General features: G+C 42.1%; 52 protein-coding genes. 49 read left to right on the plus strand and 3 right to left on the minus strand.

Annotation, left to right across the window (positions count from 1 at the left end; all coding sequences use genetic code 11):
- Positions 1–198: 198 nt before the first annotated feature.
- From BM398_RS15540 to BM398_RS15755, 45 genes are all read left to right on the plus strand, one after another.
- Complete coding sequence (locus tag BM398_RS15540; protein WP_092339021.1) at positions 199–744, plus strand: NUDIX hydrolase; 546 nt, start codon at positions 199–201, stop codon at positions 742–744.
- Positions 745–819: 75 nt separating this feature from the next.
- Positions 820–1284, plus strand: a complete 465-nt coding sequence (locus BM398_RS15545) for a GNAT family N-acetyltransferase (RefSeq protein ID WP_242949832.1) — start codon at positions 820–822, stop codon at positions 1282–1284.
- A 148-nt stretch (positions 1285–1432) separates the two neighbouring features.
- Positions 1433–2188, plus strand: coding sequence for a CatA-like O-acetyltransferase, family 3 (locus BM398_RS15550; protein WP_330390600.1), 756 nt, complete (start codon positions 1433–1435; stop codon positions 2186–2188).
- Positions 2189–2217: 29 nt separating this feature from the next.
- A complete protein-coding gene (locus tag BM398_RS15555) occupies positions 2218–2712 on the plus strand; it encodes a hypothetical protein (RefSeq protein ID WP_092339025.1) in 495 nt (164 codons plus the stop codon).
- 23 nt (positions 2713–2735) lie between these two features.
- A complete protein-coding gene (locus BM398_RS15560; protein ID WP_175531985.1) occupies positions 2736–3362 on the plus strand; it encodes a nucleotidyltransferase domain-containing protein in 627 nt (208 codons plus the stop codon).
- Positions 3363–3459: 97 nt separating this feature from the next.
- A complete protein-coding gene (locus BM398_RS15565) occupies positions 3460–4350 on the plus strand; it encodes an AraC family transcriptional regulator (RefSeq protein ID WP_092339029.1) in 891 nt (296 codons plus the stop codon).
- 112 nt (positions 4351–4462) lie between these two features.
- Positions 4463–4798 (plus strand): metal-sensing transcriptional repressor, encoded by a 336-nt coding sequence (locus tag BM398_RS15570; protein WP_092339031.1) that lies wholly within the window; start codon positions 4463–4465, stop codon positions 4796–4798.
- A 16-nt stretch (positions 4799–4814) separates the two neighbouring features.
- A complete protein-coding gene (locus BM398_RS15575) occupies positions 4815–7139 on the plus strand; it encodes a heavy metal translocating P-type ATPase (RefSeq protein ID WP_092339033.1) in 2325 nt (774 codons plus the stop codon).
- A 21-nt stretch (positions 7140–7160) separates the two neighbouring features.
- Positions 7161–8522, plus strand: coding sequence for an urease accessory protein UreH domain-containing protein (locus tag BM398_RS15580; RefSeq protein ID WP_092339035.1), 1362 nt, complete (start codon positions 7161–7163; stop codon positions 8520–8522).
- Positions 8523–8613: 91 nt separating this feature from the next.
- Entirely contained in the window at positions 8614–9369 is a 756-nt protein-coding gene (locus BM398_RS15585) for a tRNA threonylcarbamoyladenosine dehydratase (protein WP_092339037.1), read from the plus strand.
- 134 nt (positions 9370–9503) lie between these two features.
- Entirely contained in the window at positions 9504–10421 is a 918-nt protein-coding gene (locus BM398_RS15590) for a hypothetical protein (protein ID WP_092339039.1), read from the plus strand.
- Positions 10422–10470: 49 nt separating this feature from the next.
- Positions 10471–11850: a radical SAM protein gene (locus BM398_RS15595; protein WP_092339041.1), complete on the plus strand. Its 1380-nt coding sequence runs from the start codon at positions 10471–10473 to the stop codon at positions 11848–11850.
- Positions 11843–12844 (plus strand): hypothetical protein, encoded by a 1002-nt coding sequence (locus BM398_RS15600; RefSeq protein ID WP_092339043.1) that lies wholly within the window; start codon positions 11843–11845, stop codon positions 12842–12844. Before BM398_RS15595 ends, BM398_RS15600 begins: the two co-directional genes overlap by 8 nt.
- A gap of 45 nt (positions 12845–12889) precedes the next feature.
- Positions 12890–13594, plus strand: coding sequence for a YczE/YyaS/YitT family protein (locus BM398_RS15605; protein WP_242949833.1), 705 nt, complete (start codon positions 12890–12892; stop codon positions 13592–13594).
- The gene (locus BM398_RS15610) at positions 13594–14151 is read left to right on the plus strand and encodes a hypothetical protein (RefSeq protein WP_092339045.1); all 558 of its coding nucleotides are present in this window, start codon (positions 13594–13596) and stop codon (positions 14149–14151) included. The genes BM398_RS15605 and BM398_RS15610 overlap by 1 nt, the downstream gene beginning before the upstream one ends.
- A gap of 53 nt (positions 14152–14204) precedes the next feature.
- Entirely contained in the window at positions 14205–14639 is a 435-nt protein-coding gene (locus tag BM398_RS15615; protein ID WP_092339047.1) for a GNAT family N-acetyltransferase, read from the plus strand.
- Between the two features lie 24 nt (positions 14640–14663).
- The gene (locus BM398_RS15620) at positions 14664–15437 is read left to right on the plus strand and encodes an MBL fold metallo-hydrolase (RefSeq protein ID WP_092339049.1); all 774 of its coding nucleotides are present in this window, start codon (positions 14664–14666) and stop codon (positions 15435–15437) included.
- Between the two features lie 10 nt (positions 15438–15447).
- On the plus strand, positions 15448–15660 hold the full coding sequence (locus BM398_RS15625; protein ID WP_175531986.1) for a hypothetical protein: 213 nt from the start codon (positions 15448–15450) through the stop codon (positions 15658–15660).
- Positions 15661–15724: 64 nt separating this feature from the next.
- Positions 15725–16222, plus strand: coding sequence for a hypothetical protein (locus tag BM398_RS15630; protein WP_092339052.1), 498 nt, complete (start codon positions 15725–15727; stop codon positions 16220–16222).
- Between the two features lie 43 nt (positions 16223–16265).
- Positions 16266–16763, plus strand: coding sequence for a YbaK/EbsC family protein (locus tag BM398_RS15635; protein ID WP_092339054.1), 498 nt, complete (start codon positions 16266–16268; stop codon positions 16761–16763).
- Entirely contained in the window at positions 16744–17703 is a 960-nt protein-coding gene (locus tag BM398_RS15640) for a D-2-hydroxyacid dehydrogenase (RefSeq protein WP_092339056.1), read from the plus strand. The genes BM398_RS15635 and BM398_RS15640 overlap by 20 nt, the downstream gene beginning before the upstream one ends.
- 295 nt (positions 17704–17998) lie before the next feature.
- Positions 17999–18262 (plus strand): hypothetical protein, encoded by a 264-nt coding sequence (locus tag BM398_RS15645; RefSeq protein ID WP_092339058.1) that lies wholly within the window; start codon positions 17999–18001, stop codon positions 18260–18262.
- Between the two features lie 195 nt (positions 18263–18457).
- Positions 18458–18886, plus strand: a complete 429-nt coding sequence (locus BM398_RS15650; RefSeq protein WP_092339060.1) for an NUDIX hydrolase — start codon at positions 18458–18460, stop codon at positions 18884–18886.
- Between the two features lie 203 nt (positions 18887–19089).
- On the plus strand, positions 19090–19836 hold the full coding sequence (locus BM398_RS15655; protein WP_092339062.1) for an alpha/beta hydrolase: 747 nt from the start codon (positions 19090–19092) through the stop codon (positions 19834–19836).
- Between the two features lie 83 nt (positions 19837–19919).
- Positions 19920–20717: an alpha/beta fold hydrolase gene (locus tag BM398_RS15660; RefSeq protein WP_092339064.1), complete on the plus strand. Its 798-nt coding sequence runs from the start codon at positions 19920–19922 to the stop codon at positions 20715–20717.
- Positions 20718–20804: 87 nt separating this feature from the next.
- Positions 20805–21284, plus strand: a complete 480-nt coding sequence (locus BM398_RS15665) for a DUF3990 domain-containing protein (RefSeq protein WP_092339066.1) — start codon at positions 20805–20807, stop codon at positions 21282–21284.
- Positions 21281–21526: a hypothetical protein gene (locus tag BM398_RS15670; protein WP_092339068.1), complete on the plus strand. Its 246-nt coding sequence runs from the start codon at positions 21281–21283 to the stop codon at positions 21524–21526. Before BM398_RS15665 ends, BM398_RS15670 begins: the two co-directional genes overlap by 4 nt.
- A gap of 2 nt (positions 21527–21528) precedes the next feature.
- On the plus strand, positions 21529–21738 hold the full coding sequence (locus BM398_RS15675) for a DUF3791 domain-containing protein (protein WP_092339070.1): 210 nt from the start codon (positions 21529–21531) through the stop codon (positions 21736–21738).
- A gap of 318 nt (positions 21739–22056) precedes the next feature.
- Positions 22057–24096: a HelD family protein gene (locus tag BM398_RS15680; protein ID WP_175531987.1), complete on the plus strand. Its 2040-nt coding sequence runs from the start codon at positions 22057–22059 to the stop codon at positions 24094–24096.
- A 458-nt stretch (positions 24097–24554) separates the two neighbouring features.
- Positions 24555–26108: an ATP-binding cassette domain-containing protein gene (locus BM398_RS15685; protein WP_092339074.1), complete on the plus strand. Its 1554-nt coding sequence runs from the start codon at positions 24555–24557 to the stop codon at positions 26106–26108.
- 2 nt (positions 26109–26110) lie between these two features.
- Positions 26111–26656: a GNAT family N-acetyltransferase gene (locus BM398_RS15690; protein WP_092339076.1), complete on the plus strand. Its 546-nt coding sequence runs from the start codon at positions 26111–26113 to the stop codon at positions 26654–26656.
- Between the two features lie 200 nt (positions 26657–26856).
- On the plus strand, positions 26857–27066 hold the full coding sequence (locus tag BM398_RS15695) for a hypothetical protein (protein ID WP_092339078.1): 210 nt from the start codon (positions 26857–26859) through the stop codon (positions 27064–27066).
- 15 nt (positions 27067–27081) lie between these two features.
- A complete protein-coding gene (locus BM398_RS15700; RefSeq protein WP_092339080.1) occupies positions 27082–27966 on the plus strand; it encodes a GNAT family N-acetyltransferase in 885 nt (294 codons plus the stop codon).
- A 32-nt stretch (positions 27967–27998) separates the two neighbouring features.
- Positions 27999–28463, plus strand: a complete 465-nt coding sequence (locus tag BM398_RS15705; protein WP_092339082.1) for a GNAT family N-acetyltransferase — start codon at positions 27999–28001, stop codon at positions 28461–28463.
- A gap of 87 nt (positions 28464–28550) precedes the next feature.
- A complete protein-coding gene (locus BM398_RS15710; protein WP_175531988.1) occupies positions 28551–29915 on the plus strand; it encodes an MATE family efflux transporter in 1365 nt (454 codons plus the stop codon).
- 6 nt (positions 29916–29921) lie between these two features.
- Positions 29922–30797: an NAD-dependent epimerase/dehydratase family protein gene (locus tag BM398_RS15715; protein WP_092339086.1), complete on the plus strand. Its 876-nt coding sequence runs from the start codon at positions 29922–29924 to the stop codon at positions 30795–30797.
- Entirely contained in the window at positions 30794–31162 is a 369-nt protein-coding gene (crcB, locus tag BM398_RS15720) for a fluoride efflux transporter CrcB (RefSeq protein WP_026654285.1), read from the plus strand. Before BM398_RS15715 ends, crcB begins: the two co-directional genes overlap by 4 nt.
- Positions 31163–31167: 5 nt before the next feature.
- Complete coding sequence (locus tag BM398_RS17285; RefSeq protein ID WP_155833779.1) at positions 31168–31323, plus strand: hypothetical protein; 156 nt, start codon at positions 31168–31170, stop codon at positions 31321–31323.
- Positions 31320–32093, plus strand: a complete 774-nt coding sequence (locus tag BM398_RS15725; RefSeq protein WP_092339088.1) for a PhzF family phenazine biosynthesis protein — start codon at positions 31320–31322, stop codon at positions 32091–32093. The genes BM398_RS17285 and BM398_RS15725 overlap by 4 nt, the downstream gene beginning before the upstream one ends.
- 13 nt (positions 32094–32106) lie before the next feature.
- The gene (locus tag BM398_RS15730) at positions 32107–32481 is read left to right on the plus strand and encodes a hypothetical protein (RefSeq protein WP_092339090.1); all 375 of its coding nucleotides are present in this window, start codon (positions 32107–32109) and stop codon (positions 32479–32481) included.
- Between the two features lie 40 nt (positions 32482–32521).
- Entirely contained in the window at positions 32522–33289 is a 768-nt protein-coding gene (locus tag BM398_RS15735; protein ID WP_092339092.1) for a GNAT family N-acetyltransferase, read from the plus strand.
- Positions 33286–33804, plus strand: a complete 519-nt coding sequence (locus tag BM398_RS15740) for a GNAT family N-acetyltransferase (protein WP_242949834.1) — start codon at positions 33286–33288, stop codon at positions 33802–33804. Before BM398_RS15735 ends, BM398_RS15740 begins: the two co-directional genes overlap by 4 nt.
- A gap of 53 nt (positions 33805–33857) precedes the next feature.
- Positions 33858–34808: a DMT family transporter gene (locus tag BM398_RS15745; RefSeq protein WP_092339094.1), complete on the plus strand. Its 951-nt coding sequence runs from the start codon at positions 33858–33860 to the stop codon at positions 34806–34808.
- A 185-nt stretch (positions 34809–34993) separates the two neighbouring features.
- A complete protein-coding gene (locus BM398_RS15750; protein WP_092339096.1) occupies positions 34994–36985 on the plus strand; it encodes a methyl-accepting chemotaxis protein in 1992 nt (663 codons plus the stop codon).
- A 204-nt stretch (positions 36986–37189) separates the two neighbouring features.
- Positions 37190–38665: a methyl-accepting chemotaxis protein gene (locus tag BM398_RS15755; protein ID WP_092339098.1), complete on the plus strand. Its 1476-nt coding sequence runs from the start codon at positions 37190–37192 to the stop codon at positions 38663–38665.
- A 105-nt stretch (positions 38666–38770) separates the two neighbouring features.
- On the opposite strand, the gene BM398_RS15760 is transcribed toward BM398_RS15755, so the two are convergent.
- On the minus strand, positions 38771–39739 hold the full coding sequence (locus tag BM398_RS15760; protein ID WP_175531989.1) for an AraC family transcriptional regulator: 969 nt from the start codon (positions 39737–39739) through the stop codon (positions 38771–38773).
- Between the two features lie 353 nt (positions 39740–40092).
- Between BM398_RS15760 and BM398_RS15765 the strand changes: the two genes are divergently transcribed.
- The 4 genes from BM398_RS15765 to BM398_RS15780 all read left to right on the plus strand — a co-directional run bounded on the left by BM398_RS15765 (position 40093) and on the right by BM398_RS15780 (position 45406).
- Positions 40093–41523, plus strand: a complete 1431-nt coding sequence (locus tag BM398_RS15765; protein ID WP_092339102.1) for an extracellular solute-binding protein — start codon at positions 40093–40095, stop codon at positions 41521–41523.
- A 131-nt stretch (positions 41524–41654) separates the two neighbouring features.
- A complete protein-coding gene (locus BM398_RS15770) occupies positions 41655–42566 on the plus strand; it encodes a carbohydrate ABC transporter permease (RefSeq protein ID WP_092339104.1) in 912 nt (303 codons plus the stop codon).
- A 2-nt stretch (positions 42567–42568) separates the two neighbouring features.
- Positions 42569–43438: a carbohydrate ABC transporter permease gene (locus tag BM398_RS15775; RefSeq protein WP_242949835.1), complete on the plus strand. Its 870-nt coding sequence runs from the start codon at positions 42569–42571 to the stop codon at positions 43436–43438.
- Positions 43439–43477: 39 nt separating this feature from the next.
- Positions 43478–45406: a right-handed parallel beta-helix repeat-containing protein gene (locus BM398_RS15780; protein ID WP_092339106.1), complete on the plus strand. Its 1929-nt coding sequence runs from the start codon at positions 43478–43480 to the stop codon at positions 45404–45406.
- Between the two features lie 258 nt (positions 45407–45664).
- On the opposite strand, the gene BM398_RS15785 is transcribed toward BM398_RS15780, so the two are convergent.
- Both BM398_RS15785 and BM398_RS15790 read right to left on the minus strand, forming a co-directional pair.
- Positions 45665–46816 carry an IS91 family transposase gene (locus tag BM398_RS15785; RefSeq protein WP_092337656.1) on the minus strand — a complete coding sequence of 384 codons (1152 nt, stop codon included), beginning with the start codon at positions 46814–46816 and terminating at the stop codon, positions 45665–45667.
- A 1-nt stretch (position 46817) separates the two neighbouring features.
- The gene (locus BM398_RS15790; RefSeq protein WP_092337657.1) at positions 46818–47687 is read right to left on the minus strand and encodes a tyrosine-type recombinase/integrase; all 870 of its coding nucleotides are present in this window, start codon (positions 47685–47687) and stop codon (positions 46818–46820) included.
- Between the last annotated feature and the right edge of the window lie 257 nt (positions 47688–47944).

The raw sequence follows: 47944 nt of genomic DNA on the forward strand, positions 1-47944 counted from the left end.
CATCATCAGAGTTTCACTATCTACTGCTTTTTAAGTAAAAGAAAAACGCTGCGCCACAGCCTTGGCAGGCCGTCGCGCAGCGACTTAGTTCAATTCGAAGTTAATCGACAAATTCCGGTTTGTAGGAGTTCTTTTGCTGACAGATTACTTTCTATTGGATGGTGATAATGCATTATCTTTCAGAAAAGGAGATTAGAAATGAAGAATGAAGAACTCATGCCAAAGCGTCTTGGACGAACAACTATATATGAAAGTGAACATGTATGTTTGTATTCTGACAGAGTGGCTCAGCCAAGCGGACAAATAACAGAAAATTATTATCAGATTCATTATCCTAAGAAGGCTGTTGCAATTGTTATTTTTGATGAGGAAGATAACATCCTTCTTATTCATAATAGGAGATATACTGTGGACCGCATTGAATGGGAAGTGCCCGCAGGAAGGATTGAGTATGGCGAATCAAACGAAGCTGCAGCTAAAAGAGAAGCTATAGAAGAAACGGGATGCGAGCTGGCTGATTTGCATTATTTGTGCTCATATAATCCATCAAACGGAATGTCGGATTCTTTGATTCATTGTTTTGCAGCAAAAGTATCATCAGAAGGCGATTTTACAGATTTTGATGAGATAAGTAATAAAAAATGGTTTTCAAAACAAGAGTATATGGATTTGTTAAAAACAAATGGAACAATGGACGGTGTCACCATTTTAGCAATTTTATATGCGCTGCAGTTTTATAAATGAATACTCATAGGTAGAAAAGTTCTTTAGAGTTGTTTTGCCGGAGCTACGGAGTATCAAGGCAAAGGGTTAGATAACATGATGAATGAATACATTCTTGCAAAAAATTCAGATTTAGAAACTGTGTTTAACATAGTTCAAAATTCGATAAAAACCACATATCCTAAGTATTATCCTAAAGAGGTTGTTGATTTTTTTAGCAATTTGCACAGCAGGGAAAATATCCTAAAAGATATTGAGTGTGGTTTGGTTGGTGTCCTTTTGGTGGATGGAATTTGTGTTGGTACCGGTTGCTACAAGGATAATCATATTACCAGAGTATATGTTGAGCCGGAATATCAGGGAAAAGGATATGGCACATGTATCATGGATAGTTTGGAAAAAAATATATCTGAGAAATTTTCTACGGCAGTATTAGACGCATCTTTGCCGGCTTGTCATTTGTATGAAAAAAGGGGCTATAGAACTATTGAGCATTGCAAATATCCTGTTGAAAATGGCGCAATTCTTGTATATGAGATGATGGAAAAAGAACTCGCTTAGAACAATTTGAATATATAACATTGATTTGACGATACTGAGCGGTAATGGTAGTATAATAAATGAAAAAGGTGCTACCGATAGACGGTTAGCCCTAAAAATAGTTAAGTTTTAATAACCGCTCTAAGTTTGCAGGCTCGGGCGGTTATTTTTGTGTCTTGGAATCATGCTTTCCATGCATATAACCAAGACTATAGAAAGTCGCACACAGTGCAAGCACTGCGATAAGATCAGTGATGGTTTTACAGGAGAGAATATGAACTACAAAATAATAGATAAAGAAACATACTACAGAAAAGGCGTATTTCGCCACTTCTCAGAGGATTGCAAATGCTCGACTTCTATGACAGCCAGGATTGATGTTACAGATCTGGTTCTTTTTTCTAAAAAAGCAGGAACAAAGTTCTACATCAATTTCCTCTATATTCTTTCGAAGGTTCTCAATTCGCGAGACGATTACAGAATGGGGTATCTATGGCAAACGGACGAGCTGATCTGCTACGATGTGATCAATCCTACTCAGTATGTTTTTCACGAAGGTACCGAGACTTGTACTCCTGTATATACAAGATATGATGAGGACTATGAAAGTTTCTACGCAGATGCTTTGAAGGATGTTGAAGAGGCCAAGAAAACAAGAGAATATATGCTGGATATGGCCAATCATCCGAACTGGTTTGATGCATCGTACATATCATGGCTTTCCTATGATGCACTTAATATTGAACTTCCGGATGGACATTTGTTTTTTGCACCTATTATCAATTGGGGAAAATATCGCGAAGAGAACGGCAGACTTGTTATGCCTGTGAGTGTTCGATTGAATCATGCGATAGCTGATGGCTATCTGGTTGCGAATGTGTTCCGGCTTTTGGAAAAAGAGATTAAGTCTTTTGTGGGACCCTGATAATTATAAAAACATTTACGAGGACAACCATGTTGAAATTCATACACTTGTTTAAAAATTACTATCTGGGAATATCGCTTATAGGCGTTGCGGCATTTGCTATACAGGAGATTCCGTATATGATAATGCCACTGATAAAACCTGCATCTAATCCGATAATGAACATGCAAAATGAGATTAAATGGCTTGAAACGGTTCAGGGTATATTTGGATTTCTGTGCATGATTTTGCTGATGCTGATCGTGAGGGATGATGTGAAAATTTTTTCGATAGCATCTGCAAGAGAAAAAATCTTTTTCTGCTTAACCATTCTAATGATACTGATAAATTTTGTGGGATGGGCATTTTATTACAGCGGATATCAACGTGGATGGTTGATAGTATTAAGCCAATTCGCGGCGGTTCCTTTGTACTATCTTTTCTTTGGATTGTGGAAGAGCAATTATCTATTGGTTGGAGCGACAGGCCCGTTCTTTTTGATTCATACGATAAATGGAATTTTGAATTTTTTGGTGAGGAAGTAAATTTTTTCACGAAGGTGATGACTATGGATATGACTTTAAATAGAGAGAAGAAAATAGTGGAGTATTTGGAAAAGACGTACAATCCTACTGCAATTATCAAGTACGGATCATATGCTGATGGTAGTGCCAATGAGAATAGCGATTTTGATGCGCTTGTGATTGCCGGAGATGTTGAACAGCATGATTCGTCTGTAGTTGCGGATGCTGTTTTGGATGTTTGGATTTATCCTGAGAAAAAGTTTTTTTCTGAGTATGATCCCGAGAAATTTCTGCAAGTGTTTGATGGCATTATAATTCAGGATCAGAATGGAGTGGCAGAAAAATTAATAAGAAAAGTAAATGAGCATATAGACCAAACTCCGGCAAAATCTGACGCTGAGATAGAGCAAGAGATTAAGTGGTGTGAAAAGATGCTTGCAAGAACTGTCAGAGAGGATGCGGAAGGCTATTATAGGTGGCATTGGCTTCTTATGGACAGTCTGGAAATCTATTTTGATATAAAGCATTTGTATTACCATGGCCCTAAAAAAGCACTGCGGTTTATGAAGGAAAATGATCTGGTGGCATTTGACGTATACTTTCGTGCATTAAAAGAGATGAATCGAGACAATCTGGCTCAGTGGATTAGAGCGCTGAGGGATATGAAATAAGAGGCGCAACATCAACCTGACAAATCTTCGCAAACGAGGAAATGTACCTAATCCGGATCTCGTCCATAATGGACTGTGTAAGAGGGAGAACAAAAGCATGGAATGGATCGAAGCATTACAAAAAGCCATCACGTATATGGAGGAGCATCTTCTCGAGGAGATCAACTATGAAGACGTAGCGAAGCAGGTGCACACGTCGAGCTACGAGTTTCACAGGGCTTTCAGTTTCGTGACGGGCTTAACGGCCAACGCGTATATAAGAAACCGTCGCTTGTCTTTGGCGGGAAAAGAACTTGTGGAGACCGATGCGAAGATTACCGATCTGGCGATGAAGTATGGATATGAGACACCGGAAAGTTTTACCAAAGCGTTTACAAGATTTCATGGTGTTGCGCCCAAAACTGCCAGAGAAGAAGCCGGCAAACTTGTGCTTTTTAATCCGCTTACGATTACTATATCTGTGAAAGGTGGTAAGAGTATGGATTATCGCATTGTTCAAACAAAGGAAAAGAAGTTTATAGCACTGGCAAGAGAGTTCAGCAACGGTATCATTAACGACGAAGCAAACCACGATGTGGCGGACTTCTGGGGAGAGTGCAACAGTAAGCAGATGCTTTCTCATATACAAATGCTGAGAGAGGACGGAAAGCGCGACCTATACGGTCTTTGCAGTCCGACGAAAGAAGGGAAAGATACTTTCGAATATGGCATAGGTATCATCATAGATGAGGATACCGAAGAGTTTGACCGGAAAGATCTTGAGAAAAAAGGTTTCAGAATCTGGGACGTCAATCCCGGTACCTATGTAGTTTTTGACTGTGTGGGTGAAGACGGTGATTGTATCGCAAAGACCTGGGTGAAGTTTTATAAAGAGTTTTTGCCGCAGATGGGCTATGAAGCTTCTGAAGAGACGGACTACGAGCTTTACTATGATGGTACAAGACCTGATATATTCTGCGAGTTGTGGATTCCAATCAAGAAGAAGTAAGGAATAAAAATATAATTGACAAATACCCCTATAGGGTATATATTGGTCGAAAGATTAATATACCCTATGGGGGTATTTGTGTTATAAATATATGCTATAAAGGAGGTTCAATATGTCGGATAACATAAACGAACAAAACGAAATGGGAGGCTGTTGTCCACACTGTTCAGGTAAACATAAAGACAGAGAAGATAAAGAAAAAAGAGATCTCATGAACAGATTAAAAAGAATAGAGGGGCAGGTTCGCGGAGTTGAGGGAATGCTTGAAAGCGATGCTTACTGTACGGATATTCTTATGCAGGTATCGGCAATCACATGCGCACTTAACAGTTTTAATAAGGTGCTTCTTGCCAATCACATGAGAACCTGTGTTGCCGACAATATCAGGGAAGGCAATGATGAGGTCATCGATGAGCTTGTGGTTACGCTTCAAAAGCTTATGAAGTAAAGAAGGTGATATAAATATGGAACAATATAATGTTACAGGAATGAGCTGCGCTGCTTGCCAGGCCAGGGTTGAGAAGGCTGTAAGTGCCGTGGAGGGAGTCAGCAACTGTGCTGTGAGCCTTCTTACCAATTCCATGGGTGTTGAGGGCAGCGCATCTTCAGATGAAATAATAAAAGCAGTCGAAGCTGCAGGCTACGGCGCAAGTCTTAAAAACGTCAAAACAAAAACAGCAAATGCAGGAAGCTTCGAAAATGAGCTTAAAGATACAGAGACACCGAAGTTAAAAAAGCGTCTGATAGCTTCAATTATTTTTTTGATACCGCTTATGTATGTATCTATGGGACATATGCTGTGGGATTGGCCGTTGCCTGGATTTCTTGACGGTAATCACGTGGCGATGGGACTTTATCAGCTGTTACTATCCGGATTTATCCTGGTGATAAATCAGAAGTTTTTTATAAGCGGCTTTAAAGGAATCGTGAATAGGACACCGAATATGGATACTTTGGTGGCTCTTGGTGCTACAGCTTCATACGTATACAGCGTAGCCGTATTGTTTGCCATGACTGCAGCTGTATTGGCAGGTGATGAAGAGCTGATAAAGCAATTGATGAACAGTTTCTATTTTGAAACAGCGGCCACAATACTTACGCTTATTACAGTTGGGAAAACTCTGGAGGCCGGATCTAAGGGCAAAACTACCGATGCGTTGAAGGCACTTATGAAACTGGCGCCAAAGACTGCTGTGATACTTGACGGCGATAAAGAGAAAACAGTCGGAATAGATGAAGTAAATGTCGGAGACAGATTTGTTGTAAGGCCCGGCGACAGCATACCGGTAGACGGTATTGTTGCCGAAGGTGAGAGCGCGGTAAACGAAGCTGCACTTACGGGTGAAAGTCTTCCGGTTGAGAAACAGGTGGGCGATAAGGTATCTGCGGCAACGATAAACACTTCGGGGTATATGATATGTGAAGCAACAAGAGTTGGAGAAGATACGACGCTTGCAGGAATTATCCGCATGGTAAGTGATGCTGCGGCTACAAAAGCTCCCATTGCAAAGATTGCAGACAGAGTTTCGGGAGTGTTTGTACCTGTGGTTATAGGAATCTCTTTTGTCACATTTGTAATATGGCTTATTGTAGGACAGACTTTCGGTTATGCCATAGCAAGAGCGGTATCTGTGCTTGTTATAAGCTGTCCGTGTGCGCTCGGACTTGCGACTCCTGTAGCGATAATGGTTGGAAACGGTGTAGGCGCCAAGAGCGGAATCTTGTTCAAGACGGCGGAGTCTCAGGAACTTACCGGAAGAACGCAGATAGTTGCTCTTGATAAAACGGGAACTATCACAACGGGAATCATGCGTGTAACCGATGTGATACCCATGGAGGGTATAAGCAGAGAAGAGCTTCTTTCGTTTGCTTATTCGCTGGAGGCAAAAAGTGAGCATCCTATTTCAAAGGCGATAGTTGAACATGCAGAAGCAGATAACACCAAATTACAGGATACTACCGAGTTTGAGACTTTGCCGGGAAACGGCCTAAGAGCAAAGACTGGTGGAGCTGTTATTGCAGGCGGAAATACAGGGTTCATTTCCGGATTGGTAAAAAAAATCGGAGATGAGCAGAAAACTTTGACGGATAATCTGGCTTCGCAGGGTAAAACACCGATTCTTTTTGCAAAGGATAATGAGCTGATCGGTATGATAGCTGTCGCTGATACGATAAAAGATGATTCGGCAAAAGCAATCGCGCAGCTTAAAAATATGGGACTTCATGTGGCAATGCTTACCGGAGATAACGAGATTACCGCAAATGCTATAGCAAAGCAGGCAGGTGTTGATGAGGTTATTGCGGGAGTGGAGCCTTCCGGAAAAGAAAATGTGATCAGACAGCTTATGGAGAAGGGCAAGGTTGCCATGGTAGGTGATGGAATCAATGATGCTCCTTCGCTTACAAGAGCAGACATAGGTATTGCAATAGGAGCAGGGACAGATGTTGCCATTGATGCGGCAGATGTTGTTCTTATGAAGGGAAGCTTACTTGATGTGGCTGCTGCGATAAGGATTTCCAAGGCGACTATACGCAATATTCATGAAAATCTTTTTTGGGCATTCTTTTATAATGTTATTGGAATACCTCTTGCGGCCGGATGTTATGTGGTTTTATTCGGATGGACGATGAATCCTGTGTTTGGCGCAGCTGCGATGGGACTTTCGAGCTTCTGTGTTGTATCAAATGCCCTTCGGCTTAATTTGCTTAAAGTATATGATACTAAGAAAGATAAGAGGATTAAAAAAGCTGAAGATGCGGGATATGAGTATGTTGGTATTGTTTCATAAAAGATAAAGAGGAAAAATGTGATGGCTATGAAACATATAATTTTGACAATTGATGGTATGTCCTGTATCAACTGTCAAAATAAAATCGAGAAAAAAATAAAGCAAACAAAGGGAATCAGTAATGTAAACGTATCATACAGTAAAGGTACGGCAGATTTTAACTATGATCCGGAAAAGATTTCCGTTGAAAAAATCTCGGATATTATTGATGAACTTGGGTACAGAGTAGTCGGGAAAAGACAGAAGCGTGCAGAATTATTAAGGGCTGCTGAAACATTGTCTTTTATCGTTTTGCTATATATATTGCTTCAACGAACGGGGATTTTAAATATGCTTGTTCCGGCAAAACTTGCTGATTCAGGAATGAGTTATGGAATGCTGTTTGTTGTGGGAGTGCTTACTTCTGTACACTGTGTTGCCATGTGCGGAGGAATCAATCTGTCACAAAGCATTAGGACTGATGGAGAAAGTAAAACGTTATCGGGACCGTTACTTTACAATATAGGAAGGGTAATCTCATATACCGTCATCGGTTTTATACTGGGAATGATTGGAATGCTCGCAACAGGCGGTAATAGTGCAGGAATCCCGATTGCTTTACAGGGGATGTTGAAAATATTGGCAGGAATAATCATGGTTATCATGGGAATCAATATACTTGGTATTATTCCGGGACTCAGGAGATTTCAGATCAGAATACCTACTGCACTTACAAGGAAAATAAACAGTGTAAGGCGGAGTGAAAAACGTCCGTTGATTGTTGGACTTCTGAATGGCCTAATGCCATGCGGACCGCTGATGTCGATGCAGATTATTGCGCTTGCTTCGGGAAATCCTGTGGCGGGAGCGTTGTCTATGTTAATGTTTAGTCTTGGTACCGTTCCGCTTATGCTCGGGCTTGGGTCATTTATATCGGCAATCGGTAAGAAATATACAGGTCAGGTTATTAAAGCCGGAGGAATACTGGTTGTTGTTCTGGGGCTTGCAATGTTTACTCAGGGCCTTGGACTTGCAAGGATAAAACCTGTATCTGATGAAAAAATAGCTCAAACTATTGAAGATGATACAGATGATTCATTGGACGCTTTGGCATCGCCCGGAACGGATGAGGTTCAACTGGTTGAAAGCACTTTGGAGCTTGGAAAGTACCCGGAAATTACTGTATATAGCGGAATACCTGTAAGGTGGACTATCAATGCTTCGGAGGATGTCATAAATGGTTGTAACTACAGGATGTTATTAACTGAGTATGATATAGTTCATGATTTTTCTCCCGGAGAGAATGTAATTGAGTTTACACCAGGTGAGCCCGGAACCGTGCAGTATTCCTGCTGGATGGGGATGGTGTATGGAAAGATAAATATAGTAGAAAAGACAGCGTGATTTTTTTTAAGCCTAAAGCATATTGACATAGTAGGTAAATAGGAATACTATTTTCTTTTTCAATATAGTTTTTAAGGAAGGATAAAAGAAAATGCTTAATCAGTTTTCCAGAACACAGTTGCTACTTGGACAGGAAGGGATGGAATCTTTATATAAAAAGAAAGTAGCTGTCTTTGGAATCGGAGGTGTGGGCGGATATGTTTGTGAAGCGCTTGTTCGCAGCGGTATCGGCTCTTTTGACCTGATAGATGATGATAAGGTCTGTCTGACTAATTTGAACAGGCAGATAATTGCAACCAGAAAAACGGTTGGTAAGTACAAAGCAGAGGTTATGAAGGAAAGGATGCTGGAGATAAATCCGGATGCAGATATCGAAATTCATAAATGCTTTTTCTTGCCGGAAAATGCCGATGAATTTCCGTTTCATGAGTATGATTATATAGTGGATGCAGTTGATACCGTAACGGCCAAGATTGAGTTGATCCTTAGGGCGCAAAAAGAAAATGTACCGATAATCAGTGCTATGGGGGCGGGCAATAAGCTTGATGCAGGAAGATTTAAGGTTGCAGATATTTATGAAACAAGGGTCTGTCCGCTTGCCAGAGTCATGAGAAGGGAATTGAAGAAAAGAAATGTCAAGAAACTAAAGGTTGTTTATTCAGATGAACAGCCGATACGCCCTCTTGAAGATATGTCAATCAGTTGTAGAACACATTGTATATGCCCGCCCGGAGCGCAACATAAGTGTACCGAGCGAAGAGACATTCCGGGAAGTACAGCTTTTGTCCCTGCCGTAGCCGGCCTTCTTATCGCGGGTGAGATTGTAAAAGATTTGAGTAAGCAGTGAAATACTTTTTAGGAAAAGGAAATAGTGCTATAGTTATAAAGTACCAAGCGTAACAAATACGGGAGGTACTTTTTTTATAGTATTCACAAGATTATAATATGTTGAGAAAAAAATATTATTGGTGAGTGGGGTCTATGAAAGCTGTAAAAACCAAAAAAAATAAAAGAACTAAAACGCAGATTAAAAATTTAAAGGATATACCGCGCGCAGAACTGGGAGTTGGAGCGTATGATCCTCTGTGGCAAATGTTGGGCATGTGGATGCTTTTTGCATTCTTTATATTTGCTTTTGTTATTTGGGAGAAAGATGGACACGTCAGTTCCGGAACAAAAGTCATCACAGTCATATTGTTTGTGCTGGGAGTATATCTGATTTCTTTGAAAAAAGTGTTTAGAGAAAAAATGAATGGGCGTGTACTTAGAATGAACCCGGAAGGAATCATATATGAGTGGCCGTTTGGAATTACAAAACAGCACAGCTATAGTGAATGGGCGGAATCTATAAATGCAGGACACTATCGCATAGGAAGTCGTGGCATTGAATTCCGGCTGGGATTTGAGAAGATAGTTTTCTTTTATAATGTGGCTCTTTTAGGTGAGCGAAAAAAGGCGGAAGAACGATATGAAATGTTCGTTGATTATTTGGCTAAAGTAGATCCAATGCTCAGGGAAAAATTACCGAAGTTCACGAAGGAAAACATCGATCTGCTTGATAAGCGTTGTTTTTATCACAGGAGTCGTAAACATCAACTGATAGTAATGTTTTTTAACATGTTTCTATTTCTTATATTGATTATCTCAGGTGGATATAAGGGAGCAGTCACTGCAGCATATTTTTGCGGAATAATTGAAATATTTGTTTTATATTTTTTGTTCAAAGGTGCTTATTACAATTATAAAAATGAAATGGAAATCAGAGAAAAAATGCCGGATGAGACCGGATTGGTACGAGATGATGGCATTGGAATTTTAAGGCCATACTGGGGATTTATATATTTAGTTTTGGTGTTTGGAATAAACTATGCCATACAGTGTGCTTTTTTATGGTTGTAATATGTTGGAAGACTTTCATTAGCATAATGACTGATATAGGTAGATAAATATGATTCGTGAAAAATTATATGAATTAAAAAAGTGGAAGGGCGTTGTACATACGACATGGAATCCAAACGGACCCGGTGTGATCAGAATTCATATGATTCCGCCAAAATTTAGAGTATTTCATTTTGCACCTTCTACGGTTATTTTAAATGGCCGGGATGTTTTGCCAATCAATGAGGCATGGGCGATTCTTTTAACCGAGTTTGTCCATGGTGTTAATAGTTTTGGTGATGGACAGATGAGCCGGGAAATTCTTGATGATATTTTGCTGGGGGTTTTTCATCGCGTAAGAAAAGTATATCCGACTGTATCGGACGAGCTTCTGAAAGAAGATTTGCAAACTATTGTCAGCACTTTTGATGAGATTGCAAGAAATGAGCTTCCCGCTATTGATATAGGAATAATGAGTCTTTCTGAGTATGCGCCTCATATGACAGCACCGCATAGAATGGACCTTATGGTATCGGCCATGACAAAAGACGGCAACTGGGCATGTAATCAGCATTGTCTTCATTGTTACGCCGCAGGCCAAAAATATGCGGAAACTAAAGAGCTTTCAACTGATGAGTGGAAGAAGATAATTGATCGTTGTAAGGTTGCAAGAATACCACAGCTTACTTTTACCGGTGGTGAGCCTACTTTACGAAAAGATTTAGTTGAGCTGATTCGATATTCGCGATGGTTTGTGACGCGATTAAATACTAACGGAATACTTCTGACAGAGCAGTTATCGAAGGATTTGATGGACGCTGAACTTGACAGTGTTCAGGTAACTTTGTATTCGCATATTGAAGAAGTGCATAATGAGCTGGTTGGTTCAAAGCATTTCAATGATACGATAAACGGAATAAAAAATGCGTTGGCAGCAGGTTTGAATTTAAGTGTTAATACGCCCTTATGTTCACTTAATAAGGATTATGTGGGGATGCTGGAGTTTTTGCATGAGCTAGGTGTGAGATATGTGACCTGTTCAGGTTTGATTGTTACGGGAAATGCTACTTCGGATGCATCAAGACAATCCCAGCTTACAAGTGATGAATTATATGAAATATTACGGGCTGCAAAAGAATATACCGACAGTCATGACATGGAAATAGATTTTACATCTCCGGGATGGATTGATAGCGGAAAATTAGCGCAGCTTCACATGGTCGTACCAAGTTGCGGGGCATGTCTTAGCAATATGGCAATTAATCCGGACGGTAGGGTAATACCATGTCAAAGCTGGCTATCCGATGATACTCTTGGCGATATGCTCAAGGATTCTTGGAAGAAAATTTGGAATGGGCGAAAATGTAAGAAAATTCGAATGGAGTCTGCAAAGGCTGAAGGAATATGCCCTCTTCGTAAAATGAATGAAGGGGAGGTAGTACATGAATAAAAGAATATTTGGGTTTGCTGTTGCAATAATCTTTTTTGCAAGTTTGTTATACTGCCCGGTTATAAAGGCGGCAAAACCTTTAGATCACATTCATGATTATGAAGTGACGGTAGATATGCGTAAAGATGGTTCCTGTGATATTTCATATCATATTGTTTGGGAAGTATTGGACAGTGAATCAGAAGGACCGTTAACGTGGATAGAGGTCGGAATAGCCAATAAATATGCCGATGAATATAAAGCGATTTCCGATAATATTGATTCCATAAGATATTACAGTGATGGTGGCGATTACGTAAGGCTTGACCTGGATAAAAGATATAAGGCAGGCGAAACACTGGTACTTGATTTCTCGCTGCATCAGAAAAATCTTTTTACAATGGAAAAAGATTGTGCCAACTATAAATTTACTCCGGGATGGTTTCCGGATACGCCTGTAGATAAATTGGTAGTTCGTTGGAATACTGAGGATGTTTTGTCTGTCGAAGGTAATCCAAAGCTTGAGAACGGATATTATGTTTGGGTTAATGATGCCGGCGGATATAATTTGAAAGAAACAGTAAAGCTTTCTTATGACATAAATCAATATGACTATATGTCGGGAAATGTAAGCGACAAATCTTCGAATACCCGGCATGGAGATGACAGTAGCGGATTATATACTGACGAGGACAAGCGATTATGCAGCATTATGTTATTGGTTATACCATTAGGCGGATTGCTTATATTCATTGTCCTTATGAGTATGTTTGAGACGGTACGTGAAGACGGATATACGGAAAAAAGAGGACTTGGTGCAAAGTTTTATACAGGTCAGGATTTTAAAGACAGCACAAGTAGTCGTTACCACGGTCATGGCGGTGGCGGCGGATGTGCTTGCGCCTGTGCTTGTGCCTGCGCTTGCGCGGGAGGTGGCCGCGCCGGTTGCTCCAGAAAAGATTTTTATGGTACCAAGCTGTATACTAAGGATATTTACGATGCGCTGAAGAAATAAGGGGCATGGACAGAATAAAATGCAATTTAGGCTCGGAGGAGAATATTGATCAGACACGTTGAAAATCAAGATAAAGAATCAGGGTACACTTATGAAAATCAGCTTTTGGAAGCGGCAAAAAAATACATGATATTCCTGATAGGCTTATTTGTTGCATCGTTAGGAGTCGCTTTTTCAACAAAAGCAGGGCTTGGGACATCTCCGGTATCTTCGATACCATATTCAATTTCGCTTATTAGTTCGATTTTTACATTTGGTGGCTGGTTGAATCTGCTTAGTGTTATACAGATCGGTACACAGATTGTTTTGCTTAAAGGAAAGTGCAATTATGTAGAAATAGCGATTCAGACTGTACTTGCTTTTGTCTATGGTTATTTGACCGATTTTTCATGCGGGTTAATAAAAAATCTTACAGTACCGAGTTATTATATGCAGGTCGTGTTTATGCTGCTAGGTTGTTTCATTCTTTCGTTTGGAATCTGGATTCAGTTTAAAGGCGGTGTTGCCATGCTTCCCGGAGAAGCGATGAATAGGGCAATTAGCAAAGTGACAGGTAAAAGATATGAAGATATTAAGGTGTTTTTTGACATTCTTTATATTGTTATATCTGCAATTATCTGTCTGACATTCTTGCATGAATTAAAAGGAGTACGTGAGGGTAGTATTTTTGCCGCGTTTGCTGTCGGTAATATAATCAGGTTTATGAATCATATATATGACAGTAAAATACGCTATGGGAGGAGGAAGTAATGATCGATCTTGATTTGTTTGTAAAAAATAATTTTCCTAAAATAAAAGAAGTTGGATTAGCTGCGGGGGCAGATGAAGCCTCGGTAGTAGCCGCTTTGAAAAAATATCCAATGGATATGCTTGAAGACATAGGTGAAGAGGGGATTGTCACCTTCATGTTATTTGAAGTGCCGTTTTCAGATGCATTCCTTACGGACTTCGAAGGCATCGGTTATGAAGAGTTCTTAAACAAGATTCAAGATATTTCAGCCGGAGAATTGTCTTTTGTCGATGTAAAAGATAATGTTTCGGAAGATACTCTTGAAAAAGGAATCGGAACAAGTGAAGTGTCTTTTAAATGTAACGGGGAATCGTTCAGCTATACAGCCAAGGTCTATTACGACTGGTTTGATGTTAAATTCATATCTTTTTTAAATACTGTTCTTGAGAAAAAGGGGATTGAGAAAAGACTGATAGTTTTTGGTGACCCTAACGGAACTTTTATTACATACAAAAAGCCTGGGTTCGTTAAGAAGTTCAAGGAAGTCTTCCCGATGCTGAAGGCTGATATAGCATAAGGTGGTGGAAAGTTTAGTGCCTAAAAACGTAATCTACCAAGCCGGAGGGATAGATGGAATTTAGAAGATTGACAGAACAAGATTTGCAGTCACTGCTTGAGTTATACAAACAACTTCAACCTGATGATTCTTTATCTGTAGAAAAAAGTAAGACCGTGTGGAAGGAAATTGAGAATAATCCGAATATTCAATATTTTGGAGCGGTTGATAACGGCAAGGTGGTGTCTACTTGTTATGCGGTATATATTCCTAATCTTACAAGAAACAATAGGGGCATATGCTTTATTGAAAATGTAGTGACGGATGAGAAATACAGAAATCGGGGGCTGGCGTCAAAGGTCATCGATATGGCTGTAGCATATGCGAAAGAGAAGGATTGCTATAAGGTTATTCTTCAAAGCGGAAGTGCACGGGGAGAGGCGCATAGATTTTACGAAAGCAAAGGATTTGACGGTGATTCAAAAAAGGCATTTGATATGAGACTATGATAATGTTTCGGGGAGGTTCTTTGTATGGGGAAAGAATTGTATATCAAGAAGTTAAAGCCTTTTCTATATCTTATGGATGAGGCGCACGAAGCGACGGGGTACATAGTTGTAGGCGATGAAAGAGTTTGCGTGATCGATACAATGAATGGCTATAATGACCTTTACAAGGTTGTCAGGGAAATTACGGACAAGCCGATTATTGTCGTAAACACGCATGGTCATCCGGATCATATCTTTGGGAATGTATACTTTGATGAGGCATACATGAATCCCAGGGATTTTGAGATGGCATCGTCTTTTTTTAATGAGCCGGAATTTGTGAAGATTTGTAATAAGCACGGCTTATCGGTTCCGCCTCTTAAGCCTATCAAGGACGGTGATGTGATAGATCTTGGTGGGAAGACACTTGAAGTATATGAACTTCCGGGACATACTCCCGGCGGAATTCTTTTGCTGTTAAAGGAGGAAAGAATTCTTTTTACAGGTGATTCCGTCAACCATCATTTATGGATGCAACTGGACGGCTGTTCTGAGATGAAGGAATACGTGAAGGCTCTTGATAAGATCATGTTCCTGGAAAAAGTGGCTGATGTGATACTGCACGGGCATGCGACAGGCTTTGATGATATATCGTTGCTTAGGTGCATGAGACAAGGCGCAGTTGAGATATGCAACGGCGAAACAGAAAATGATCAGCCCTACGAGTGGTTCGGAGGCGTGGCAAAACAGCATCCGTTCAAGCTTGAAGCAGGGAAGGTGTATGACAGATATGAGAGCGTGATATGCTACAGAAAGTAGGTGGGATAGAATGATTAGTTCATTGATGGAATACGATGGATATAATGCAAAAGTAGAGTTTGACAGTGAAAATCAGATTTTCATAGGTCATGTACTGGGAATCAATGATTCTTTGAATTTTCATGGAAAGTCAGTAAAAGAGCTAACTCAGTCAATGCGCGATTGCATAGATAATTACAGTGATTACTGCAAACAGGTTGGGAAAGAACCTGCAAGTTTATAGGATATTCAAGGTGAAAATTTGTTTTTCTTTATGCTGCTTATAACACTATAAGGAGAGTATAAAAATGGATAACTTTGTAGATGCATTATTGTCTCCCAAAACTGATAAAATCCCAGATGAATATGACTGGTTTGCACCGCTTATTGGTGATTGGGATTGTGATTACTATGATGAATTTACTGGTCAAAAAAGATATGTGAAAGGCGAATGGCTCTTTAGAAGAGTGCTTGAAGGTGCGGGGATACAGGATGTTTTTATATTTCCGTCGCGTGATACCAAAGAAACAGCACCACAACCGGATGGTGAATACGGCTCTTCTTTACGCATGTTTAATCATTTTGAGAATTGCTATGATGTTGTATATACTTGTGATCACTGCATGAAGAGACTGCGTTTTGATAAGAAAGGCAATAAACTTGTGGGAAAGGTTCTGGATGAAGAAAATACCTATTGGATTTTTTCTGATATTACTGACAACAGTTTTACGTGGAAGAATGTAATGATTTCAGATGATGGTACTTATACTCTTGATTGTGAAATACACGGAAAGCGTGTGAAGTAGTTTTAGTTAATGAGAATAGCTGATTAGTGGAGGAGCTAAGATAATGCTAAATATAAAGGTAAAAGAATTTCTCGAAGAAAAAGGTTTTGGAGACAGGCTTACAGAGCATGCGGAGACGATAGATACTGTCGAACATGCGGCGCAGCAGATTGGCTGCACGGAGTCTGAGATTGCAAAGACGTTGTCTTTTATTGTTGAGGAAAAGCCCGTGATAGTGGTAATGGCCGGTGATGGCAAGGTTAACAGTTCAAAGTTTAAAGCTGTTTTTCACACCAAGCCGCATATGATACCAAGAGACAGAGTAGAGGATATAACAGGATTTCAGCCCGGCGGAGTCTGCCCATTTGCTGTGCCCGAAGGAATTCCTATATGGCTGGATGTTTCCATGAAGAGATTTGAGTATGTGCATCCTGCAGGCGGAAATGAGTTTACATCTGTGAAGCTTACTCCCGGTGAGCTTGAGAAGATTACAGGTACGCAGGGATGGTGCGACGTTTGCAAAGGATGGGAAGAAGAGCTGGATGAAAGTAATTGTTTATAACAATGCATTAAAATCTCAACACAAGAATATGATCAGCGAAACGGCAGAAAAAGCCGGAGCTGAGGTTTGTTTTATAGAATCCGAAGATATGATTCCGGAAGGATTTAAGGATGCAGAGGTCTTTTATGGGACAGGCTTAAAAACAATCAGAAAGAGCAAACACATTAAGTGGTTCTGTGCGCCTTCTGCGGGGGTTGATTTTCTTTTGAAACCGGGTGTATTTGCAAATGAGGACTGCATCATTACCAATTCTGCCGGTGCATATGGAGTGAGCATTGCGGAACACATAATCATGGTTAGTCTTATGATGATGAGGCAGATGAATGTCTTTTTCAGAAAGTCTATTTCGGGAGAATGGGGAAAACCGTTGCTTCAGAAGTCGCTTAAAGACTGTAGGATTACGGTGCTTGGTACCGGTGATATCGGAAGTTGTTTTGCAAGAAGGGCGAGAGCGTTTGAACCTAAGAGTATTGTCGGAGTGTGTAGAAGCGGAAAATGCAGTGAAAGCTCTTTTGACAAGATATATAAAATTGATGAGCTTGATGAAGTGCTTCGGGATACCGAGCTGCTGGTTATGTGTCTTCCGGGAACTGCGGAGACTGAAGGAATTTTGTCAAAAGATAGGATGGCACTTTTGCCCCAAGGTGCATATATTGTGAATGTCGGACGTGGTTCGGCGATTGATGAAAGCGCACTTGTAGAGAATCTTGAGAGCGGAAAGCTTGCCGGAGCGGCACTTGATGTATTTGCAAACGAGCCGCTTCCGGAGGAGAGTCCCCTTTGGAATACTAAGAACCTGATTATAACGCCGCATGTGGCGGGCAATTTGACACTTGATCATACGCTGGATAAAAATGTTGAGATGTTTTGCGAGAATCTGGTAAATTACGCGGAAGGAAAGCCACTTAAGCATGTGGTTGATAAGGCGAGAGGGTATTGAGAAAGGCGAGGAGTGCGAAGGACGATTGACTGCGGAAGAGAAAAATGCCAAGTTAAGTCAAGTGACGTTGTTTAGGCGTATGACCGCAGGAGAAGGAAATGACAATCTGAGTCATATGGATTTGTGAGATGCTATGACTCTAGAAGATGAAAAAGCTAATCTAGGTCATATGGCTTAGCGAGATGCTATGACCCTAGAAGGTGAAAAAGCTAATTTAGGTCATATGTCTTTGCGAGGTGCTATGACCCTAGAAGGTGAAAAAGCTAATTTAGGTCATATGGCTTGCTGAGATGCTATGACCCTAGAAGGTGAAACAGCTGATTTAGGTCATATGGCTCGGCGAGATGCTATGACCCTAGAAGGCGAAAAAGCTGATTTAGGTCATATGTCTTGGCGAGCTGCTATGACCCTGGAAGGTGAAAAAGCTGATTTAGGTCATATGTCTTTGCGAGCTGCTATGACTCTGGAAGGTGAAAAAGTTGATTTAGGTCATATATCTTTGCGAGATACTATGACTCTGGAAGGTGAAAAAGCATATTTAGGTCATATGGCTTTGTGAGATGCAATGACCTTGGAAGAGGAAATTGCGGAATAGGGTCATACGCAGGAGCGGAATCGGATGACTGCAGAGGGGGAAATGCTAAGTTGAGTCAACTGCGGGGGGAGCCGCATGACTACGGAAGAGATAATCACCAAGTTGAGTCAATCGGCGCTATGAAATCAATCCACAACAATATAGAACGAAGGTGAAAACATGCAGATAAAATTCTACGACAAGATGGAAGATTCACTTCTTAAATTTGCGGTTATTATTGCTAAGATGGATGGAAAGTATGTATTTTGCAAGCACAGAGAGCGCAGTACATATGAGATTCCGGGCGGGCATAGAGAAGATGGCGAATCTATATTGGATGCTGCAAAGCGTGAGCTTTATGAGGAGACTGGTGCGGTGAAGTATGATATCAAACCTGTCTGCATCTATTCGGTTACAGCGCCTGATGAGTTCGACGGAGCGGAAACTTTCGGCGGCCTGTTCTATGCTGAGATTGAAGAGCTGGAAAAAGAGCTCCACAGTGAGATCGAGAGAATTGCGTTCTTCGTTGAGGTGCCGCAAGAGCTGACTTATCCGCTGATTCAGCCAAAGCTGATTGAAGAGGCGAAAAGACGCGGATTTATAGGTTAAAATCGATATTGATCATGATTTTGGTGATGAAACCGATAATGAGCTTGATTTCCGATGATGGAAACAATGTTGATCATGGTTTTGGTGATGAAACTGATACTGAGCTTGATTTCCGATGATGGAAACAATGCTAATCATGATTTTACGGGGATGAAACCGAATAGAGCAAATGTAGCTAATAGGCTGGCTTGGAGGTTTATCGGATGAAGCGTTACGAATACGGAAATCCCGATTCTGCAAATGTACTTGTTCAGATGATCGGGGAACACGAAGTTTCGGGGATGGAAAAAGAAATTGCGTATATAAGAGAGAATGTCGGAGACGATTTCTTTTTGCTTGCCTATAAGGTTGAAGATTGGAATATGGAGCTGTCGCCGTGGCAGGCACCTGCAGTGTTTGGAGATGAAGGCTTTGGAGGCGGCGCGGGTGAGACGCTGAAAGAATTATTGCAGAATCTGAGAAGTGATAATGTGCTGTCTGAGTATACGAATGATGAAGCAGTGTCTGAGAAGACTAAAGATAAAATAGTTTTACCGTCGACAGGTGGCAAAGAAGTTACAGGACTAGGTCGTGAGAAAAAGAAATTCTTCATCGGCGGATATTCACTCGCGGGCTTATTTGCGTTGTGGGCGGCTTATCAGACAGATTTCTTTACCGGAGTGGCAGCAGCTTCGCCGTCGATATGGTTTCCGGGATTTGTTGATTACATGAAAGCAGGCAAGATCAATGCGGACAGAGTGTATCTGAGCCTTGGAAATCGCGAGGCAAAGACGAGGAATCCCGTGATGGCGACTGTTGCGGATTGTATTGAAATGTCTTTTGACCTGCTGCGGAAGCAGGGCGTTACGAGCGTGCTTGAATGGAATGAAGGAAACCACTTCAAGGATGCAGATATAAGGACTGCGAAGGCGTTCTCGTGGGTGCTGAGTGGCCCCAGGGGACGGGGGTAGTGGACCATTAATTTGTGAAAGATATGTTGCTTAATTGGATGAAGAATTTTTTTCAGAAGACTTGATTATTGGAGGCATAATTGATGAAAAAGAATGGACACGTAATTGTAGGCAACACTGATATGCATTATGTTGCTTTTGGAGATGGGGCGAAGAAACTGGTTGTATTGCCGGGATTGTCGGATGGGCTAGCTACGGTGAAAGGAAAAGCGTGGGTTCTTGCGGGCTCTTACAAGAAATTTTGGGCGAACTACACCGTTTACATGTTTAGCAGGAAGGAAGATATGCCGAATGGGTACAGCATCAAGGATATGGCGGATGATCTGGCTTTCGCGATGAAGAGTTTGGGAATTGAGAAGGCTTCTGTTCTTGGTGTATCGCAGGGCGGAATGATCGCACAATGTCTTGCCGTAAACCATTCTGAGATGGTTGAAAAACTGATTCTTGCCGTGACGGCGCCGTATGCCAATCCTGTTTTGAGGGATGCGGTGACGGGAGGGATCGATATGGCAAGGAGAGATGATCACAAAACGCTTATGATCGATACTGCCGAAAAGATGTATTCACAGAAATATCTGGATAAGTACGAGAAGATTTTTCCGCTGGTTGCGAAGCTTACCAAGCCTGCAAGCTACGATAGGTTTTATAAGAATGCATATGCGATTTTGGACTTTGATGTACGTAATGAGCTTTCGAAGATAACTGCGCCGACGCTGATTATTGCGGGAAGTGATGATAAGACCGTCGGAAATGCTGCAGTTGCAGAGCTTAGCGAAGGCATAAAGGGTAGCGAGAAATATATCTATGACGGACTTGGGCATGGCGCATTTGAAGAGGCGAAGGACTTTTATGACAGAGTGTTTGAGTTTTGTGAGAGATAATGGCATGAATATGAGCATATATATCCGGAATGCGGTATAATATTTATAGTAATTGCATTAGGTAGAATTTGACAGAAAGGGATGTATATGATTCTGTATCACGGAAGCAATGTGGAGGTTCCGGAATCAAAACTATTGAAAGTTCAGAGAGAATTAGATTTTGGGAAAGGTTTTTATACTACGAGCGATAAAGAACAGGCGACCAAGTGGGCAATCCGAACGGCCAGAAGATTGAAGCAGACCACAGGATACGTAACAGTTTATGAAATTGATGAGCAGAATCTTTTGCAGTTAAAAATTCTTAGATTTGACGAACCAAGTGTAGAATGGCTTAAGTTTGTATCGGCACATAGAAAAGGTGAAGCGGTAAGCGAGGATTGGGATTTGATTATTGGCCCTGTTGCCGATGACAGAACTATGCCTGTAATTGAGCTGTATTTGGATGGAGCATACGACGAGGAAGAAGCAATAAAGCGATTGTTGCCACAGAACTTGAAAGATCAATATACTTTTAAGACTGATGCTGCATTGGGATTTCTTGTTTATAAGGAGATAATTAAGGTATGACAAAGATGATTCCTACATCGCTGGATTATTACAATAAAAAAGTTATTCAGCGTATTATGGATAAATATGATATGGAACAGATGGATGCATCCAGAGCTTTTATTATATCTGAAACACATAGTATGTTGGAGAATGAAGAGCTTGCTATGTGGGATTTTTCTGAGAGGGCAATTTTTGATATGTGGGAAGCGGAAAAAGTCACCGGAGATCCGCGTAATTCGGTGTATTTAAGGAGTGAATGAGCATGACGGAAGAGATGATTTTTTTTCTATATCTCATAGAGCGATATGCCAATGTAAAAAATCGTGAGACGGGAGATGTACTTCGTGAATGGGATGAAAAAGATATAACGCAGGAAATATACGATAATTATGAGATGTACCACCAAGAACGGTTAGAAAATGCGTATGAAGATATTGATGCGCTTATTGCAACCGGGAAGCATGCGTGGTAATATACACAGACTAAGGAAAAATATTAAATACGCTTGCTTTTGAAGTAGCACTTTCGGAGCCTACAAAGTGCTGCTTTTTTATTTGATAGGAAATTCCTATCAAATAAAAGCGCTCCGCTATGGATGCGACCGATGCGCAGATGAATTATGCAAGCTAAAGCTTGCGCACATCGGCGCGCAAAGAGTTGCCATGCAACTCTTTGTTCTGCGTATATTTTTTGACGCTGTACAATTGAGGAGTATTTCTTTACAATTTATATGCAGAACAAAAGAAAGATGAAATGAAATGTGCATGCGATGCATGTATGGAGAAATGACATGGGAAATGAAATATTTGAAAATGAACAGGCCCATTTGACAAAGACCTATAATAAACTGCTGGATATTAAGAAGAATCTCGAGGAGCAGATTACTGCCCTTAATGAGAAGGCGGTTGAAGATAAAAATGATATTCGTGACAATATCCGTTTTGATTACGCAGATGTTGAGACTACGATGGAGACTCTCGCTGAGATTGAGGTATGGAACCGTTACATTGATACCTACAATGTTGAGAGTAATTCTTTGGGTAAAAGACTCGAGACAGTCAATAAACTTCTGGAGTCACCTTATTTTGCAAAGATTGAGCTTGTGTTTGAAGGGGAGAGTGTGCCTGAAAGTTACTACATCGGACGAGCTGCAATCTCAGAAAACGGCTATGATCAGATGGTTGTAGACTGGAGATCTCCGATTGCCGAAGTTTACTACAATCAGGAGAACGGCCATACGAGCTACATGGTTGAGGACAGGACCATTCCTGTTGACCTCAGGCTTCGTCGCCAGTTTGAGATAAATAAGGATAGGCTTGTTTCATTTTTTGATACACAGATTGCGATTGAGGATCCTATGCTTCTTAAATCTCTTTCGCAGACCCGTTCTGACAAGATGCAGGCTATCACAGCCACAATTCAGAAAGAGCAAAATACAGTGATACGTTATCCCGACGTGCAGGTTCTTTTGGTTAACGGTATCGCAGGCAGCGGTAAGACTTCGGTTCTTTTGCAGAGGATAGCATATCTTTTTTACCAGAAGAGAAAGACACTTCGACCGGAGCATGTATGTCTTTTAACCCTTAATCCTGTATTTCGCGATTATATCGACAATGTTCTTCCGGATCTTGGAGAGACCAATCCGCCTACTTTGACATGGAATGAGTTTTTGAAAAAAGTGGGTGTTCCTTTTACGGATAATGAATATGACGGCACGGATGACGGAAGTTTGCAGAAGATTCATGATGCTTTGCTTACGCTGAGTCCCGAAGAGGATGATTTTTACAATATTACCCATAACGGCAAGCTTGTGATGTCGAAGGGTGACGTGTTTGATGTGGTGAAAAGATTTTCCAAATTCCCGATGGGAGTTCGCCTTATCCAGACGGTCGCGGATGAGCTCGAAGAGAGGGCAAAAAACATTCTTAGGAGCAAAGATATTTTTAATGAGGATTCCGAGAATGCGGCAGGATCTGATGCGGCTGAGGAAAATCGAATTGAGAATGACTTTGGCGGAGCACTTAGCTTTATCAGACGTTGTAATTTCATCAACGTTAAGCGTGTTGCGCAGAGAATTCTTGGAAGCGAGTACATTACTGCTGCAGAGTGGTTCTACACCAAGATGGAGCTTACGGGCAAATGCGATAGAAACGTGCGTTATGTCATGATTGACGAAGTGCAGGATTATACTGCGGCGCAGCTTATGGTATTTAGTAAGTTTTTCCCAAATGCCCGCTTTATGCTACTTGGAGATGAGTTCCAGGCAATCCGCAAGGGCACTGTTTCTTTTGCTCAGATAGCTGAGATGGCAGAGGCTGTGGGAAAAGAATTTGTGGAACTTCCGCTTATGACAAGCTATAGAAGCTCGCCGGAGATAACAGAAATGTTCGCGTCGCTCCTTCCTCAGGAAAAGAAAATGATGGTTTCATCGGTAAAACGCTCGGGAGAAGAGATTGTTGTAAAGAGCTGCGATTCAGATAGCGAGTACTATGCGGAACTTACTTCGCTTATAAATGAGTTTGAAAAGAAAGACGGCCTTACTGCGGTTATTTGCAGGGATGGTTACAGTCTTGAAAATATTGCCGGAGCGCTCGGAGATAAAGCGCCGCACCTTATTGCCGAAAGCGACAGTTTGCCAAAGAAAGGTGCATTTCTTATAGAGCTTGCACTTGCAAAGGGGCTTGAGTTTGATAATGTAATCCTGGCTGACGCAGATGCGGAAGCGTATCCTGCGGACGAACTCGGCAAACACTGCCTGTATACGGCTGTATCCAGAGCTACGCAGCATCTGGCTGTTTTGGCAAAGGGAAAGTTGACGGAGAATATTTAAGAGATACGAGAGTTTGGAAAAAGATTAGAGAGCCTTCGGCTAATTGTGGCAGGAGGCTTAAAAAACCGCTTGCATGGCGGGCTTATCGATGTTAGCATGTAATAGTATAAAAATATAAAGAAAGAACGCGTAGCGTTTAGGTGAGGATATGTACAGAAGATAATTAGTTTAGGTGAACACTATCAGAGATGATGAGGCTGCTTACGGCGGCTGTTTTGTGTGCGCTTAATCTAGATTATCATGCATGTTTAGCCTATATGTAATGTGGGTCTATTTGTGTGAGTCTATTTTGCGTATGCAGAATAGGCTTTTTCTTTTTCCGTATGGTCCTAGGGGACGGGGGGTAGCTGTAAGCACTTAACGAGGGAACCGAGTTTTAGTGCGCGCGCGTTCCGGCGAGCGAATGCGAGAGCAGAACTTCCTTGACGTACTCATCATTGTACTTTTGGAGGGGCAATATGCTTAATGTAAAAAACTTAACAATAACACACCGCAAAGATCTACGCGTCATTCTTGATAAATTCAATATGACTCTCAACGACGGCGATAAGGCCGTGATAATCGGCGAGGAGGGCAACGGTAAGTCCACGCTGATGAGATGGATATACAATCCGGAGATTGCGGAAGAGTATGCGGAGTGCGAAGGGGAGAGGATTCTCGGAGGCGAAGTTCTTGGCTATCTTCCGCAGGAACTTCCCGAATGTGAAAAAGAAAAATCACTTTATGAATACTTTTCGGAAGCAAGGAGTTTTTTTGACAAAACACCGAAGGAACTGTCGGAGATGGCGAATGAGTTTCAGGTTCCTAAGGATTTCTTTTACGCAGATCATAAGATGGGAAGCCTGTCCGGTGGCGAAAAAGTAAAGGCGCAGCTTATGCGTATCCTGATCGATGAGCCGACGGTGCTGCTTCTTGATGAGCCGTCAAATGATATCGACATAAGTACGCTCGAATTGCTCGAGAGGCTGATAAATGGGTGGAAGCACATAGTTCTTTTCATCTCGCATGACGAGACGCTTATCGAAAACACGGCCAATGTGATAATTCATATCGAGCAGATAATGCGAAAGACAAAGAGCCGCTACGTGGTCGTGAAGGACAATTACAGGCATTACATTGCGCACAGGGCGGAGGCTTTCGAGAGGCAGGAGCAGCTTGCGATTAACGACCGCAAGGAAAAGAAGCTTCGCGACGAGAGGTACAACAGGATTCATGACAAGGTTGAGCGCGCGCTTTCAAATGTTTCGCGGCAGGAGCCCGGCGTCGGGAAGATGCTCAAGGACAAGATGCGTGCGGTTAAGTCGATGGAAAAGCGCTTTGAGAAGCAGGATGCGAACATGGCGGAGCGGCCTGAGAAGGAGGAGGCAATCTTTTTTAAACTGGGAAAAGAAAATTCGAGGATGCCGGCAGGTAAGACGGTTATTGAGTTTTCTCTTGATGAGCTGGTGGCGCCCGATGGTTCAAAGGTCTTGGCAAAAGATATTTTTCTAAGGGTAAGAGGACCTGAGAAGGTATGCATTGTTGGAACAAATGGAGTTGGGAAAACTACGCTTCTTAGGTTGATCGCGGATGAACTTCTTGCAAGAGAAGATCTGAGGGTACAGTATATGCCGCAGAATTATGAGGATTTGCTTGATCTTGATGTGACGCCGGTGGAATTTTTGGATGACACGGGAGATAAGGAAATTCGCACACGAATCAGGACTTATCTTGGTTCGCTTAAATATACCGCGGATGAGATGGAGCATCCGATTAGGGAGCTTTCGGGCGGGCAGAAGGCGAAGGTACTGCTTCTTAAGATGAGCCTTTCCGATGCGAATGTGCTTGTTTTGGATGAACCTACGAGAAATTTCTCGCCGCTTTCGGGACCTGTTATCAGGAAGATGATAGCTTCTTTTCCCGGCGCGGTGATCAGCATATCGCATGACAGGAAGTACATTGAGGAAGTGTGCACGAAGAGATATGAGCTGACGAGTGAGGGGCTTGAGGAAAAGACAGAAAGGACAGAATAAAAATGAAATATAACAAAATTATTACTTTAAAGAACGGGAAAGAGGCAATTCTTAGAAATGGCGAGTTTGCTGATGGAGAGGCTGTTTTTGTGAATTTTAATGAGACGCATGCGGAGACGGATTATCTTTTGTCCTATCCTGATGAAAATAGTTTCAATGCGGAGCAGGAGGCGGAGTTTCTTAAGGAGAAGACGGAGAGCCCAAATGAGATTGAGATAGCTGCGCTGGTAGATGGCGTAGTTGCAGGAACAGCGGGGATTGAAGCAGTTGGAGCAAAGTATAAGGTTAAGCACCGCGCGGAGCTTGGCATCGCTATCTTGAAGGAATATTGGGGCCTTGGTCTTGGAAAGGCGCTCATGGAGGCTTGTATCGAATGCGCCAAGAATGCGGGATATGCGCAGCTTGAGCTCAACGTAGTTGCTGAGAATGAGAGAGCTGTGGCGCTGTACAAGAAGATGGGATTTGTGGAATATGGGCGCAATCCCAGAGGGTTTAACTCGAGAGTGAGCGGGTATCAGGAAGTGGTGTATATGCTGCTGGAGTTGTGATTGTTAGGGCGACAGATTTTGGGGTTTTAGGGGAATGCCCTGTTGGGAATACGGGAAATCAGAATACCAACAGGGGAGAAAAGCGCAGATGACCTGTTGTAAAAACAGGAAACTGGAATATCAACAGGGAATTTAGGCAGAAATACCCTGTTGGAAATGCAAGAACCTAGAATACCAACAGGCAGAAAGGAAAGACTAATATGTATGTTATATTTAGGAATCAAAGATTAAGCTACGTAGAAGATTTTCACGGAGAGGAAGTTCTTTGGATTACGGATCCATCGCAAATTCATATGGAATATATGAAATTTGTCGGAGGATATCCTAATGAATATTGCATTTATTTAAAAGATCTTTCCGCTGAAGAACAAGCTGATATAAGAAAACAGATTAATAAAAAAGACATCTAAAGGGGAAAAGAAATAATGGAATATAGCGAAGTACAGAAGATAACTATCGAATCAAATTACAGAGACAATGCTTCGCTCAGAAAATCCTTAAATAAGCTGGCCGGAAAAGTTTTCGGTGGGCTGAACTTTGAAGACTGGTATCAAAACGGCTTTTGGAAAGATAATTACATTCCATATTCGGTTGTGGATGATGGAAAAGTTGTAGCGAATATTTCGGTGAATACTTGCGATATGAATTATGATGGCAGAATTGTAAAGCTCATCCAGCTTGGAACTGTAATGACCGATCCTGACTATAGGGGTAGAGGATATGCAAGGATGCTGATGGAAAAGATTATTGAAGACTACGAAAACAAAGTTGATGGAATATATCTTTTTGCAAATGATTCTGTCGTTGATTTCTATCCCAAGTTTGGTTTTCGTAAGAGTAGTGAATTTCAGTATAGCAAGGGTGTGAAGATAGATTTAGATTGGACTGCGCAGCTTGTTCCAATGGCGGAAAAGAGAGATTGGGATAAAATGGTGCAGGTACTTAATGAAAACGAGCAGAATGCCAAGATGTACATGGTTTCTAACGCGGGACTTTATATGTTTTATCTGTCTCAGTTTATGCAGGAGAATACTTTTTACATTGCGGATTGCGACACCTATGCGATTGCAGAAATCGAGGGTGATACGTTGATTCTTCACGCTGTTACCGGTAGTGGCGAGCTTGATCGTGTGATAGCTTCCTTTGGAAAAGGAATAAAGAAAGTCATTCTCGCATTTACACCGAATGATTCAACAGGTTATGATAAAAGCGTGGTTATCGAGGAAGATACGCATCTTTTTGTAAGAGGCAAGTTCTTCGACAATACAAATGAAGATGAGTTTATGTTTCAGGCGATAACGCATGCTTGATATCGCTTTGATAGTACCAATAGGGAGTCTTTATGTCAGACAACATAGTTTATAAATGGACAGACGGAAGTAACAAGGATTTTCAGGAGTTTTATAAAAAGACAGAGGAGTATTACAGCAAGATTGTAGGCGGAATAGAGAACAGAAGAGCTTTTGTGCCATACAACCATTCGGACGGAATACCCAATGTGCTTATTGCGTATATGGATGATGTTGCTGTTGCATGTGCTGGATTTAAGTCATATTCGGAAGATGATGCTGAAATTAAGCGTGTGTGGGTAGAACCAAGCTGCAGAGGCAGGCACATTGCCAAAAGTCTAATGAATCAAATTGAAGACAGAGCTCAGAAACTTGGATATAAAAGAGCGATTCTTCAAACAAGAGAGATAATGGCTGATGCTGTTGGGCTATATGAGAAGCTTGGTTACAGCAAAATTGAGAAATATCCGCCATATGATAATCTGGTCGGTGCGGTGTGCATGGCAAAAGAGCTGTAAAGTAATCTGCATATAAATAGCGCAATAATGGACCACAAACCCCGTCCCCTAGGACCAAAAGGGGCGGAATCAACGAAAGAGGAACTCATGGAAGATAAGAAATTTCTTTTTGAAAAAGATAATATACCGCATGCGCTGGGAGTGATGGCGCTTCCGGCAATTGCGAGTCAGTTAATTGCGCTTATATATAACCTTGCGGATACGTGGTTTGTCGGAAGGACGAATAATCCGTACATGGTGGCGGCTTGTTCTTTGGTGATGCCGATTTATATGCTGACAATTGTGATATCAAATATCTTTGGAGTCGGCGGAGGTACGCTTATTGCGCGCCTTATCGGTGCGGGAAATGACGAAGAAGCATCGAAAGTGTCAGCGGCCTGTATATGGATGGCGCTCGGAGTCGGATGTCTTTTCTCGTTACTTAGTTTGATAGGGATGACGAAGATACTTGTTTTTCTTGGGGCGAGCGAAAACGTGCTTGAATTTTCCAAGCAGTACATGCTTTTTGTGGTTGTTATCGGCGGCGTTCCGTTTATATTCAGCAGCACGGTTTCTTCAATGCTAAGAAGCATAGGGCTTTCGGCAAAAGCATCGTTTGGCCTTAGTATGGGCGGCGTGCTTAATACGGTGCTTGATCCTATTTTTATGTTTGTGATTTTGCCTGACGGAAAGCAGGTTATGGGCGCTGCGCTTGCGACTATGCTCAGTAACATCGTGGTTTCGGTATACTTTATTGTGACTTACAATAAGGCGGGAAAAGAAACTATTCTAAGATTTAAGACAAACAGCGAATATCCTTCAAAAGAGTCTTTTTCTTCAATATTCGGAGTGGGAATTCCTGCGGCTGTGGGAGTGCTTCTTTTTGACCTGTGTACGATTGTGATAAATCGCCTGTCAGCGTCGTACGGCGATGTTGAGCTGGCTGCCATCGGAATTGTGCTGAAAGCTGAGCGCCTGCCGCTTAATATCGGAATCGGAATATGCATGGGCATGGTGCCGCTTATCGCGTACAGCTATTCTTCGGGCGACAGAAAAAGAATGGACGGAATCTTCAGATTCGGCAGAGTAGTGGGGCTTGCGATAGGCGTTGTGAGTGTGGTCTTGTATTATGCATTCGCGCCTTTGATTATGAGGGCGTTTATCGGGGATCCCGATACAGTGCGCTTCGGAACGCAGTTCCTTCGTGCGAGGTGTTTTGCGACGCCGCTGATGTTCCTTTGCTTTTCGATGGTTCATTTTGCGCAGGCAATCGGGCGCGGAAAAGAATCTTTTTGGCTTGCCGTGATAAGACAGATTGTCTTTAACATCCCCATCCTGATCTTGTTTAACCGTCTGTTTGGAATGACGGGAATCGTGTGGACGCAGGCTGTTGCGGATATGTTTACGGTCATTGCTTCGTACATTATTTATGCAAGGATAAGGAAGCATGAAGGCTGGCCGCCGGGAGTGTGACAGAGTATGAAGATTTTGGTTGTTGGTGGAACAAGATTTTTTGGCATTCCTATGGTGAATGCGCTTATAAATGCGGGGCATGATGTGACGGTCGCGACGCGCGGGAATAATGCGCTTAGTTTTTGCGGGAGCGTTAGGCATATTGTTATGGACAGGACTGATACGGAAAGTGTCAAAAGAGCTGTAGGTGACGTGAGCTTCGATGTGGTAATTGACAAGGTTGCGTACAGTTCAAATGATGTGAGAGCTCTTTTGCCCAATATCAAGTGCGATAGGTATATTCAGATGTCGACGTGCTCGGTTTATGCGGAAGATACGCTGCTTATCGGGGAAAAAGAGTTTGATGCGGCTGCACATCCGCTGGTTTGGGCGGACAGAACGCAGGATTATGGCGAGTCCAAGAGGCAGGCGGAAAGAGCGGCTTATGAGTTTATGGATGCGGAAAAATGCGTGTTTGTCAGGTATCCCATCGTGCTGGGCGAGAATGACTATACCGGAAGGCTTCGGTTTTATGTGGAGCATATCATGAATGAGTTGCCGATGTTCGTGGATGACCTTGATTATGGGATTTCTTTTATCCATGAAAAGGAAGCAGGCGAGTTTATCGCGTTTCTTGCAGGTGCCGATGTGTGCGGGCCGATAAATGGCTGCTCTAAGGGAATTGTCAAGATTTCTGAGCTTATCGGTTATATTGAAAAGAAAACCGGAAAGGCTGCGGTTTACAGCAAAGATGGTGACGTGGCTCCTTATAATGGACTTGAAAATGACATGAGCCTTGATACGCAGAAAGCGCGGGCGCTGGGATTTGAGTTTTCAGAGCTTGGCGACTGGATTTATGAGCTGATGGATTATGAGATTGATATGGTGGAGAGGTGTGTATGAATTTTTTGTTTGTTGCTCTCGGAGGAGCTTTGGGAGCGGTGCTAAGATATGCGATAAGTCTTATTCCGGTTAAATCCGGATTTCCGATACTGACGCTTGTTACGAATATTTTAGGTGCAGTTTTGATCGGATTTATCGTAGGGCTTGCCGATAACCATGAGGGTATATCGGGAAATACTGTTCTTTTCTGGAAAACGGGAGTGTGCGGAGGCTTTACGACGTTTTCCACGTTTTCGCTTGAGGCGGTCAATCTTTTTGAAAAGAAGCAGTATGGCGCAGGTGGAGTGTATGTGGCGCTTAGTTTTGCGTGCTGTATTGTCGGCGTGATCTGCGGCAAGAGGCTTGCGGCGCTTGTAAAAGGGTGATAAGCATGGATAAAAAGAACCAGGATAAGAAACTGAAAGAAATTGAGCTCAAGCAGAATAAGTATGCGGATAAGATATCAGCGGTTTCTGCGGAGCAACTGGCTAAGGCACTTGAGACTCTCATGGCAAAAGATAAAGACAAGGATAAGGACAAGAGATGAGACAGTATATTGTAGATGCATTTACAGACAAGCTTTTTCATGGAAATCAGGCGGCAGTTTGTGTTTTGGATAAGTGGTTGCCTGAAGAACTTATGATGAATATTACCAGGGAGAATAATTTTTCGGAGACGGCATTTGCCGTGAAATCCAATGACGGATATGATCTCCGCTGGTTTACGCCTAGGGGAGAAATCAATTTGTGCGGACATGCGACGTTGGCGACGGCGTTTGTTCTTTTTAACTATTATGAGAAGAACGTGGATAACATTACCTTTCATACCATGAGCGGTGATCTGTTCATTCATAGGCAGCAGGACGAGATTGTCATGGATTTTCCGGCATATCGGCTGAACGAAACGTCTGTTACGACGCAGATGACTAAGGCAATGGGACATGAGCCGTTGAAGGCGTTCATAGACAGGGATCTTATGCTTGTTTATGAAGATGAAAAAATAATTCGTGAGATGTCGCCTGATTTTGGTGAGATGATTCAACTTGATGGCGATGGAGTTGGTGTTACGGCTCCGGGAAAAGAGTATGATTGTGTTTCAAGATTTTTTACCCCGAAAGATAAGGTAAATGAAGATCCTGTTACCGGTTCCGCTCACTGCATGATTGCGCCGTATTGGGCAGAGCAACTTGGAAAAAAAGAAATTCACGCGTATCAGGCATCTGAACGAGGAGGCAAGCTTGAATGCAGATTGCAGGGCAATAGAGTGGTGATTTCAGGCAAGGCGGTGTTGTACTCTGTGAGTGAATTATTTGTGTAGGAGATGGCAAACTATGAAAAGAGAACTTGGTATAGCAAGGTGCGGATTGGCGTGTTGTCTTTGCAGTGAGAACAATCATTGTGGAGGTTGTGACTCAGGTGAGTGCCCGGGAGATGCTTGGTGCGAGAATAGGAAGTGCTCTAAAGATAAGAATTACGGGCATTGCTACGATTGCGACAGCGACTGCAAAAAAGGAATGTTTGGCAAGATAAAGCCGTATGGATTTACGCTTTTTGTAAAGAGATACGGAGAGGAAGAGCTCCTTGACTGCCTAGAAAGGAATGAGCGAAACGGCATAGTCTATCACAGGGAAGGTATTATTGGAGACTATGACGATTTTGATGATGTTGAGGAATTGATACGATTTATTAAGACGGGTAAAAAATGAACCACAACCCCCGTCCCCATGGACCATAGAGGATTAAAAAATGACTAACAAAGAAATACTGGAAATAGCGCTTCGGCAGTCGGCGGAAGACAACGGTTGCCGCGCGGAGGATTTTTTATCGGATAAAAATGTTGTTGTTCCGTTCATGCTTGGAAAGAAGGCGCGCAAGTACTACAAGGAGCCGATAACGTGCAATTTCGTAACGTACGGTAATAACGTGGTTGCGGCTACATCAGATGAAGTGGCGGATATTGTAAAAGAGTACATCGATAAGTTTGAGTTTTATCACTGTTTTGAGACGCCAAATATGAATTGGCTAAGTGAGAGGATTGAGAAGCTTGGGCATAAGGTATGTTTTATGGCGGAGTTCTTTTTGCCCGATATCGAAAAGATGCCGGAGCTTGAGTGTCCATACGCTACGAGAATTCTGGGACCTGAGGATTTCAAGGCGTTGTATCTTCCGCAGTGGAGCAATGCGCTTTGCAGTGCGCGAAAGGAACTCGATGTTCTTGGAATGGGCGCGTATGATGGCGATAAGCTTGTGGGATTTGCAGGGGCTTCTGCGGACTGCGACGATATGTGGCAGATAGGAGTGGACGTCCTTCCGGAGTATAGGCGGAATGGAATAGCGTCGGCTCTTACTAATATGCTGGCAAAAGAGATACTTAAACGTGGCAAGGTTCCGTTCTATTGCTGCGCGTGGTCGAATGTAAGGTCGGCAAGAAATGCGATAAGGAGCGGATTTGCGCCCTCGTGGGTTGAAGTAACGGTTAAGCCTGCGGAGGTTGTGGACGGGATGAATAAATGACAACAATGGAAAGGACTATAGACTTGGAAAAAGAATATAAAATTGTAACAGCCACGGAAGAAGATCGTGAGGAGATATTGGCGCTTTATAAAGCGCAGATTGGAAGGGAACTTTGCCCGTGGGATGAGTATTATCCGTCGAATGAAACGATTGATGCGGATTTTGCGCGTGACGGCCTGTTTGTATTAAAGGAAGACGGGATTATAAAAGCTGCAATTTCCATAGATGAAGATGAAGAAGTTAACAGACTTCCCTGTTGGGATAAGAATCTCGAACCTGAGGGAGAGCTTGCGAGGCTTGCGGTTCTTCCTGCGGAGCAGAATAAGGGACTTGCAAGGATAATGCTTAAGCATGGCATGGAGGAACTTAAGAGACGCGGATGTAACGGAATACACATACTTGTCGGTAAGTACAATACCAAGGCAATCCGCTCATATGCGGTGTTTGGATTTAACGAAGTGGGGGAGTGCCACTTATACGATCAGGATTTCTTATGTTACGAAAAAGAGCTGTGACGTGATTCGGAAGATAAAGTATAACTGATAAATGTTTTGAAAGGGATTTTTTTATGAAACAAAATGGACCACAAACCCCGTCCCCTAGGACCAAAAGCACTTTGCTGCAGAACAAATTTATAGTTTGTCTGTTGGCAGTATTCTGCTGTCTTCTGTGGGGGAGTGCGTTTCCGAGTATCAAGGCGGGATATGAGCTTTTTGAGATAGGCGCGCAAGATAGCATGTCACAGATTCTTTTTGCGGGAATAAGGTTTTTGCTGGCGGGAGTGCTGACAATTATTTTTGGAAGCCTTTTTCAGAGAAAAGTTCTTTTTCCAAAGAAGACATCGTGGAATATGGTCTACATGCTCAGCGTTTTTCAGACAATGCTACAGTATTTTTTCTTTTATAAGGGACTGGCTCATGCATCGGGAGTGAAGTCGTCGATAATCAACGGGATGACAACGTTCTTTGCGATTCTTTTGGCTTGCCTTGTGAGGAAGCAGGAACACCTGTCTTCGGAAAAGATAATAGGATGCCTTCTCGGAATCGCGGGAGTAATCACTGTGAGTCTGTCAGGTGGAAGTATTGGCGCGGGATTTGCATTTAACGGCGAAGGCTTTATCCTGATCGCGGCGGTTTCGTATGCAATCTCATCGGTGCTTATCAAGGAGTACTCCGTAAAAGAGAATCCTGTAACGCTCAGCGGATATCAGTTCCTTATAGGCGGCTTTGTAATGATGGTTGTAGGCTTTGCGGCCGGCGGAAGGATTCACCTGACAAGACCGGTCGGTATCCTGCTTATCATATACATGGCGCTGATATCGTCGGTTGCGTACTCGATATGGGGAATCTTGCTCAAACATAACCCTGTATCGACAGTAACGATTTACGGTTTTTCCAATCCAATTTTCGGAGCTCTTTTGTCCGCAATCTTCCTTGCTGAATGGGATAAGCTGAGTCTCAGGTACGTGACAGCTCTTTTGCTTGTCAGTCTGGGAATATACGTGGTCAACAGAAAGTAAAAAAGCCCAATTCCTCCTGCCGTCTGAACTACAGAAAAATATACTGTATATCGTAAAAATATGTTAAAATGATTCAATAACGCATCAACGTAGTAATTAATAAGGTGTACTGAAAATTACCGGAGAAGAGCGCTTAAGGGACACTCTATCCGGTTTGTTTGTAAAAGGCAGGAGGAACTGTTTTAATGAAAGGTACTATCAAAGAAAAGCTTACGTTAGTTGTAATTCTCATTGTCGTTGCGGCAATGGTCATTTCCTCGGCAGTTATTGTCGGAACGTCAGGTAGCAAGCTTACCGGACAGCTTACAAGTCAGCTTCAGATAAATGCTGATAAGTATGCTAATTCGATCAATAGTTGGATTGAGATGGAAAAAGGTCTTAACAGTGCAGGTGCTGCGGCATTGGCTGCACTTCCCGACAAATCTTATAATGTCGAACATGCTCAGCAGATGGTCACAACGCAGGCTTCGGGACATCCTGAGCTTCTTAATCTTTATTATGGTATGGCAGATAAGACACATCTGCAGATGGATCCCGATGCCAAGCCGCCGGAGGGCTATGATCCCACACAGAGGGGATGGTACAAGGCAGCAGAGGCAGCAGGAACGACCATAGTAACAGATCCTTATATGGACGTGCTGATAGGTGGTATGTGTATCACAATCGCAACTCCTGTTTACAGAAACGGTCAGCTTGCGGGCGTTCTCGGAGCAGATTTTACCCTTGATTATATTGCAAATGTTGTCAACAGCATTCCGTACAGCAAAGGTGAGTACGGCTTCCTTGTTGATGCAAGCGGCAATTATATAATGCATGAAAATGAGGCGTATCTTCCCGGTGAAGAGACGGCAACAGCAGTGCTTAACGTTATGCCAAGTATATCTTCTATAATCTCGGCACCCGGCAGCGAAGTTGTTCTGACAAAGGACTATGATTCCGAAAAGAACTACATTGCAACATCGAATATAGAAGGCTGCGGATGGTCTCTCGGACTTGTTATGCCAAGGAAAAACGTGAGCGGCACCATCACACAGCTTATCGTAACAGCCATACTTATTACGCTGATTGCAATAGCTGCGGTAATCGTGATTATGACAAAGTTTATAGGTGTGCAGCTTGCGCCTATGGAAGAGATGAAGTCTTTTGTAAAAGAGAAAGTTATAGGCGATGAAAACATCAAGCAGACCCACTCGGAAACGGAAGAAATCAGATATCTTTTGACCGAGCTCGAAGACCGTGTAATTGATACGATACATAAGACTAAAGACGAATCGCAGCTTATAAAAGACAAGATGACGAGCGCGAACGATAAGATTACCGATATCAAAGACAGTATCTCTGAGATAAATGAAGCGATGCAGCGCACTGAGGGCGGTATAGAGACTCAGACGGCCAGCATTCAGAATATTGACAAGATATGCGATAACGTTATGTCTGCAACAGAAAACTTCGCGGCTGATACCAAGAATATGAGTGAAAGAACCGATGAGGTTATCGGAAGAGTTAAAGAGATGGTTCCCGAGATCCTTGCAAACAAGAATCATGCGGTTGAGATGACAAACAGGGCAAAAGAGGAGCTTGAAGAAGCTCTCAAGGGAATTCAGGTAATTGAGCAGATCGTGAATGTGGCAAGTGCGATTCAGGATATCGCAAGTCAGACAAACCTTCTTGCACTCAACGCATCAATTGAGGCGGCAAGAGCGGGAGAAGCGGGCAAAGGTTTTGCGGTTGTCGCAAGTGAGATCAACAGCTTAAGTACCACAACAGGAAATGAGATTGATAAGGTAAATGCTCTTACAAACGAAGTTACTGCCAATGTAAATGAGCTTTCGAGAGTAAGCAACCAGATCATCACATTCTTAACCGACAGAGTCCTTAAGGATTATGACAATCTTGAGACTCTTGCAAGGAATTACATGGATGATGCAAATTATTACAGCGACATAAGTAAGGGACTTGGTAATGGGGCAAAAGAAGTAAGTACATCCGTAGCCGACATCAACAATGTACTTGAAAGAATAAATTCTGTTCAGAAAGAGCTTGGAGATGCGGTACGTGATATCTCGAGCAATATGCAGAGTATCACGGAGCACAGTGCAAATGTATCGGGAGAGACCAAGGATGTTATGGATAGCATCATCAATCTTCAGGATACAACGGATAAGTTCAATGTATGAGATGCTAGTTTCATTACTGTGATAGATAAAAGCCTGCAACTGTCAGAAAATGGCAGTTGCAGGTTCTTTTTGATTAAATACATCTGATATTTATAAAAAAGTTGTAAAATTCACTAAAAATCCGTAAAGATTGTCAAGATTTACGTAAATGCGTAAAAGAGTGGTATAATCTATAATATAGGGAAAGAACGGAGGAAGGGCGCTATGCAGGAAAATCATTTAAAACGCACTTGTAAACTAGTATTTCTAATTCACGTAATTACGACATTTTTTTCTATTGTCGGTCTTATGTCGCAGATCACAATGTCGGATCTTGCGCCTATCAGAGGAATTATCCCTTTGATCATGGTTATATTGGTATTTATCGCTGATTCGGTGTATCTTTTCATCAGCAAAGGTGGGGTTACATATATAAGAATACTTGCGATTACATATTCTATAGTTTATTGTGCAATGCTTAACAGTGGAAACACGTGCACAACTTATCCTTATATGATTCCATTTTTGATTGTATTTCTTCTTACACTTGATAAGCTGAGCGTAAGAGTCGGTGTTATCGGATTTGCTGTTTCCAATTTTATAAGAGTTGTACTTACGATTGCTACTACAGAGAATATACAGACTGATATCGAAGTTATCATGATAGAGGCAATCATTTCAATCCTTACAGTTGTAACGGTTCTTAAAGGCTACGGACTTGTTTCGAGATTCTTTGAGGAATCACTTGACGAAGTTACATCGGTTTCGGATAAAAATAAAACTATCACAGGAAAGATTACTGAAGTTGCGGATCAGGTAGTTGAGGACGTTTCTTCAGTAAGCGATGCTCTTAACACTATAGGTGAATCCGTAGAGCTTCTTGACGAGACTATGGAAAACATCATGGTTGGAACGCAGAATACCGCTGAGGCAATTACTCATCAGACAACACAGACGCATGATATTCAGGATATTATCGATGATACCAAGAAGAGTGCGGATATAGTTGAAAGCATAAACACAGAAGCAGCAGATGCCCTCAAAGAAGGCATGGATGTTATGGAATCCTTGTTTGAAGAGGTTGAAAAAGCCAGAAAAGCAGGCGAAAATCTTCAGACGGCTGCAGATGAACTTCGTTCCAATACAGAAGATGTAAGCGGAATCACAAGCATTATTCTTTCAATCTCATCACAGACCAACCTTCTTGCTCTTAATGCCAGCATAGAGGCGGCCAGAGCGGGTGAAGTAGGTAAGGGATTTGCGGTAGTTGCCGATGAAATCAGAAATCTTGCCGAGCAGACAAGAAATGAGACTGAGAATATCACACGTATTATCGAGATTCTTACATCGAATGCAGATACCGTTGCCGATTGCGCTACGATAAGTTCACAGTCTGCAATCCGCGAGACTGAATATACACAGAGTGCATCCAAGAAGTTTGAGTTTATTCAGGAAAAACTTGGTGAGCTCAGCCAGTCAATCACGGATATCGGCAATTACATTACATCTCTTAGCAAAGCAAACAACGAGATTGTTGACAGTGCAAGTACGTTGTCGGCTACAAGTGAGGAGATAAGCGCAAGTTCAACCGAAGCTTCCAAGGCAAGTTCGCGAAACGTTGAGCTCGTTGCACAGTTCAAGAAGTCTATGGACGGAATCATCGCAAAGATCGAAGAACTTCAGAAATATACACAGGGATAAAGAAACTAAAAGAAATACTATAAAGAGTGATCTATATAAGGGCTGTGGAAAGAAAGTCTTTTCACAGCCCTTTTTCTATGCATCTTAGCGAACCGGTGTTATTCATTACAGCTTCATCTTAGCAAAATGCGGATTTGCGGTAAGCGGATGCTGTTCTTCATTAAGTATTCTAAACTGTGACGGCGGATACCCGGTAGCTTTTTTGAATGCGCGTGTAAATGCCGTACAGCTCGTAAAACCGGCTTGGTAGGAAATATCTGTGACGGTCAGTTCGGGATTGGAAAGAAGCGTTTTTGCGTAGTTTATGCGCATTTGCTGAAGATACTGATAGAAGGTCAAGCCTGTATATTCCGAGAAAATCCTTTCGAAGTAAAATTTGCTGAAACCTGCATGAGAAGCGACACTTTCAAGAGTCAGATCGTCTGTAAAGTGTTCGGATAGATAACTGCACACATTGCTAAGAGAGATATTGTTTTTGTAATTGGCAGAAGCTGATGTGGAATCGGGCTCGCGGAAAAGATCTATGTTTTTTCCGCAGAAAGCAATAAATTGCATAAGAATGGAATAAATTTCGAGTTCGTCGTAAGGCGCAAGCTCCGTAAAGGATATTACTTCGTCATCCATTTCCTTTTCATGCATATGAATACGCGGTGCGGAACCGAAATATAGCTTCATTATCGTGTCGATACGACCGCACAGATAATTATATATATCAGGAGGACACGTCTTTTTCTTGATATGAAGAGCGGGAGACATCAGGCGAAATGCCCTGTCCATTTCTTTTAAATTGATGATTCCGGAAAAATCGGCTTGAATGTACACACGGCTTCCCGGAGTCGGAGAAAAAATCTCATGAATAACGGTGGGACAGATTAAAAGAATGTCATCTATCTCGACGTGATAAGTCTGATTGGCGCAGATTACCTTGTACGGTGCTTCTTTGGGCCAAATAATCTCAATGTCGGTGTGCCAGTGTGGCGGAAAATCGGCATGCAGGCGGTTTATAAACATCCGCAAGCTGGTGTTGATCTTGTGCTGAACATTTTCTTTGGTACTTGAATAACGGTATTTCATACTGCTAAAAGAACTCCTGACAAAATAAAAAAGCATAGCAAAATCATAAATAGCAATTTTTGTTTCATATTTCAATACACAACATTATAACATGAGATATGGATGAAAATGTCTAAAAAATCGGCGTTATGTCATGGAAGAGGCAGAAAATTATAGATGATTGTGAAAAGTTGCACAAATAAAAGAGCAATTTTGGTATGGTGAATGGCAATTTTCCACACGCATCAAAAAGTAAATTATTATAGAATTATATAAAAGATTGAAACAACAGCTTGTTTCATAAAAGGAGAGGTTTTTCAGAAATTGCTCTGGAAAGGTAAAAAATGGTAATTATGTGATAGGAGGGTAAGGTTATGAACAAAAAGGTATTGGCTACTTTTTTTGCTACGGTTTTGGCTGCAACGACGTTAGCCGGATGCGGTGGAGGCTCTGCACCGGCTTCACCTGCGGCAGGAGGCGCCGGCGGTGATGCTACAGCTCAGGCAGATTCTTCGGCAGGAAAACAGACAGATGGAAAGAATCTCCCGACATTGACAACTGAGCCGCTTGAGATAACTCTTTGGGACATCGCTACTGAAGATCCTGCAAAGAGCACTCAGGAAGGTGCTGTGCAGAGATTCATGAAAGATTATCCCAATATCAAGGTTAATCAGGTGCACCAGCAGAATGATAACTATAAACAGCAGCTTGTAGTTGCCATGAGTTCAGGTCAGGCGCCTGATATCTATGTTCACTGGGGCGGCGGTCCTATGGCTGAGTACTACAAATCAGGCTTTGCGAACGATCTTACCGAGATGTATGCAAAATACGATCATCCTGAATTTATCGATGCTGCTGTTGCACAGTCAACATATGACGGCAAGATGCTTGCCATTCCTTTCGGCGGACTTTCGGGATGTGATATCTTCTATAATAAAACGATTTTCAAAGACCTCGGTCTTGAAGTTCCAAAGACAATCGATGAACTTGAGGCAGTGTGTGAAAAGCTCAAAGCAAACAACATTATTCCTTTCTCACTTGCAAACGCTTCAAAATGGACAGGATCAATGTACTACATGTACCTTGTAGCACGTCATTCCGGAAATGCTGAATTTGATGCCGCATACACACAGGAGAACGGCGGAACATTTACAAGCGATGCATTTGTTTATGCAGGTACAAAGATTCAGGATTGGGTTAAAAAAGGATATTTCCCCGATGGTGTTAACTCACTTTCAGCAGATGATAACCAGGACAGAGCGCTTCTTTATGACGGTTCTGCAGCAATGATGCTTCATGGCGCTTGGCAGGTATCCGGAATCAAGACAGACAGTGAAGAGTGGTATAACGAGAATCTTGGCGTATTCCGCTTCCCTGAAGATTCAGAAGCTAAGGCAAAGGGAGTTCCTCAGGATGTTGAGATAGGAACAGCCATTGGAATGGGTATGTCATTTAACTGCTTCAAAGAAGACAAGTCTGTAGATCAGGAAAAACTTGATGCATGTTATGTACTTGCTACTCAGTATTATAACGATGATACATATAACAACGATCAGCTTTCAAGCGGAACTCAGCCTTCAATCAAAGGCATGGAAGAAAATATCGACGATCCTAACATGAAGACAATCGCTGATGTATTCTTTAACGCTTCGAATGTACAGCTCTGGTATGATCAGTATCTTCCTGCATCTGTAACAGAAGTTCACAAGAACTGCATGACAGAGCTCTTCGGACTTGAGAAGACACCTGAACAAATTGGACAAGAGCATGATGCTGCGATGAAAAAGGCACTTGCCGAGCAGTGATTTGCCGGAAAATCAGACAATTTACGCGCTGCGGCTATAGTGGTTAAAAGCTGCCCGCAGGGATTATTTCCTGTGGGCAGTATTTCATATCATCAGCTTTTGCTTATAAAACGCAGCAGGAAGGAGTTAACGTGAAAAATGGCAATAATCCGGGCCTTGCTCAGGCCAGGGCAAAAAGTATAGCCAAAGCGGCAACGGTTTTTCTGTTACCGGCGCTTTTGCTTATAACAATTTATATTATCTATCCGGTTATTGATACTTTTGTTATCAGCGGATATAAATGGAACGGCATTTCCTCTGACAGAATATTTGTGGGAATGGAAAACTGGGTTTCACTCATTCATGATGAGATGTTTTGGAAATCTTTCAAACATAATCTGATCGTAATGGTTTTCTCAATTCTTTTGCAGATACCTTTGGGAATGCTACTTGCAACATTTCTTGATGCAGGTGGAAAAAAATTCAATATCTTCAAAATCATCTGGTTTCTTCCGTATTTGATGAGTTCTGTTGCGATAGCTTTTCTTTTCGTATATGCACTTGCAACAAACGGTGGTATTGTTTCATCACTCGCTACGATCATACATGGTAAAAAGACAACAATCGACCTTTTGGGAACTGCGCCAAATGCTCTTTACACCGTAATTGGCGTTATGGCATGGCAGTTTACGCCTTTTTACATGGTTTATTTCATTGCGGGATACGGCAATATCGATACATCGATATACGAGGCGGCTATTATTGACGGTGCAACAAGATGGCAGTATATAAAACGCATTGCAATTCCTCTTTTGGGACCTATTTTTAAGACAGCATGCACTATGTCTCTTATAGGTTCACTTAAGTATTTTGATATGATCTGGAACATGACACAGGGCGGACCTGCGGGTTCTACAGAACTTATGGCTACATATATGTATAAGCTCTCGTTCCAGCAGTTTAACATGGGTTACGGTTCAGCAGTTGCGGCAGGAATGTTCCTTCTTATAACGGCTATCGCGTTGATCTTTAACAAAGCATTCAAGGTTAAGGAGGAGTATTGAGTATGGTTAATTCAAATATGAGCGATGCGGATTATCGCAAGTCCAAGATAAAATCAAGGGTTGCATGGGGCGTTGCAATATTTTTCGCATGTATCTGGCTTTTGCTTACGCTGACGCCGTTTTTCTTTATGATAATAAATTCATTCAGAAAACAGTTCGATATGTTGCAGCAGGGCGTTTTTCATTTGCCTGATCCGTGGTATTTCAAGAATTACACTAATGTTGTTACGCACGGATTTTTTGGATATTTCATGCGAAGCGTGCTGGTGGTTGCGGTTTCACTTGTGCTTATGCTTATAATCTCGGCGTTTGCGGCATATCCGCTTGCAAGAATGAATTTTAAGTTGAATCCGATTATATACGCGCTGATCGTTGCTATGATGTCGGTGCCTATGCATGTAACATTGATACCTATCTTTAAACTTACAACAGCGGTTGGGCTTTATGATACGCTCAGATCACTGATCGGACCTTATGTTGCATTTGCGCTTCCGATGTCGGTATTTATTTTGACGGCATTTATGAAGACTATTCCTAAGGAAGTTGAGGAGTCTGCGGAAATTGACGGATGCAACCGTTACCAGAACTTTTTTAAGATGATACTTCCTCTTTCCAAATCGGGACTTTCAACACTTGCGATATATAACGGTGTTTCGATGTGGAATGAGTTTGCTTTTGCCAACACTTTGCTTATTACTCCCGAGAGAAAGACACTTCCTCTTGCACTCGGACAGTTTAAAGGCGAACACTCACTTGATATTCCGATCATCCTGGCGGTGCTGACTCTTTCGGTGCTTCCGATGATAACTCTTTTTATAATCTTTCAGGATAAACTGGTAAAAGGTATGATGGCAGGTGCGGTTAAAGGTTGATCATTTTGGATTACGATTTATATAGGAAAGAAGGTACTTATGATAATTTATGTGGATGCAAGTGCTGAGCACGATGGAAACGGAAGCAGGAAATTACCTTTTAAAAGAATCAGCGAAGCGGCTAAAGTTGCAGTGGCCGGGGATGAGGTCATAGTTGCACCCGGAACGTACAGAGAGTATGTTGATCCCGTTAATGCGGGATGTGAAGAAAACAGAATAGTGTATAAGAGTGCCGAGCCGCTCGGAGCTGTTATTACAGGTGCCGAGAAGGTCACGGAATGGGCAAAGTTTAAGGACGATGTCTGGGTTACAAAAGTGAAAAACAGTATCTTTGGCGAATATAATCCCTATACAACGCTTGTTTACGGAGACTGGTATTTTGCGACTCCCAATAAACACACAGGCTGCGTGTGGCTGAATGATGAGGCTTTGTACGAAGCGCTTAGCATTGATGAGTGCCTTGAAGGTAAAATCTACGAGTGCTCGTGGGATCCTGAAAAATCCAAGAGAAAATGGTACGCAGAGCAGGATAGTGAAAACGACGAGACAGTTTTTTATGCAAATTTCGGCGGAGCCGATCCTAATAAGGAAAACGTTGAGATTACCGTAAGACGTGAATGCTTCATGCCGAGTAAGGAAGGCGTCGGATATATAACCGTCAGCGGATTTAATATCAACAAAGCGGCGACAACATGGGCACCGCCTGCTGCTTATCAGGACGGAATGATTGGTCCTCATTGGAGCAAAGGCTGGATAATTGAGGACTGCGAGATCTGGGGCAGTAAGTGCGCGGGCATCTGCGTGGGACGTTACTACGATTCCGAGAACAGCAATTTCTATACGACAAAGCATGTTAAGAGCCCGACTCAGATGGAGAGGGATTCCGTATGCCGCGGCCAGTACTATGGCTGGTTAAAAGAAAAAATCGGCGGCCATATAATCCGCAGAAACAATATTCACCACTGCGAGCAGGGCGGAATCATAGGCCGTATGGGCGGCGTGTTCAGTATTATCGAGGATAATCACATTCATCATATTAATAATATGATGGAACTTGGCGGCGCTGAGATTGCGGGAATCAAGATGCACGCGGCAATCGATGTTGTTATGAGACGAAATCATATTCACCACTGCACGATGGGAATCTGGTGTGACTGGGAAGCACAGGGAACAAGGATCACACAGAACCTGTTACACGACAATCAGCGTCCTTCTTTTGCAGAACAGTTGCAGGGTGGTATGACATGTCAGGACTTGTTTGTTGAGGTGAGCCACGGACCGACGCTTATCGATAACAACATTCTCTTATCAGACGTTTCGCTTCGAATCGCAACTCAGGGTGTTGCGATGGTTCACAATCTTTGCGCAGGTTCTTTTACCATGGTGGGAGAGGGAACAACCTGGAGATATACTCCCTATCATATGCCACACAGAACCGAAGTTATGGGCTTTATGACAATCCTTCACGGAGACGATCGTTTCTATAATAATATCTTCATTCAGAAGTGGCCGTCGGATGATCTGGTTCTTTTGAATGATTCGGATCCAGATGAGAAGTATGTTGAGAACAGAAAGGTCGGAACGGATTGTTTTGATGAATATCCTACTTATGATGAGTGGATTCCGCAGTTCGATCCGGAGACGGAATACCCCAATATGAGAAAACACGAAGATGCACACTTTGCCCATCTTCCCGTATGGATTGACGGAAACGCTTATTTCGAGGGCGCTGCCAGATGGAAAAAAGAAAAGAACGCATTCACCGATAACTCAGGAAAGGTTTATGTTGATGTGATAGAGAAGGATGGAAGTTACTTCCTTGATACCAACATTTACGAGGTGCTTGATGGCTTTAAGGCCGGTATGATATCAACAGAGACCTTGGGGGAAGCGTTCGAGCCTCAACAGAAATTTGAAAACGCTGACGGAACACCGATTACCTTCGATGTTGATTATCTCGGAACGTAAACAATCGGTGTAAGCCCAAACAAAAAAACAGACTTCATATAACTAAAATCTGTCCTTTTGTTTGGGTTTCAGACCGATTTTTATCTGAGTGAACTAAGTCGCGTCCGGGTGGCTATGGAATTTCAATCTGCCACCTCATAAACAAATCTTATCATTATCTCATGGTTTTAGACACCCTCAAAGCATAAATACAGTCTTTATTCCACGACAAATAAGCCTTCGTAAAAAGGCTTGTCTTTCGATATGAGATCCACTTATTCAACAAAGCATATATCTGCCGTTCATACGAAAAGTAATAAGAGGTTCACCACATTTGGAGCATTTGCAAATGTCATGTTTATAAAGAATCTTAATCTTTTCTGCGGTTGTTTTCCCTCTGAGCTTTGAAATATATTGTTTACAGCCGAGCAGATTCCTACAGAGAGTCATTTTCTGTGTTTTACATCTACAGGCAAGAAGGCCATAGTAGCGTATCCTTACAAATCCCTTGGGAAGTATATGGAGCAAAAAATGGGACAGAAATTTTTCTCCTGAGATTGTCATAGGCCTATATTTACCATCTGTACGATAGTCCTTTGCACTGAAGGTGACGTACTCAGAATCCATGCTTAGAATACGCCTGTTGCTAATAGCAATCCTGTGAGTATATTTTCCAAGGTATTTAAAGACTTCCTGAGCTCCTTTAAATGTCCGTTTGGAATACACAACCCAATCCATAGCGTAGAGCTTATCAAGAAGACACTTGAATTCATACTGATTCCTAAGTGTTTCTGCACCACCTGCGTAGGTCAGCTTTTCGGACTCATGAAGGGATTTTAGCTCTTCCAGATAGTATTTCTTGAAAACGGCGGACATAACCTTCACAGGCAGAAAAAATTTATTTCCTTTGTCCTTCCAATGGTTCTTGTCATCAAGTCCGCCTCCCAAGACTATCGTATGAATATGTGGATGATAATTAAGCTTTGAGCCCCATGTGTGGAGAATACATATATATCCTATCTTTGCGCCAAAGTGCTTGGAATCTTTGGAAAGCTCTGACATAGTCTTATTAGCAGCATGGTAAAGGGCATCATAGAGCAGTTTCTGATTAGCGTAAATCAATGGATATAAAAGCCCTGGTACAGTAAACACTGTATGAAAGTAAGGAGCATCAAGGACATCTTCTCGTCTTAAGTCTATCCATTCATCAACCTCCATTGCCTGGCACATGGGACAATGCCTGTTCTTGCATGAGTTGTAATGGATAAATTTAGAATGACAGGATTCACATTCACTTACATGGGCGCCCATTTCTGCTGTGCGACATGACCTTATGCATTGAATTGCTCTGAACTGCTCATCAGAAAATGATCTGTCAGCAATCGTAGGAAGAAACTGTTCAAAAACATCCTGAATAGTTATGTTATCCATGTCAGCCTTCCTTCTTCTTTCGCTTGCCCTTCTTTTTCTTGGGAGCATCCAACGGACTCTTTACGCCCATGATGGCTTTGTTTGAAACATGGATATAAACCTGGGTCGAATTCGGAGATCTATGACCAAGCATTGCCTGAACATACTCTCTGTCAGTATGAGTCTCAATCAAATGAGTGGCGAAGGAGTGGCGCAGCATGTGAGGATGAAGGTCTATACCAGCTTCTTTGCCTATCCTTTTCATCATGATCTCGACACCGCCTACATGAAGCGGAGCATGAGGATTCTTCAATGTAACAAAAAGATAATCCCGTGGTACAGGATATGAACGCCAATACTGTTTCAAGAGCTCTAAAGTTCTTTCAGAAAGAATAGTCCAATGATCTCCGCGGTTTTTACTGTTACGAACATGAACCTGCATGGTACTCATGTAAATATCACTTGGAGCGAGGCGTACAACTTCTCCTGCCCGTAGACCGGAAGAATAGACAAGAGCTATTATGGCTTTGTTTCTGATGTTTTCAGCAGTATCTATGAGCTTTTCAATTTCTTCCAGAGATAGAGTCTGTGGTAATGTCCAGTCGATCTTCATTCTGGGAACGATATCAAGATCCCATGGGATATGAAGTAGATGTTTAAAAAAGAATGATAGTGCAGAACTCATAGAGTTGCAGTAACCTGGAGTGGCACCATCAGTTCTACGCTCAAGAATGTAATTGCGGACATCATAAAGGGTGAGTTCTGAAATAGACTTTTCACCTGCCCACTCCAGGAACTTAGTAGTATGAAACTTATAAATGAAGCACGTTCTTGGCGAAAGATTTCTTATTTCGCATTCCTTTTCAATTCTTTGTAGTATTTCTTCGTACATAAAAAGCCTCCATAAGTAGTAGTAATCTAATAGTTACCCTAACCATGGAGGTGGACGATTCCAATAAAAATGCTTGTATGAAGTAATGATAAATGATACGCTTTTCATGGCAGTAGTAGTGGTTTTGGTAATGTTCAGTTTTGGTGTGGTAACTTAAACATACATCATCAGAGTTTCACTATCTACTGCTTTTTAAGTAAAAGAAAAACGCTGCGCCACAGCCTTGGCAGGCCGTCGCGCAGCGACTTAGTTCAATT

The organism is Butyrivibrio sp. M55 (assembly GCF_900116865.1).
In the GTDB taxonomy this organism is placed as follows: Bacteria; Bacillota; Clostridia; order Lachnospirales; family Lachnospiraceae; genus Butyrivibrio.

What these genes read in the sequence shown, in the direction of transcription:
- BM398_RS15670 (WP_092339068.1), top strand. Translation starts at nt 21,281, where the DNA reads ATGACAAAGATGATTCCTACATCGCTGGATTATTACAATAAAAAAGTT.
- BM398_RS15685 (WP_092339074.1), top strand. Translation starts at nt 24,555, where the DNA reads ATGCTTAATGTAAAAAACTTAACAATAACACACCGCAAAGATCTACGC.
- BM398_RS15745 (WP_092339094.1), top strand. Translation starts at nt 33,858, where the DNA reads ATGAAACAAAATGGACCACAAACCCCGTCCCCTAGGACCAAAAGCACT.
- BM398_RS15615 (WP_092339047.1), top strand. Translation starts at nt 14,205, where the DNA reads ATGGAATTTAGAAGATTGACAGAACAAGATTTGCAGTCACTGCTTGAG.
- BM398_RS15545 (WP_242949832.1), top strand. Translation starts at nt 820, where the DNA reads ATGATGAATGAATACATTCTTGCAAAAAATTCAGATTTAGAAACTGTG.
- BM398_RS15790 (WP_092337657.1), bottom strand. Translation starts at nt 47,687, where the DNA reads ATGTACGAAGAAATACTACAAAGAATTGAAAAGGAATGCGAAATAAGA.
- BM398_RS15565 (WP_092339029.1), top strand. Translation starts at nt 3,460, where the DNA reads ATGGAATGGATCGAAGCATTACAAAAAGCCATCACGTATATGGAGGAG.
- BM398_RS15700 (WP_092339080.1), top strand. Translation starts at nt 27,082, where the DNA reads ATGGAATATAGCGAAGTACAGAAGATAACTATCGAATCAAATTACAGA.
- BM398_RS15600 (WP_092339043.1), top strand. Translation starts at nt 11,843, where the DNA reads ATGAATAAAAGAATATTTGGGTTTGCTGTTGCAATAATCTTTTTTGCA.
- BM398_RS15760 (WP_175531989.1), bottom strand. Translation starts at nt 39,739, where the DNA reads ATGAAATACCGTTATTCAAGTACCAAAGAAAATGTTCAGCACAAGATC.
- BM398_RS15640 (WP_092339056.1), top strand. Translation starts at nt 16,744, where the DNA reads ATGAAAGTAATTGTTTATAACAATGCATTAAAATCTCAACACAAGAAT.
- BM398_RS15785 (WP_092337656.1), bottom strand. Translation starts at nt 46,816, where the DNA reads ATGGATAACATAACTATTCAGGATGTTTTTGAACAGTTTCTTCCTACG.
- BM398_RS15665 (WP_092339066.1), top strand. Translation starts at nt 20,805, where the DNA reads ATGATTCTGTATCACGGAAGCAATGTGGAGGTTCCGGAATCAAAACTA.
- BM398_RS15690 (WP_092339076.1), top strand. Translation starts at nt 26,111, where the DNA reads ATGAAATATAACAAAATTATTACTTTAAAGAACGGGAAAGAGGCAATT.
- BM398_RS15570 (WP_092339031.1), top strand. Translation starts at nt 4,463, where the DNA reads ATGTCGGATAACATAAACGAACAAAACGAAATGGGAGGCTGTTGTCCA.
- BM398_RS15725 (WP_092339088.1), top strand. Translation starts at nt 31,320, where the DNA reads ATGAGACAGTATATTGTAGATGCATTTACAGACAAGCTTTTTCATGGA.
- BM398_RS15625 (WP_175531986.1), top strand. Translation starts at nt 15,448, where the DNA reads ATGATTAGTTCATTGATGGAATACGATGGATATAATGCAAAAGTAGAG.
- BM398_RS15765 (WP_092339102.1), top strand. Translation starts at nt 40,093, where the DNA reads ATGAACAAAAAGGTATTGGCTACTTTTTTTGCTACGGTTTTGGCTGCA.
- BM398_RS15755 (WP_092339098.1), top strand. Translation starts at nt 37,190, where the DNA reads ATGCAGGAAAATCATTTAAAACGCACTTGTAAACTAGTATTTCTAATT.
- BM398_RS15630 (WP_092339052.1), top strand. Translation starts at nt 15,725, where the DNA reads ATGGATAACTTTGTAGATGCATTATTGTCTCCCAAAACTGATAAAATC.
- BM398_RS15635 (WP_092339054.1), top strand. Translation starts at nt 16,266, where the DNA reads ATGCTAAATATAAAGGTAAAAGAATTTCTCGAAGAAAAAGGTTTTGGA.
- BM398_RS17285 (WP_155833779.1), top strand. Translation starts at nt 31,168, where the DNA reads ATGGATAAAAAGAACCAGGATAAGAAACTGAAAGAAATTGAGCTCAAG.
- BM398_RS15590 (WP_092339039.1), top strand. Translation starts at nt 9,504, where the DNA reads ATGAAAGCTGTAAAAACCAAAAAAAATAAAAGAACTAAAACGCAGATT.
- BM398_RS15715 (WP_092339086.1), top strand. Translation starts at nt 29,922, where the DNA reads ATGAAGATTTTGGTTGTTGGTGGAACAAGATTTTTTGGCATTCCTATG.
- BM398_RS15575 (WP_092339033.1), top strand. Translation starts at nt 4,815, where the DNA reads ATGGAACAATATAATGTTACAGGAATGAGCTGCGCTGCTTGCCAGGCC.
- BM398_RS15680 (WP_175531987.1), top strand. Translation starts at nt 22,057, where the DNA reads ATGGGAAATGAAATATTTGAAAATGAACAGGCCCATTTGACAAAGACC.
- BM398_RS15585 (WP_092339037.1), top strand. Translation starts at nt 8,614, where the DNA reads ATGCTTAATCAGTTTTCCAGAACACAGTTGCTACTTGGACAGGAAGGG.
- BM398_RS15595 (WP_092339041.1), top strand. Translation starts at nt 10,471, where the DNA reads ATGATTCGTGAAAAATTATATGAATTAAAAAAGTGGAAGGGCGTTGTA.
- BM398_RS15710 (WP_175531988.1), top strand. Translation starts at nt 28,551, where the DNA reads ATGGAAGATAAGAAATTTCTTTTTGAAAAAGATAATATACCGCATGCG.
- BM398_RS15660 (WP_092339064.1), top strand. Translation starts at nt 19,920, where the DNA reads ATGAAAAAGAATGGACACGTAATTGTAGGCAACACTGATATGCATTAT.
- BM398_RS15580 (WP_092339035.1), top strand. Translation starts at nt 7,161, where the DNA reads ATGGCTATGAAACATATAATTTTGACAATTGATGGTATGTCCTGTATC.
- BM398_RS15655 (WP_092339062.1), top strand. Translation starts at nt 19,090, where the DNA reads ATGAAGCGTTACGAATACGGAAATCCCGATTCTGCAAATGTACTTGTT.
- BM398_RS15675 (WP_092339070.1), top strand. Translation starts at nt 21,529, where the DNA reads ATGACGGAAGAGATGATTTTTTTTCTATATCTCATAGAGCGATATGCC.
- BM398_RS15740 (WP_242949834.1), top strand. Translation starts at nt 33,286, where the DNA reads ATGACAACAATGGAAAGGACTATAGACTTGGAAAAAGAATATAAAATT.
- BM398_RS15555 (WP_092339025.1), top strand. Translation starts at nt 2,218, where the DNA reads ATGTTGAAATTCATACACTTGTTTAAAAATTACTATCTGGGAATATCG.
- BM398_RS15650 (WP_092339060.1), top strand. Translation starts at nt 18,458, where the DNA reads ATGCAGATAAAATTCTACGACAAGATGGAAGATTCACTTCTTAAATTT.
- BM398_RS15705 (WP_092339082.1), top strand. Translation starts at nt 27,999, where the DNA reads ATGTCAGACAACATAGTTTATAAATGGACAGACGGAAGTAACAAGGAT.
- BM398_RS15620 (WP_092339049.1), top strand. Translation starts at nt 14,664, where the DNA reads ATGGGGAAAGAATTGTATATCAAGAAGTTAAAGCCTTTTCTATATCTT.
- BM398_RS15730 (WP_092339090.1), top strand. Translation starts at nt 32,107, where the DNA reads ATGAAAAGAGAACTTGGTATAGCAAGGTGCGGATTGGCGTGTTGTCTT.
- BM398_RS15540 (WP_092339021.1), top strand. Translation starts at nt 199, where the DNA reads ATGAAGAATGAAGAACTCATGCCAAAGCGTCTTGGACGAACAACTATA.
- BM398_RS15645 (WP_092339058.1), top strand. Translation starts at nt 17,999, where the DNA reads ATGACCCTAGAAGGTGAAACAGCTGATTTAGGTCATATGGCTCGGCGA.
- crcB (WP_026654285.1), top strand. Translation starts at nt 30,794, where the DNA reads ATGAATTTTTTGTTTGTTGCTCTCGGAGGAGCTTTGGGAGCGGTGCTA.
- BM398_RS15775 (WP_242949835.1), top strand. Translation starts at nt 42,569, where the DNA reads ATGGTTAATTCAAATATGAGCGATGCGGATTATCGCAAGTCCAAGATA.
- BM398_RS15780 (WP_092339106.1), top strand. Translation starts at nt 43,478, where the DNA reads ATGATAATTTATGTGGATGCAAGTGCTGAGCACGATGGAAACGGAAGC.
- BM398_RS15560 (WP_175531985.1), top strand. Translation starts at nt 2,736, where the DNA reads ATGGATATGACTTTAAATAGAGAGAAGAAAATAGTGGAGTATTTGGAA.
- BM398_RS15750 (WP_092339096.1), top strand. Translation starts at nt 34,994, where the DNA reads ATGAAAGGTACTATCAAAGAAAAGCTTACGTTAGTTGTAATTCTCATT.
- BM398_RS15610 (WP_092339045.1), top strand. Translation starts at nt 13,594, where the DNA reads ATGATCGATCTTGATTTGTTTGTAAAAAATAATTTTCCTAAAATAAAA.
- BM398_RS15695 (WP_092339078.1), top strand. Translation starts at nt 26,857, where the DNA reads ATGTATGTTATATTTAGGAATCAAAGATTAAGCTACGTAGAAGATTTT.
- BM398_RS15735 (WP_092339092.1), top strand. Translation starts at nt 32,522, where the DNA reads ATGACTAACAAAGAAATACTGGAAATAGCGCTTCGGCAGTCGGCGGAA.